Source organism: Candidatus Sericytochromatia bacterium (assembly GCA_035285325.1).
Taxonomy (GTDB): domain Bacteria; phylum Cyanobacteriota; class Sericytochromatia; order S15B-MN24; family JAQBPE01; genus JAYKJB01.
Genome location: JAYKJB010000021.1, coordinates 57672 through 114936, shown reverse-complemented (window position 1 = coordinate 114936; position 57265 = coordinate 57672). Strand labels below are relative to the sequence as shown.

General features: G+C 64.3%; 55 protein-coding genes and 1 tRNA gene (2 of these 56 only partly in view). 28 read left to right on the top strand and 28 right to left on the bottom strand.

Annotated elements, in window-relative coordinates; translation table 11 throughout:
- The 5 genes from VKP62_03830 to VKP62_03810 all read left to right on the top strand — a co-directional run.
- Positions 1-1004, top strand: the final stretch of a protein-coding gene (locus VKP62_03830; GenBank protein ID MEB3196313.1) for an MFS transporter. The gene continues 1018 nt to the left of window position 1, outside the view; the window shows 1004 of its 2022 coding nt (coding positions 1019-2022); its start codon lies off the left edge, out of view; its stop codon occupies positions 1002-1004.
- Positions 1005-1225: 221 nt separating this feature from the next.
- Positions 1226-1606 carry a hypothetical protein gene (locus VKP62_03825; GenBank protein ID MEB3196312.1) on the top strand — a complete coding sequence of 127 codons (381 nt, stop codon included), beginning with the start codon at positions 1226-1228 and terminating at the stop codon, positions 1604-1606.
- A 140-nt stretch (positions 1607-1746) separates the two neighbouring features.
- Positions 1747-2547: an EF-hand domain-containing protein gene (locus tag VKP62_03820; protein ID MEB3196311.1), complete on the top strand. Its 801-nt coding sequence runs from the start codon at positions 1747-1749 to the stop codon at positions 2545-2547.
- A 163-nt stretch (positions 2548-2710) separates the two neighbouring features.
- The gene (locus VKP62_03815) at positions 2711-4024 is read left to right on the top strand and encodes an adenylosuccinate synthase (GenBank protein MEB3196310.1); all 1314 of its coding nucleotides are present in this window, start codon (positions 2711-2713) and stop codon (positions 4022-4024) included.
- 69 nt (positions 4025-4093) lie between these two features.
- Positions 4094-4654 (top strand): 7-cyano-7-deazaguanine synthase, encoded by a 561-nt coding sequence (locus VKP62_03810; GenBank protein MEB3196309.1) that lies wholly within the window; start codon positions 4094-4096, stop codon positions 4652-4654.
- A gap of 8 nt (positions 4655-4662) precedes the next feature.
- Here VKP62_03810 and VKP62_03805 read toward each other — a convergent pair whose 3' ends face one another.
- The 4 genes from VKP62_03805 to VKP62_03790 form a co-directional block, all read right to left on the bottom strand.
- On the bottom strand, positions 4663-5391 hold the full coding sequence (locus tag VKP62_03805; GenBank protein ID MEB3196308.1) for an amino acid ABC transporter ATP-binding protein: 729 nt from the start codon (positions 5389-5391) through the stop codon (positions 4663-4665).
- 349 nt (positions 5392-5740) lie between these two features.
- Positions 5741-6235 carry a tRNA adenosine(34) deaminase TadA gene (tadA, locus tag VKP62_03800; GenBank protein ID MEB3196307.1) on the bottom strand — a complete coding sequence of 165 codons (495 nt, stop codon included), beginning with the start codon at positions 6233-6235 and terminating at the stop codon, positions 5741-5743.
- A gap of 3 nt (positions 6236-6238) precedes the next feature.
- On the bottom strand, positions 6239-6871 hold the full coding sequence (gene coaE, locus VKP62_03795; GenBank protein ID MEB3196306.1) for a dephospho-CoA kinase: 633 nt from the start codon (positions 6869-6871) through the stop codon (positions 6239-6241).
- A gap of 2 nt (positions 6872-6873) precedes the next feature.
- A complete protein-coding gene (locus tag VKP62_03790) occupies positions 6874-7851 on the bottom strand; it encodes a dipeptidase (protein MEB3196305.1) in 978 nt (325 codons plus the stop codon).
- A 31-nt stretch (positions 7852-7882) separates the two neighbouring features.
- On the opposite strand from VKP62_03790, the gene VKP62_03785 reads away from it, so the two are divergent.
- Positions 7883-9673, top strand: coding sequence for a serine hydrolase (locus VKP62_03785; protein MEB3196304.1), 1791 nt, complete (start codon positions 7883-7885; stop codon positions 9671-9673).
- 3 nt (positions 9674-9676) lie between these two features.
- Positions 9677-10477 (top strand): PD-(D/E)XK nuclease family protein, encoded by an 801-nt coding sequence (locus tag VKP62_03780; protein ID MEB3196303.1) that lies wholly within the window; start codon positions 9677-9679, stop codon positions 10475-10477.
- Here VKP62_03780 and VKP62_03775 read toward each other — a convergent pair.
- Together VKP62_03775 and VKP62_03770 are read right to left on the bottom strand one after the other, a co-directional pair.
- Positions 10468-11241, bottom strand: coding sequence for an enoyl-CoA hydratase/isomerase family protein (locus tag VKP62_03775; protein MEB3196302.1), 774 nt, complete (start codon positions 11239-11241; stop codon positions 10468-10470). The genes VKP62_03780 and VKP62_03775 overlap by 10 nt on opposite strands.
- Positions 11238-11516 (bottom strand): hypothetical protein, encoded by a 279-nt coding sequence (locus VKP62_03770; protein ID MEB3196301.1) that lies wholly within the window; start codon positions 11514-11516, stop codon positions 11238-11240. The genes VKP62_03775 and VKP62_03770 overlap by 4 nt, the downstream gene beginning before the upstream one ends.
- Before the next feature lie 94 nt (positions 11517-11610).
- On the opposite strand from VKP62_03770, the gene VKP62_03765 reads away from it, so the two are divergent.
- Positions 11611-12198 (top strand): DUF192 domain-containing protein, encoded by a 588-nt coding sequence (locus VKP62_03765; protein MEB3196300.1) that lies wholly within the window; start codon positions 11611-11613, stop codon positions 12196-12198.
- Positions 12199-12249: 51 nt separating this feature from the next.
- Here the strand turns inward: VKP62_03765 and VKP62_03760 are convergent, their stop codons facing one another.
- Positions 12250-15693, bottom strand: coding sequence for a methylmalonyl-CoA mutase family protein (locus VKP62_03760; protein ID MEB3196299.1), 3444 nt, complete (start codon positions 15691-15693; stop codon positions 12250-12252).
- Between the two features lie 128 nt (positions 15694-15821).
- Here VKP62_03760 and VKP62_03755 point away from each other — a divergent pair, with 128 nt between their 5' ends.
- Positions 15822-17669: a protein kinase gene (locus tag VKP62_03755; GenBank protein ID MEB3196298.1), complete on the top strand. Its 1848-nt coding sequence runs from the start codon at positions 15822-15824 to the stop codon at positions 17667-17669.
- A gap of 21 nt (positions 17670-17690) precedes the next feature.
- On the opposite strand, the gene VKP62_03750 is transcribed toward VKP62_03755, so the two are convergent.
- From VKP62_03750 to VKP62_03730, 5 genes are all read right to left on the bottom strand, one after another.
- Positions 17691-18707 carry a glycosyltransferase family 2 protein gene (locus tag VKP62_03750; protein MEB3196297.1) on the bottom strand — a complete coding sequence of 339 codons (1017 nt, stop codon included), beginning with the start codon at positions 18705-18707 and terminating at the stop codon, positions 17691-17693.
- Between the two features lie 131 nt (positions 18708-18838).
- The gene (locus tag VKP62_03745; protein MEB3196296.1) at positions 18839-19867 is read right to left on the bottom strand and encodes an SEL1-like repeat protein; all 1029 of its coding nucleotides are present in this window, start codon (positions 19865-19867) and stop codon (positions 18839-18841) included.
- Between the two features lie 196 nt (positions 19868-20063).
- Positions 20064-22352 carry an aconitate hydratase gene (locus tag VKP62_03740; protein MEB3196295.1) on the bottom strand — a complete coding sequence of 763 codons (2289 nt, stop codon included), beginning with the start codon at positions 22350-22352 and terminating at the stop codon, positions 20064-20066.
- Positions 22353-22424: 72 nt separating this feature from the next.
- Complete coding sequence (locus VKP62_03735; protein ID MEB3196294.1) at positions 22425-23483, bottom strand: transketolase C-terminal domain-containing protein; 1059 nt, start codon at positions 23481-23483, stop codon at positions 22425-22427.
- A 7-nt stretch (positions 23484-23490) separates the two neighbouring features.
- Complete coding sequence (locus tag VKP62_03730) at positions 23491-24534, bottom strand: thiamine pyrophosphate-dependent dehydrogenase E1 component subunit alpha (GenBank protein ID MEB3196293.1); 1044 nt, start codon at positions 24532-24534, stop codon at positions 23491-23493.
- A 203-nt stretch (positions 24535-24737) separates the two neighbouring features.
- Between VKP62_03730 and VKP62_03725 the strand changes: the two genes are divergently transcribed.
- Both VKP62_03725 and VKP62_03720 read left to right on the top strand, forming a co-directional pair.
- On the top strand, positions 24738-25157 hold the full coding sequence (locus tag VKP62_03725) for a hypothetical protein (GenBank protein ID MEB3196292.1): 420 nt from the start codon (positions 24738-24740) through the stop codon (positions 25155-25157).
- Positions 25158-25318: 161 nt separating this feature from the next.
- Positions 25319-25987, top strand: coding sequence for a RyR domain-containing protein (locus VKP62_03720; GenBank protein MEB3196291.1), 669 nt, complete (start codon positions 25319-25321; stop codon positions 25985-25987).
- A gap of 78 nt (positions 25988-26065) precedes the next feature.
- On the opposite strand, the gene VKP62_03715 is transcribed toward VKP62_03720, so the two are convergent.
- The 4 genes from VKP62_03715 to VKP62_03700 all read right to left on the bottom strand — a co-directional run bounded on the left by VKP62_03715 (position 26066) and on the right by VKP62_03700 (position 30576).
- Positions 26066-26560 carry an 8-oxo-dGTP diphosphatase gene (locus VKP62_03715; GenBank protein ID MEB3196290.1) on the bottom strand — a complete coding sequence of 165 codons (495 nt, stop codon included), beginning with the start codon at positions 26558-26560 and terminating at the stop codon, positions 26066-26068.
- A 14-nt stretch (positions 26561-26574) separates the two neighbouring features.
- Positions 26575-27864, bottom strand: coding sequence for a phosphodiester glycosidase family protein (locus tag VKP62_03710; GenBank protein ID MEB3196289.1), 1290 nt, complete (start codon positions 27862-27864; stop codon positions 26575-26577).
- Positions 27865-28056: 192 nt separating this feature from the next.
- Entirely contained in the window at positions 28057-29334 is a 1278-nt protein-coding gene (murA, locus tag VKP62_03705) for a UDP-N-acetylglucosamine 1-carboxyvinyltransferase (GenBank protein MEB3196288.1), read from the bottom strand.
- A 240-nt stretch (positions 29335-29574) separates the two neighbouring features.
- Positions 29575-30576, bottom strand: a complete 1002-nt coding sequence (locus tag VKP62_03700) for a hypothetical protein (protein ID MEB3196287.1) — start codon at positions 30574-30576, stop codon at positions 29575-29577.
- A gap of 213 nt (positions 30577-30789) precedes the next feature.
- On the opposite strand from VKP62_03700, the gene VKP62_03695 reads away from it, so the two are divergent.
- Positions 30790-31371 carry a class I SAM-dependent methyltransferase gene (locus VKP62_03695; protein MEB3196286.1) on the top strand — a complete coding sequence of 194 codons (582 nt, stop codon included), beginning with the start codon at positions 30790-30792 and terminating at the stop codon, positions 31369-31371.
- Positions 31372-31497: 126 nt separating this feature from the next.
- On the opposite strand, the gene VKP62_03690 is transcribed toward VKP62_03695, so the two are convergent.
- A complete protein-coding gene (locus tag VKP62_03690) occupies positions 31498-32559 on the bottom strand; it encodes a sigma-70 family RNA polymerase sigma factor (GenBank protein MEB3196285.1) in 1062 nt (353 codons plus the stop codon).
- A 335-nt stretch (positions 32560-32894) separates the two neighbouring features.
- Between VKP62_03690 and VKP62_03685 the strand changes: the two genes are divergently transcribed.
- Positions 32895-33728 (top strand): class I SAM-dependent methyltransferase, encoded by an 834-nt coding sequence (locus VKP62_03685; GenBank protein ID MEB3196284.1) that lies wholly within the window; start codon positions 32895-32897, stop codon positions 33726-33728.
- Here VKP62_03685 and VKP62_03680 read toward each other — a convergent pair.
- Positions 33686-34057: a TraR/DksA family transcriptional regulator gene (locus VKP62_03680; GenBank protein MEB3196283.1), complete on the bottom strand. Its 372-nt coding sequence runs from the start codon at positions 34055-34057 to the stop codon at positions 33686-33688. The genes VKP62_03685 and VKP62_03680 overlap by 43 nt on opposite strands.
- A 125-nt stretch (positions 34058-34182) precedes the next feature.
- On the opposite strand from VKP62_03680, the gene VKP62_03675 reads away from it, so the two are divergent.
- A complete protein-coding gene (locus VKP62_03675) occupies positions 34183-35304 on the top strand; it encodes a pyridoxal phosphate-dependent aminotransferase (GenBank protein MEB3196282.1) in 1122 nt (373 codons plus the stop codon).
- A complete protein-coding gene (locus tag VKP62_03670; protein MEB3196281.1) occupies positions 35305-37500 on the top strand; it encodes an AAA family ATPase in 2196 nt (731 codons plus the stop codon).
- A gap of 33 nt (positions 37501-37533) precedes the next feature.
- Here the strand turns inward: VKP62_03670 and VKP62_03665 are convergent.
- Positions 37534-37613, bottom strand: a tRNA-Leu gene (locus VKP62_03665).
- A gap of 57 nt (positions 37614-37670) precedes the next feature.
- Complete coding sequence (locus VKP62_03660) at positions 37671-38084, bottom strand: hypothetical protein (protein ID MEB3196280.1); 414 nt, start codon at positions 38082-38084, stop codon at positions 37671-37673.
- 229 nt (positions 38085-38313) lie between these two features.
- On the opposite strand from VKP62_03660, the gene VKP62_03655 reads away from it, so the two are divergent.
- From VKP62_03655 to VKP62_03640, 4 genes are read left to right on the top strand one after another with little or no spacing between them, the layout of a single operon-like run.
- Positions 38314-38856, top strand: coding sequence for a hypothetical protein (locus tag VKP62_03655; GenBank protein MEB3196279.1), 543 nt, complete (start codon positions 38314-38316; stop codon positions 38854-38856).
- Positions 38853-39866, top strand: a complete 1014-nt coding sequence (locus tag VKP62_03650; protein MEB3196278.1) for a VWA domain-containing protein — start codon at positions 38853-38855, stop codon at positions 39864-39866. The genes VKP62_03655 and VKP62_03650 overlap by 4 nt, the downstream gene beginning before the upstream one ends.
- Entirely contained in the window at positions 39863-41650 is a 1788-nt protein-coding gene (locus VKP62_03645) for a VWA domain-containing protein (GenBank protein MEB3196277.1), read from the top strand. The genes VKP62_03650 and VKP62_03645 overlap by 4 nt, the downstream gene beginning before the upstream one ends.
- Positions 41651-41689: 39 nt before the next feature.
- Positions 41690-42373, top strand: a complete 684-nt coding sequence (locus VKP62_03640; protein ID MEB3196276.1) for a DUF4412 domain-containing protein — start codon at positions 41690-41692, stop codon at positions 42371-42373.
- Between the two features lie 16 nt (positions 42374-42389).
- Here the strand turns inward: VKP62_03640 and VKP62_03635 are convergent, their stop codons facing one another.
- Entirely contained in the window at positions 42390-43220 is an 831-nt protein-coding gene (locus VKP62_03635) for an HAD family hydrolase (GenBank protein MEB3196275.1), read from the bottom strand.
- 138 nt (positions 43221-43358) lie between these two features.
- On the opposite strand from VKP62_03635, the gene rapZ reads away from it, so the two are divergent.
- The 5 genes from rapZ (at position 43359) to tatC (ending at position 48077) form a co-directional block, all read left to right on the top strand.
- A complete protein-coding gene (gene rapZ / locus VKP62_03630) occupies positions 43359-44282 on the top strand; it encodes an RNase adapter RapZ (protein MEB3196274.1) in 924 nt (307 codons plus the stop codon).
- A gap of 8 nt (positions 44283-44290) precedes the next feature.
- Entirely contained in the window at positions 44291-45589 is a 1299-nt protein-coding gene (locus VKP62_03625) for a gluconeogenesis factor YvcK family protein (GenBank protein ID MEB3196273.1), read from the top strand.
- Positions 45590-45593: 4 nt separating this feature from the next.
- Positions 45594-46535, top strand: coding sequence for a DNA-binding protein WhiA (gene whiA, locus VKP62_03620; GenBank protein MEB3196272.1), 942 nt, complete (start codon positions 45594-45596; stop codon positions 46533-46535).
- A gap of 126 nt (positions 46536-46661) precedes the next feature.
- Positions 46662-47234, top strand: a complete 573-nt coding sequence (gene raiA / locus VKP62_03615; GenBank protein ID MEB3196271.1) for a ribosome-associated translation inhibitor RaiA — start codon at positions 46662-46664, stop codon at positions 47232-47234.
- 123 nt (positions 47235-47357) lie between these two features.
- Positions 47358-48077, top strand: coding sequence for a twin-arginine translocase subunit TatC (gene tatC / locus VKP62_03610; GenBank protein ID MEB3196270.1), 720 nt, complete (start codon positions 47358-47360; stop codon positions 48075-48077).
- Between the two features lie 41 nt (positions 48078-48118).
- On the opposite strand, the gene VKP62_03605 is transcribed toward tatC, so the two are convergent.
- Positions 48119-49144 carry a hypothetical protein gene (locus VKP62_03605; GenBank protein ID MEB3196269.1) on the bottom strand — a complete coding sequence of 342 codons (1026 nt, stop codon included), beginning with the start codon at positions 49142-49144 and terminating at the stop codon, positions 48119-48121.
- A gap of 221 nt (positions 49145-49365) precedes the next feature.
- Between VKP62_03605 and VKP62_03600 the strand changes: the two genes are divergently transcribed.
- A complete protein-coding gene (locus tag VKP62_03600) occupies positions 49366-50496 on the top strand; it encodes a tetratricopeptide repeat protein (protein ID MEB3196268.1) in 1131 nt (376 codons plus the stop codon).
- Positions 50483-50860, top strand: coding sequence for a hypothetical protein (locus tag VKP62_03595; protein MEB3196267.1), 378 nt, complete (start codon positions 50483-50485; stop codon positions 50858-50860). The genes VKP62_03600 and VKP62_03595 overlap by 14 nt, the downstream gene beginning before the upstream one ends.
- On the opposite strand, the gene VKP62_03590 is transcribed toward VKP62_03595, so the two are convergent.
- Together VKP62_03590 and VKP62_03585 are read right to left on the bottom strand one after the other, a co-directional pair.
- Positions 50844-51071, bottom strand: coding sequence for a hypothetical protein (locus tag VKP62_03590; GenBank protein MEB3196266.1), 228 nt, complete (start codon positions 51069-51071; stop codon positions 50844-50846). The genes VKP62_03595 and VKP62_03590 overlap by 17 nt on opposite strands.
- Before the next feature lie 80 nt (positions 51072-51151).
- Positions 51152-52957 carry an ABC transporter ATP-binding protein gene (locus VKP62_03585; GenBank protein MEB3196265.1) on the bottom strand — a complete coding sequence of 602 codons (1806 nt, stop codon included), beginning with the start codon at positions 52955-52957 and terminating at the stop codon, positions 51152-51154.
- A gap of 79 nt (positions 52958-53036) precedes the next feature.
- Here VKP62_03585 and VKP62_03580 point away from each other — a divergent pair, with 79 nt between their 5' ends.
- Together VKP62_03580 and VKP62_03575 are read left to right on the top strand one after the other, a co-directional pair.
- The gene (locus VKP62_03580) at positions 53037-53657 is read left to right on the top strand and encodes a hypothetical protein (protein ID MEB3196264.1); all 621 of its coding nucleotides are present in this window, start codon (positions 53037-53039) and stop codon (positions 53655-53657) included.
- A gap of 5 nt (positions 53658-53662) precedes the next feature.
- Positions 53663-53881, top strand: coding sequence for a hypothetical protein (locus tag VKP62_03575; GenBank protein ID MEB3196263.1), 219 nt, complete (start codon positions 53663-53665; stop codon positions 53879-53881).
- 107 nt (positions 53882-53988) lie between these two features.
- Here VKP62_03575 and VKP62_03570 read toward each other — a convergent pair whose 3' ends face one another.
- From VKP62_03570 to VKP62_03555, 4 genes are all read right to left on the bottom strand, one after another.
- Positions 53989-54711: a hypothetical protein gene (locus VKP62_03570; GenBank protein ID MEB3196262.1), complete on the bottom strand. Its 723-nt coding sequence runs from the start codon at positions 54709-54711 to the stop codon at positions 53989-53991.
- On the bottom strand, positions 54711-55847 hold the full coding sequence (locus VKP62_03565) for a hypothetical protein (protein ID MEB3196261.1): 1137 nt from the start codon (positions 55845-55847) through the stop codon (positions 54711-54713). The genes VKP62_03570 and VKP62_03565 overlap by 1 nt, the downstream gene beginning before the upstream one ends.
- 149 nt (positions 55848-55996) lie before the next feature.
- Positions 55997-56464, bottom strand: a complete 468-nt coding sequence (locus VKP62_03560) for an FHA domain-containing protein (GenBank protein ID MEB3196260.1) — start codon at positions 56462-56464, stop codon at positions 55997-55999.
- A gap of 50 nt (positions 56465-56514) precedes the next feature.
- On the bottom strand, positions 56515-57265 hold the end of the coding sequence (locus VKP62_03555) for a Stp1/IreP family PP2C-type Ser/Thr phosphatase (GenBank protein ID MEB3196259.1). It continues 890 nt past the right edge of the window; only the last 751 of its 1641 coding nucleotides appear in the window; its start codon lies beyond the right edge, outside the window; its stop codon occupies positions 56515-56517.

Here is a 57265-nt window from a genome sequence, read left to right as displayed (position 1 = left end):
AGTTGCTCGCGCAGCCGGCCAACTGGCGCGTGGTGGCCGACCTCTTCCTGATTTCCGTCTTTGCGGGCTTCTTTCTGGTGCCGCTCTACACGGCCCTGCAGCTCTGGTCCAAACCGGCTGAACGTTCGCGGGTGATTGCCACCAACAACATCGTCAATGCCCTGTTCATCGTGCTCTACGCGCCAATTCAGATCGTGCTGATTGGGATGACCAACGGGCAGGCGCTCCCTGGGACGCAAACCGTTCTGCCACTGACGATTCCCCACCTGTTCGTGATGCTGGCGCTGATGAATGCCGCCGTGGCCATTTACATCTACCGCCTGATCCCGGAATTCACCTTGCGCTTCATCGGCTACCTGCTCACCCGCGCGGCCTATCGCCTGAAGGTTGAAGGGATCCAACACGTGCCGGAGGAGGGGGGCGCCCTGCTCACCTGCAACCACGTCACCTTCATCGATTGGCTCTTCATCGGGGCCGCCGTGCGCCGGCCGATCCACTTCGTCATGTGGGCCGGTTTCGCCAAGCATCCGCTGATGAAGGCGCTGGTGCGCGACGCCAAGATCATTCCCATCTATCCGTCCAAGGAGGACCCCGAGACGTTGGCCAAGGCCATGGACCAGATTGCCGCGGATCTGGCGGCGGGCGATCTGGTCTGCATCTTTCCGGAGGGCAAACTGACGCCCGATGGTCAGCTGTGTGAATTCCGCACCGGGGTCGAACGCATCGTGGCGCGCACCCCGGTCCCGGTGGTGCCGATGGCTCTGCTGGGCCTGTGGGGCAGCTATTTCAGCTACGTGGACGGTACCGCGCTGGCGCGTCCCTTTCGGCGCGGCATCTGGTCGCCCGTGACCCTGCGCGTGGCCCCTCCCGTTGCTCCGGAGCAAGTCCGGGCCAGCGAATTGCGCGAGACGATCGCCGAGCTGCTCGGGGAAGCCGAGCGCATCGCGGTGGTTCCGGAGGAAGCCGCCACGGCCTCCGAGATGCCGAGTTCCGGGAGCCCCTGACGCTTAGCTCGCCGGCCGCGTGACGGAAGCCGCGTGGCGCTGCGGCGGGCCTCGCTGTGACACCGGGGCGCCCTCAGCGGGTTGGCTTGAGGCCGAAAAAACAACGGGCAAATTGACGTTTGGTTGAGGTAGAAGGCGCCACGTGCGGGTATAGGACGGATACGCTGAGAACGCTCAGGCGCGCCTGCTGGAGCCATTTGCAGCGGAGTCGGGGGGGCATCATGTTCGCATTTGATCGCCACATTACCCTGGAAGACCACCTTGGTCAGCGTCACGCGCTTGCCTTGATCGACCGCATCGATGGTCACTACTTCGTCTTGCTGCCTTGCGAAGCGATCCGGGAGGTCGTTTCACACTGTGCCGACGTCGAGGCGGTGCTCGAGACCTTGGATGCGGCCCTGCTCATCATGGACGTGCGGCGCCATCGCTTCCTGCCCGGTCTCGAAGCGGCGGAGGTTCTGTCGCGCTCGGGGCACCCGGTCTTGCGGGCACTCGCTCCGCGTTGGCTGGTGGAATCCCAGCCGGCGGCCGATGACGAGTCCTCCGATGAATGGAGTGCCGAGGCCTTTGCCTCGGAATGCCGTCGCAGGGCGACCCATTGAAACCCTCCAGATCGGGCGTCAAAAAATTCGTTCCTTAACACACAAGTAACAAAAGGTTATCTTCCATAAGACAATCATAAGGTTGCGGGAGGACCCCTGAGGGGGCCCTGCGAAATGATTGTCTTGAGGAGGAACCGTCGATGCGCCCGTCCACTTTCCGGTCCAAGCGCTCCATTTGCCTGGTGGCGTTCGTGTCCGTTCTTGCCTTGAGCGGGTGCGGTGTTCAGCCCACGTCGCTGGCGGTCGACCGCTCGGCGGCGATCGCCGAGGCGGAAGCCACCAACACGCTGATGAAGGGGCTGGCGCGCATCCACCAGGCCATCTTTGCCAAACTCGACAAGGATGCCAACAAGGCCATCGACGAGTACGAGGCTGGCCCCAACCTCACGATGGATGACTTCCGCAAGGCCGACCGGAACCGCAACGGCAAGCTGACGTTCAGCGAATTCAAGTCTTACGCCACCACCCACCTGTTCTTCTTCCGTGATACGCCCAAGGCCTTCACCGAGCGGGTGCGGGGGGCGCTCAAGCGCGCCTTCGATCGGCTGGACCACTCGCCACGCGATGGCATGTTGGCCAATCGCGAGCTGAGCAACCGCGACCTGCAGCGTCTGGGCCTCAGCTTTGAGTATGCCCGTCTGGGCATCACGGTGAAGGTGGCCAAAGTTTCGGACGCGGCCTTCACCGCTGCCGACAAGGTGGCCGATGGCAAGCTGGGCCAGGCCGAGTTCGAAGACCTCTACGTCGAGTGCGTGATCGAGGCGCTCGGAGGAACGCCTGGCGGTGGTTCGGCCCCGCCCGCCGAAGACCCCAATGTGCCCCCCGTGCCGCCCGCGCCGCCGGCTGAGGACCCGGCCTTGGCCCCTGGTGAGCCGCCCGTTGCGCCGCCTGCGCCACCGGCCGCCCCCGTGCCGGCGCCTCCGGGCAAGAAGCGCCCCTGACCCCCTGACAGGCCTCGCCTCGGCGAGGCCTGTCCTGTCTGGGCCTGGCTTCTCCGGGAGCGTCGCCGGGACCTGGCGACTCGCTTGAATTTGGGGCATCATGCCGCTGGTGCTGGCCTTCGTTCTGCACGAAGGGTGGGCTGCGGCCCGAAGGAGACGAGACGTGGCAACCGTGGTGGTCGTGGGCGCTCAGTGGGGCGACGAGGGCAAAGGGAAGGTCATCGACCTGCTGGCCGCGCGGGCCGACATGGTGGTGCGCGCCCAAGGCGGTAACAATGCGGGGCATACGGTGGTGGCCGATGGCCGCACCTACAAGCTTCACCTCGTGCCGTCTGGCATCCTCTACCCGGCAGTCGATTGCGTGATCGGCGCTGGGGTGGTGGTGGACCCGGCCGCCTTGCTGTTGGAGTTGCAGGAACTGGAGGCCAGCGGGGTCTCGCTCGCCAAGCTCCAGATTGCGCGCGCGGCTCACGTCACGATGCCCTACCACCGGGTGCTCGATCTGGCGGAGGAACGGCGGCGAGGCAAGGCGGCGATCGGCACGACCGGTCGTGGTATCGGTCCGACCTATACGGACAAGGTCAACCGCTCCGGGATCCGCTTGCTCGACTTGCTGAACGCGGCGCGTTTCCGGGCCCGCCTCGCCGACATCCTGCCCTTGAAGAATGCAATCCTGACCCAGGTCTACGGAGAGTCGCCGCTGGACGAAGCGGCCATCGTGCAGGAATACCTCGCCTACGGGCAACGCCTGTCCCCCTTTCTGTGCGACGTGGCGCCGCGCGTGGCTGAAGCGGCCGATGCCGGGCGCGCGGTGCTCTGCGAGGGAGCGCAGGGCACGATGCTGGATCTCGATGCCGGCACGTATCCCTTCGTCACCTCCTCGTATCCCGTGGCCGCCGGGGCGTGCCTGGGAACGGGGCTGGGCCCGACCTCGGTGGACCGGGTGCTGGGGGTGGCCAAGGCCTACACGACGCGGGTGGGGGCAGGCCCTTTCCCGACCGAACTCCACGACGCGGATGGCGACAAGTTACGCCGTGAGGGGGCGGAGTTCGGCACCACGACCGGGCGGGCCAGGCGCTGTGGTTGGCTTGATACGGTGGTCCTGCGGCATGCCGTGCGGGTCAACGGGCTGGACAGTCTGGCCGTCACCAAACTGGATGTGCTGGACCATTTTTCGACCTTGAAGATCTGCGTGGCCTATCGGCTGCGGGGGGAGCGCCTCCTGGAAATGCCTGATTCCGCTGACGACCTGGCCGCCTGTGAGCCGGAGTATGAGGAATGGCCGGGCTGGAACTGCCCGACCGCGGGCGTGCGCCGCCGGGAGGATCTGCCTGCAGCCGCGCAGGCTTACCTGGCGAGGATTGAAACCCTGGTGGGGCGGCCCATCGTCATGGTGGGCGTCGGGCCGGAGCGAGAGGCCACCATGGTGGAAGAGTGTCCGCTTCGCGGCGCACGTCGCCGATTGGCCGCCTTCTGACCTCGTCCGCTTCCAGAGGCGTGCGACCCTCATCGCGAGGACTTTCGAGCGAAAATGAACGGTGATCCCGTGTTCACGAACGGTGGGGCTCCCGTCGGCGTTCCGCCGCTGGGGCGTTGGCCAACTGCCTGCCCATTTTCAGAATCGCAAGCATTGGCGCTGGGTTGGGACGGTCGACTGGCGTCGGTGGTGACGCGCGCCTACCTGGCGCATGGGGGACGCGCGACCAGGCTGTTCGTGCCGCGGCAGCACGCCAGCCTCCTGCTGCCTGACGCGTGGTCGGAGGTGGTCTGGCTGGAGGCTGCTGCTGACTGGCATCATCCCGCGGCCTGGGGGGCGCTGCTGCAAGCGGTTCAGGCCGAGGGCTTGCGTGCGATCGTCTTGCCGGCGTTCCGGGACGCGAGCGTCTCAGGCGACTTGTGGCACGCGGCGGCGGAGGCGATGCAGCGCTACGATTGCGAACTCTGGGTGCCCATGTTGCACCTGGGGCCCCAAGATCTGGCCCGTCTGGGCGACTGGCTGGGCGTCGACTGGCGCTCGACGCCTGCGTGTGAGCAAGGGCAGGCCTGTGGCGAATGTGCAGGATGCCAGGAACGACGCAAGTTGAGGGCCGCCCTGGGCAGCGGCTGAAGCCGCCGTCAGTGCGTCAGCACTTTGTTGAGGAATTGCTTGGCACGATCGGTTTCGGGTTGGTCGAAGAAGGCCGCCGGATGGCGGTCCTCCACCAGGCGCCCGCCGTCAAGGAAAAGCAGGCGGTCCGCCACGCTGCGCGCGAAACCCATCTCGTGGGTGACGACCACCATGGTCATGCTGCCATCGGCCAGGCTGGTCATCACTTCGAGGACCTCCTGAACCATTTCGGGGTCTAGGGCCGAGGTGGGTTCATCGAACAACATGACCTTCGGCTTCATGGCCAGGCCCCGGGCGATCGCCACGCGTTGCTGCTGTCCGCCTGAGAGTTGGGTGGGAAAGACGTGCGCCTTGTGCGCCATTCCCACCTTGTCCAGCAGCGCCAGGGCCTGATCGACAGCCGCTTCGCGCGGCGTCCGCCGGACCGTCATCGGGGCCAGGGTGACGTTGTCGAGCACGCTGAGATGGGGGAACAGGTGGAATCCCTGGAACACCATGCCGATCTCCTCCCGCACGGCCCGAATGTCGGTGCGGGGGTCGTGGATGGCGAACCCGTCCACCATCAGGCGTCCGGATGACACCTCCTCGAGTCGATTGATACAGCGCAGCATCGTGCTTTTGCCGGAACCACTGGGCCCGATCAAGACCACCTTTTGCCCGGCCTCGATGCGCACCGAGATGTCGTGCAGCACCTGGATCGGTCCGTAGTGTTTGCACACTCGCTCGAATGTGATCATTCCCGTCCTCCCGCGTGGCTCCATTTTACCCTGATGGGCCGTGGTCCTGGCTTTGGCAGTCAATCGCTGATGTATTACGTAAATTCTTAAAAAATCTTTACATCTTGGCCCGGCTTGGATTACACTACGGAATCCGCGGCAACTCACGCGCTCCCCTTGGCGAGCGCCACCCTCCGGGTCGGGGGGCTGGATGGTGGCAATCGGAACCTGTGGTCGAGCTTGGGAACTGGTGCTCAGGAGGGTTCGTGGCGTGATCGAATGCCTGTTCGTTCTCTGTGCGCTCGCCTTCCTGGCATTGCAGATCTCCGTCTAGACGGTCGGACTCGCAGGGGGCCAGCGGGGCCGTGCTTTATCCGGGGCCGTCGGGCGCAGGAAAGAATCCCTCCGCGTCTCCGCGATGGCGCCGAAAAAAGTCTCGGAGCAGGACTTCACACTGGGTTTCCCGCACGCCGGCAATCACCTCGACGTGATGGTGCAAGTGAGGGTCCTGCACCAGGTTGTAACGACTGCCGGCCGCACCCAGCTTGGCATCATTGGCCCCGTAGACCAGCAGCGGCAAACGGGCTTGCACCAGGGCGGCCGCGCACATGGGGCAGGGCTCGAGCGTCACGTAAAGCACGCAGCCGGTCAGTCTCCAGCGCCCCAGCCGGCGGGCGGCCTGTCTGATCGCGTTGATCTCGGCGTGGCCGACCGGGTCGTGACGATGTTCCCGGCTGTTATGCCCGCGTCCGACCACCTCGCCCGCATGGACCAGCACCGCCCCGACCGGGACGTCGCCCACCCGGGCCGCCTGCTGGGCTTCGGCGATCGCCAGGTCCATGTAGGTTGCGTGACGCTCCGCCATGCGTCAGTGGGCTGCGCCTTCCTCGCACGGAGTCGGCCGCGGCAAACCAGCTGCCCGCCAGGTGGACAGGACCTCCTCGCGCAGCTGGGCCCGGTCGCCGGTGTTCAGGATGACGCGGTCGGCCCGCGCGAGGCGCTCGGCCCGCGACATCTGGCTGGCCAGGCGGGCGTCCACCTCTCCCGCCGTCAGGCCGTCGCGATGAGCCAGGCGATCGCGCTGAAGGGCTTCCGGCACGTCGACCACCCAGCTTTCTTCGACCGTGGTCTCCAGGCCATTTTCGAACAACAAAGGCACCACCAGCACCGCGGCGGCGTGGTGCCCAGCAGCTCGGGCGGCGGTCAGGCGTTCCGCCGTCAAGGCGCGAATGCGCGGGTGCAGGATGCCATTGAGGCGCTGTCGTGCCTCCTCATCCGCGAACACCCGCTGGGCGAGGGCGCCGCGATTGAGCTGCCCATCGGCCTGCAGGACCTCGGGGCCGAAACTCGCGACCACCTCCGCCAGGCCTGGCTGACCTGGCTGCACCACCTCTCGGGCCAGCATGTCGGTATCGATGATGGCGGCCCCGAGGCTCGCCAGGATGTCCGAGACGGCAGTCTTGCCCGAGGCGATGCCACCCGTCAGGCCAATGATTCGCATCCTCAGGATCTCCAGACGGCACGAAAGACCCGCAGCCAGTTACCGCCGAGAAAGCCTTGCACCACCGTCTCGTCGTAGCCGCGGGCCAGCAGGGCGGCCGTGAGGGCCGGCAAGCAACTGATGTCGGCCAGGCCCGCCGGCGGTTCCGCGATGCCGTCGAAGTCGGAACCCAGGCCCACGACGCGTGGTCCGCCTACTTCCACCATATGGTCGATGTGGCGGACCACATCGTCGATGCTGGCTGGATCTCCGCTGAGGAAGGAGGGGACGAAGGTCACTCCGATCACGCCATCGCGCTGGGCGATCGCCCGAATCTGATCGTCCGTGAGGTTGCGGCGATGGTTCCAGACCGCCTTGGCGTTCGCATGGGAGACGGCCAACGGCCCTTCGACCACTTCCAGCACGTCCCAGAAGGAGGCCTCCGACACGTGGGCCAGGTCGACCACGATGCCCAGTTCCCCCATGGCCTCGACCAGGTGGCGCCCCACGTCCGTCAACCCGCCCGGCTTCGGCCCCACCCCCACGCCGTCGGCCAGTTCGTTGCGGCCGTTCCAGGTCAAGCCGATCATGCGCACGCCGGCGGCATAGAGCGCTTCAAGATGGGCGCGACTGCCCATGCAAGGGGCGGCGTCTTCCATCGACAACACGAAGGCCGGCCCGGAACCCGTCAGGTCTTCCGGGCGCGTGATCAGGCGCAGGCCGCCCTTGCGCGCGAGTTGGTGAAAGGCTCCCACCTTCGCCATGCAGCGCGCGAAGGCGGCGTGATGAAGGTGCTCAGGCTCATTCCAGCAGGCCAGGACCTGGATCCCGATGCCGCCTGTCACCAGCCGCGGAAAATCGACCTGGCTGCGGGGATCCCCTTCCAGGAAGGCCAGCCCCTCGTCGAGAACCAGGGAAATCGTGTCGCAGTGCGCGTCGACGACGGTGTGCGCGGCGTGCAAGGCCTGCGCGCGCTCGTGGTAGGATGAAGCTTTGTTCACGCTTGGATGACCTTTCTCAGGAGATGCACCCGTGACGGCTGACGTCCCGCAACCCGGTCCCTGGTCTGCGCCCCCCGCGCCCATCCTAGCGGAACTCGAAGCCGCGTGGAAAGGGTTCGACGGGCGCGTGAACCTGGCCGTCTGGCATCGCCATACCCACGTGCGCTGGCGCCTCGGTGAAGAGGCCTGGCCGGCGGCCAGTCTGATCAAGGTGCCGCTGGCGATCGCCGCCTATGCGGAGGCCCATGAGGGCCGTCTGGATCTCAATGAAACAGTGCCGGTCAAACCCTACCGGGATGACGAGGAGGCTGACTTCGACCACCTGAGTCAGGCCCCCGCAGGTGCCCGCTTCACCTGGCGCAAGATCATCGATCGCCAGCTGACGGAAAGTGACAACAGCGCGACCAATGCCTTGATCGAACGCTTGGGGCTGTCGGCCATCGCGCCCCTCTGTGAGGCCCTGGACCTCAGAGACACCCAGCTCCGGCGCCTCATGCTCGACCGAGAGGCCCGGCTGCAAGGGCGAGAGAACCTCACCAGCGCGACCGACATGGTGACGCTGCTGGTGGAACTGGCGCGGGGAAGCTTGCTGCCGCCCGCCTTGACCCAGGAATTGCTGGGCCTGCTCGGCCAGCAGCGAAAGCGCGAGAAGCTGGCCGCCGGCTTGCCTGCGGGCGTGCGCTTCGCTCACAAGACCGGCGAGCTGCCCGGATGGCGCCACGATGCCGGCCTGGTCGGTGATGATCAGGCCTGGGCGATCGCCGTGATGGTGTCGCACCCTGAAGGTGGCGAAGCCGCGACGGATGCGCTGATGGCGACGATCATGACGATTGTCTCGACGCAGCTGGCCCAGCAGGAGAGTCGGCAGGCCGTGGCGGAGGCCTGGCTCAAGGTGGCGCGAACCACGCATCTGCCGGACCCGAGGCTCGGCCATGACAGCCTCTCGTTGGCCTGGCAGGCCGGGGAACTCGTCTTGCTGGGGGACAGCACCGAGGTGCAGCTGGTCGCCCCGCCCCCGGGATTGGGCCTGCGGCTCGGGGCTCGCCTGCTGACCGGTCGGCCAGGGGTGGTGCACGTGCCCTGCCTGCAACTGCGCAAGGGCCCCGGGCACCACCATGAGCTCGTCAGCCAGGCCCGCCTGGGAGAGCGTCTGGACCTGCTCGAGGTGCAGGGCGATTGGTGGCTGCTGCGGGCGCCGGATGGATACGTCGCGTGGGGCAAGGCCAACAACGTCACCGCCCGCGACGATTGGCAACCAGACACGATCGTGGCAGCTCCGCTGGTCACCGTCCGCAGCTCGGACGGGCGCGTGCTGCAGCTTTCTGCGGGAAGCCTCGTGCGCGCCGTCGGCGCCCAGCGATATGAGCTGCCTGATGGCAGCGAGGTCGGGCTCTCGGCCATGGAGGTTCGCCCGCGCGGCGAGATCGGCGGTCGAGAAGGCCTGCTGGCCTTTGCCGAGCGCTTTCTGGGCTTGCCCTATCTGTGGGGCGGCGCCACCGGTTGGGGCATCGACTGCAGCGGGTTGGTTCAGCTGGGTCACGCGGTGATGGGGATTGCCCTGCCGCGAGATGCCGACCAGCAGCAGGCGTGCTTGCCGGCGATCGCCGACCCGGCCGACCTGCGGCCGGGCGATCCCCTGTTCTTCCCCGGGCATGTGGGGCTCTGGCTGGGTGATCACCGCTTCATTCACGCGGCTGCCAAGCCGGGCTGCGTGACGATCAATAGCTTTGACCCGGCCTCACCGATTTTCGACGCCGAGTTGCGGGCCAGTTTCAGCGGCGGGGGGCGCAGCCCGCTTCCGCTGGAAGTTCCCGTCGCCTGAACGATGCACCCCCCGCGGAGCTACAGCCCGTCTCTGCTGGGCGTCTATCAGCGCTGTCCCAGACGCTATTACCATCAATATGTGGTGCGGGTCCCGCGCCGGACCCACGACTCCCAGGTGGTGGGGATCAACCTGCATGGGGCCCTGGAGGTCTTCTATCGGCAGGGCGGTTTTCGCACCGGCAGCCCGGCCACGGCCATCGCACAGCTGGAATCTGCCTGGGCCGACACGGATTTCAGCTCTCCCGAGGCGTCGGCTGCCGCGCGTCGGGATGCCGTCACGATGCTCGCGGCTTACCTCGATGCTGAGGCGGCCGCTCCGCCTGGCGAGACCCTGATGGTGGAGCAACGCCTCAAAGCCACCGTGGAGGGGATACCGCTGCGCGGGATCGTGGATCGCGTCGATCGCCAGGCGAATGGGGAGTTGGTGCTGGTGGACTACAAGTCCGGCCACTCCGACGCGCAAGGGTTGCCGCCTGGGACCCTGCTTCAACTGGCGGTCTATCGCCAGCTGATCGCGCGCAGCGCGCTGGGCCAACCCCCGGACCGGGTGGTGTTAGCCTCGCTCAGAGGGGGGAATCGCGACATTATGCTGTCCGCGCAGGCCTGGGACGAGGCGCTGCAGCAAGCCCTCGACCTGGCCAGGCAACTGGCGGCAGACGATGATTTCGTGGCTCGTCCGGCTGCCAGCTGCGTGTTCTGTGACTACCAGCATCGGTGTGTGCCATGGTTGCAAACCACTGCCGCTGAGTTGCCTGGCGCGGAGGGGCCGGTCGTGACCGCCGAAGCGCCGTCTCAGTCGTAAGCGGGAGCACGGCGGGCGCGCAGGGCGGCCAAGCCCTCGCGCAATTCGGAGCCTTGAAAGGCGATGGCCTGCGCCGCAGCCTCCGCATCCAGGGCCTCGGCGAGGCTCGTGCCGGCTGCGCGGCGCAGCAGCGCCTTGGTCTGCCGGATCGCCTGCGGGGCCCCGGATGCGATCTCGCGGGCAAGGGCCTGACCCGCCGAGGCCAGCGCGTCGGATGGCACCACGCGCTGCACCAGACCGAGCTGAAGGGCTTCTCCCGCCTCGATCGTGCGACCCGTCAGGGCCAGGTCCAGAGCCGTGGGGAGGCCGACGAGCTGCGGCAACAACCAGGTTCCCCCCATGCCAGGGGTAAGCCCCAAACGCACAAAATTGAACGAGAGGGCCGCATCCGTGGCGGCGAGGCGCATGTCGCAAGCCAGCGCCAGGCAAAGCCCCGCGCCTGTTGCCCGGCCTTGCATCAGCGCCACCGTGGGAACGGGCAGGTCGCGGATGGACAGAAACTTGTCGTAGAAGGCCCGCATGTCCGCCTGGTTTTCGCTTTCGCTGCGGCTCAAGTTGGCTTCCAGGAAGGCGAGGTCTCCGCCTGCAGAAAACGCGCGCCCCTCGGCAGACAGCAGCACGCAACGAACGCCTGGAGTCTGCGCGATACGCTGCACGGCCGCGGACAGTTCATCGCCCATCGCGTGGGTCATCGCGTTGAGCTTGTCCGGGCGGGCCAGGGTCAGGTGGGCGATCGCCCCTTCCTGTGCCAGCGTGACGTTCATCCCTGCTCCCCTCGCGTGCTACGGGCCGCTGCCAGCAGGGTCAGCGCCACATTGGTATGGTCCACCAGCAACTGGCCCAGCGCCGGATAGGCCTGGGCGAGTGCTTCGGGTGATGCGCCATCCAGCGCCCCGCAGGCTGCCAGACGCTTGAGCACCGCATCCGTGGTCCCCGCCACCAGACGTTGCCAGTCTTGCTCCGCGACACTGTCGGCCAGTTCGCGAAAACACGCCTCGACCTCGGCGGGGACGGGGGGGGCGACAGGGTCGTTGGGCATACGCTCGGTACTCCGGCTGGGAAGAACGGCCACGTGAACTCGGTCATCGTATCATCAAACCGATCGCGGGTAGGATGGCTCCGGAGGGTCCTTCGTGCGCCTGATCTACCTGTCCCTGCTTTGCCTGTCCGCGTGTCAACTCTCGGCCTCGGGCCCAGGTCCCGCTCCTTCTGGCCTGCAACCAGTCACGAACCCGTCGGGCTCGGGACTACCCACCGGTCTGCCCCAAGCCTCGGTCCCGATGATGGCCTCACCGGTGGGAGCGGCTGCGCCGTCCAGGGCCCCCGCCCCCTCGGCCTCGTGCGAACCCACGCGCTCGCGCGCCTACGTGGAACTGGCGGGCCGCCGGATACCAGTCGACGTGGCCTGGGATCAAGCCAGTCGCACCAAAGGCCTGAGCGGGCGCCCTTGCCTGGCACGCGGGACCGGTCTGGTGCTGGGATTCGACACGCCCTCCCGGACCGGCATCTGGATGCCGGACATGAACTTTGCGATCGACGTCCTGTTTGTTCGAGACGGCCGGGTCATCGACCTTTATGAGGCCGCGCAGCCCTGTGTGCCTGATGAACCGTGCCCCGTGTTTGGGCCGGGCGTTCCGGTCGATTACGTGCTTGAGGTGCCGGCCGGGAGTGCGCAGGAATGGGGCGTGGCCAAGGGAGCCGCCATCCAGCTGGTTCGCTGAGCGCCGATCTGGTCGGGTAGCGGGACCTGTTTCGCCTCTGACACCACCGGCCTACATGTTGCGGCGGTACTGGCCGCCCACGGCATAGAGGGCACGGGTGATCTGGCCCAGAGAACACGTTTTGACGGTCTCCATGAGGGCCTCGAAAAGGTTACCCCCGGAGACCGAGACCGCTTGCAACTGCTGGAGCGCCTGGGATGCCCGCTCGTCGTTGCGGGCCTGAAAGGCGGCCAGATTGTCGATCTGTTGCTGCTTTTCCTCGTCCGTCGAACGAATCAATTCGATGCGGTCACCATAGGACACGGGTTGCGGGTTCAAGAAGGTGTTCACCCCGATGATGGGCAGTTCGCCCGTGTGTTTGAGGTGTTCGTAGTGCATCGATTCATCCTGAATCTTGCCACGCTGGTACATGGTTTCCATCGCCCCCAGCACACCACCCCGCTGAGACAGGCGTCTGAACTCGAGCAGCACCGCCTCCTCCACCAGTTCCGTCAGCTCCTGAATCACGAAGGCACCCTGTAGGGGGTTCTCGTTCTTGGCGAGACCCAGTTCCCGATTGATGATCAGTTGGATGGCCATGGCGCGGCGCACGCTCGCTTCCGTCGGGGTCGTGATGGCTTCATCGTACGCATTGGTGTGCAGAGAATTGCAGTTGTCGTAAATCGCGTACAGCGCTTGCAGCGTCGTCCGGATGTCGTTGAAGTCGATTTCCTGCGCATGCAGCGAACGCCCGCTGGTTTGAATGTGATACTTCAGCTTCTGTGACCGCTCGTTGGCTCCATATCGACGCTTCATGGCGGTGGACCAGATGCGGCGGGCCACGCGACCGATCACCGCGTACTCCGGGTCGATCCCGTTCGAGAAGAAGAAGCTGAGGTTGGGCGCAAAATCATCGATGGCCATACCACGCTTCAGGTAGTACTCCACATAGGTGAAGCCATTGGCGAGCGTGAAAGCCAGCTGACTGATGGGGTTCGCTCCGGCCTCCGCGATGTGGTATCCGCTGATCGACACGGAGTAGTAGTTCTTGACGGCGTGGTCGATGAAATACTGCTGGACGTCGCCCATCATGCGCAGCGCGAATTCGGTGCTGAAAATACAGGTGTTCTGGGCCTGATCCTCCTTCAGGATGTCGGCCTGCACCGTCCCCCGCACGTTGCTCAGCGTGCGGGCCTTGATGTCCTGGTAGACCTCCGGCGACACCAGCATATCGCCGGTTACCCCGAGGGTTCTCAGGCCGAACAGGCGGTCCCCTTCTGGCCGGTCGCTGCCCCGGTAGACTGGTGCAGCCAGACCCTTTTCGCGGAAATAGGCCTGGATTCGGCCCTCCGCCTGTTCCCACTGGTTCGTTTGCAGCAGGTGCGCTTCCACCTGCTGGTCGATGGCGGTGTTGAGAAAGAAGGCCAGAATCACGGGCGCAGGCCCATTGATGGTCATGGACACCGAGGTCGAAGGCGCACACAGGTCGAACCCTGAATACAGCTTCTTGGCATCGTCCAGCGTGCAGATCGAGACGCCCGAATTGCCGATCTTGCCGAGCACGTCCGGCGGCGTGGCCGGGTCCTCGCCATACAGCGTCACCGAATCGAAGGCCGTCGACAGACGAATGGCAGGCTGGCCGGCGGAGAGGTAGTGGAAGCGCTTGTTGGTGCGCTCCGGGGTGCCTTCCCCCGCGAACTGGCGCGTGGGGTCCTCGCCCTGCCGCTTGTACTCGAAGACTCCCGCGGTGAAAGGATACTGCCCAGGGACGTTCTCCAGCAGGAGCCAGGCCAGCAGGTCTCCCCAGTCTCGGTAATCGGGAACGGCCACCTTGGGAATCTCCAGCCCGGACAAGGTGCGGGTGGTGTTCTCCACCTGAATGGTCTTCCCGCGCACCTCGTAGGTGTGAATGGGGGCGCGATGGGCCCGCGCGCGGTCCGGCCAGGCCTGCAGGAGAGCCAGATGGTCTCGGTCGAGGTCGAGCAAGGCGGCCTGGTAGCGCTGGCGAAGCAGCCGAACGGCGGGTTCCAGCTTCGCATCGCTGAGACTGTCCGGCGCGTAGAGTTGTGCCTGTGGCGGCACCGGGTCTCCCAAGGCCTGCAACACCGCCGCAAAGGCATAGGCCTCGCTGGCGCGGGCTGCTTGTTGACGCGCGTCCGTCTTGTGCGCCTGCACGGCGTCCGCAATCTCAGCCAAGTAACGTTCCCGCTCCGGGGGAATGATGGCCTGGCGTCGGCTGTCACGGTCCGTGACCTCGATGTCGGGATGCCACGCCTCGCCGGTTTTGCGGGCCAACACGTCCAGCAGATTCACGTACAGCCAGTTCGTACCCGCATCGTTGAACTGGGAAGCCACGGTGCCGAACACAGGCATGGCGTCCGCCGGCTCGGAGAATCGCTTGTGGTTGCGCTGATACTGTTTTTTGACGTCCCGCAAGGCGTCTTCGGCGCCTCGCTTGTCGAACTTGTTGATCGCCACCACGTCGGCGAAATCAAGCATGTCGATCTTCTCGAGCTGGCTCGCGGCCCCGAATTCGGAGGTCATGACATAGAGCGAAACGTCCACGAGATCGATGATGGCAGAGTCGGACTGGCCGATGCCGGCAGTTTCTACAATGACAAGGTCGAAACCGATCGCGCGGGTCACGGCGATCGCCTCCGCCAGCGCGCCGGAGGTGGCCACGTGCGCGGCGCGGGTGGCCAGCGAGCGCATGTACACGCGTGCATCGTAGATCGCATTCATGCGGATGCGGTCGCCCAGCAGGGCTCCTCCGGTTTTGCGCTTGGAGGGATCCACCGACAGGATGGCCACCCGCCTGTCGGGAAAATCGCGCAGCAGGCGACGCACCAGCTCGTCCGTCAGGCTGGATTTGCCCGCCCCCCCCGTGCCCGTGATGCCCAGGACCGGGGCCCGGCGCGGGCTCTGAGCGGTGGTGAGGGCCTGTCGCCAGTCCGTCGCGACGCCGGCCTCGATCGCCGTGATCACCCTCGCCACGGCCTTGGCGTTGGCGGCCGTGACGGCAGACGGATCTGGCAAGGGGTGCTCGGCCATGGGGTAGTCGCAGGCCGCCACCATCTGGTCGATCATGCCCTGTAGGCCCAAAGTACGGCCATCTTCGGGGGAGAAAATCTTGGTCACGCCGCCGGCTTCAAGCTCGGCAATCTCGGCCGGTACGATCACCCCGCCCCCGCCGCCGAAGACCTTGATGTGGCCGGCCCCGCGCGCGCGCAAGAGTTCCACGGCGTAGCGGAAGTACTCCATATGCCCGCCTTGGTAGCTGGAAATGGCGATGCCGTGGGCGTCCTCCTGGATGGCGGTCTCCACCACCTCCGCCACCGAGCGATTGTGGCCGAGGTGGATCACCTCAACCCCCGTATCCTGGAGGATGCGGCGCATGATGTTGATGGCAGCGTCATGTCCGTCAAACAGGGCCGCCGCCGTCACGAACCGAACGTTGGAGGTCGGCGTGTAGGGCGAGGGACGGGAGGAAGACGGCGCGGGAGCTTCGGCGGTCACAGCGGTTCCTCGAAAGATTCTGGGCCGCGACGGGCGCGGATTTCAGAATTTTAACACGCGCGCGGGAGGGGGGCGATGTGCAGCGAGGCCCAGGCGGCGGGTATGGAAGGGGTGTCTCTGGAGTGCGCATGACCGTTCAACTTCGCTGTCCCTGCTGTGGTCGCCAGATGCCGTCTTCGTGTCGGTACTGTGCCATCTGTGGCGCCCGCCTTCCGCCTGCGCTGCAGGCCGGCGTGTTGGTGGCAGGTCGGTACCAGGTGCTGCGCGTGCTGACCGTGCAAGGCCACCATCTCAGCACCTACCAGGCGCTCGACAAGAGCAGCGGCGAGACCGTCACGCTCAAGGAACTGCGGGACGACCTGCGCACGGATCCCGCTTCCCAGCATCAATTGCGGGAGGAACTGAAACACCTTTGCGCCCTTCGCATCGCCGGTGTTCCCCCGATTCAGAGCGTGATTCGTCACGAGGACCGGGCCTACCTCGTCTGTTCGTTCGTGCCCGGTCATACCCTTCGCCAATTGATGGCCCGGCAGGGGCGCTTGAGCTTGGAGCAAGCCCGTGCGCTGTTGCAGGGGGTGGCCCAGATCCTGGTCCAGTTGCATCGCGAATTCCCTCCGATGCTGCACCTGGACATCAACCCCGATAACATTCTGCTGACCGCCTGGCACGAGGCCACCCTGATCGACCCCTCCTGGCTCAAGGCGCTGGGGCTTCCGTATGCCCATCGTCCTCCCTTCTGGACCGAAGCCTACGCCGCTCCCGAAGCCCTGCGGGCACAGGCTGGACCAGCCAGTGACCTGTACAGCCTGGGCGTGACGGTCCTGGAGGCCGTGACGGGAATCCCGGCTCCGCGACTGCAACACCCCACGACCAATCAGATGCACTGGGACGACCTGCCGGATGCGGGACTGCAGAAGTTGTTGCTGGCATTGGTGGAACCCCAACCGGCCAATCGGCTCGAATCGGCCGAGCGTTTGCTGGCTTACTTGCATGATCCCCGCACGCCGCTCACGCCGGGTGGAATGCCTCGCGCAGTCGCCCCCCAGGCCCAGCTGGCGCTGCCGGTTCCGTTTTCACCACCCGTCGCCACCGGTTTGCACGGGCATCCCCTGCCCCCTCAAGGGGTCCCGCCAGCCGCTGCACCCGTTTCTCCAGGTATGGCCGCTGCGCCTGGCTACTCCGCTCCATCGCCCGCTTACGCGTCGCCAGTGCCGGGGCCGGCGGCGCCCCCCGCCTATCCGGCGCCGAATCCGTTGCCCACGGGCCCCGCTCCGGCCTCCTTCGACCCCTTTCCGCCGGCGACGGCTCCAGGGACTTATCCGGGGACGCCACCAGGGAGTGCGCCTGCCTTCGACCCCTTCGCACCGACCCCGGCCACGCTGGTCCCTGGCGTGTCGCCGGCCCCCTTCGACCCCTTCGCGTCTGCGTCCCCCTACCCCGTTGCCCCCAGCCAGGCAGCGCCTCCGGCCGCCTATGGGGCGGCGCCCTATCCGGTTGCTGGCCACCCACATCCGCAGGCCTATGCCAACCCTCCCTATCCGACCGCGCCGCCAGCCCCCGTGGCCGCGCCGCCGCAGGCCTATGTCGTCTCCTCACCGGCACCGCCTCCCGTGCCCGCGGCGCCTGTCCAGCCCCCGCCTCCCGTGCCTGCGCGGAATCCATTGGCCGACCTCACGTTGACCGCTGCCGCCGCGGCCGAACTGCGTCAGGCGCCCCCGGCGCGTGAGCGAGAGAACGGTCTGCGCCCCCGCCAGGAATCTGGCGTGGATGCTTTCCGGGAGGAGGCGCTCACCTCGGAGCCGGTCGCCTATGAAACGGTTGATTACGTCCCACCGAGTGCGCCCCCGGTGTCCTCCGGGACCCCCTTGCCGGCCCGTCGGCGGGTCCCTGTCGAATTGATTGACAACATTGACGACATGTCGACCGAGGACGGCTTGGAGGCCTTGTTGGCCCTCTACGAAGAGCAGAATCTCTGAGAGCGCTAACCCGGCCAGGTCTCAGGCCCGCTCCGAGGAGAGGTCGCACAGAGCGTTGGGCTGAGACGATGCGTCCAGGCCATTCCGCTCACCGTTCTGCCCACCGTACTCGACCTTCTTGACGTGGAACAGGACGTCTTCCAGCACCCGACGATTGCCCGCGGTGAGGTCTGCGAGCACGCCGAACAACATCATCTGAAAGCCGATGATGCCGCAGGCAGCGGCGACCAGCAGGGATTGGACGTGCCCTCCGCCGCCGTCCGTCCAGTAAAAGTACAGAAACCTCAGCAGCAGGAGGAAACCCGGCAACGCAAAGCTGAGCCCGGCCAGGGCGAAGACCCGCAGGGGCTGGTACATGGCGTAGATGCGCAGGATCGTGGCAGCCGAACGCAGCGTGTACTGCCAGATGCCATCAAAAAGCCTGGATGGACGTTCGGCCCGGTTGGTTCGAACCGGCACGTGGGTGATGCGCAAACCGCGATTGCCGGCCTGAATCAGGGTTTCTAGCGTGTAAGTAAAGTCCGAGAACACAATCGTCCGCATGGCCGCTTCGCGACTGATGGCGCGGAAGCCGCTGGTGGTGTCCGGGATGCGCGTGTTAGAGGCCTGCCGCACGACCCAACTGCCCATCTTTTGAAGGCGCCGTTTCAGCGGTGAGAAGGCTTCCACGCCAGGTCCCCAGCGTTCGCCCACCACGAGATCCGCCTGGTTTTTGAGCACCGGAGCGACCAGGGATCCGATGTCCTCGCCGGCGTATTGATTGTCGGCGTCCGTGTTGACGATGACATCCGCGCCCATTCGCAACGCCGCATCCAGTCCTGCCACGAATGCGCGGGCCAGTCCTTTGTGCTGGCCGAGTTCCAGCACCTGGTCCACGCCGGCTCGACGCGCCACTTCCGCCGTCTGATCGGTTGACCCGTCGTCGATGACCAGGATCTCCACCCGGTCCACACCTGGCACCTGCAATGGCAGGGCCGCCAGCGTCACGGGGAGGGTGGCGGCCTCGTTGTAACAGGGAATCTGGATGACCAGTTTCACGCGGTGCGACCGAACCCCAGGGGCAGTTGCCAGGCTCCGCCGCACGGGCCGGACAGCCTCAGAACCGAATCGCCTTCACCATAGCACGGAGAGGGCGGAAGCGGCAGGGGCCATCACGTGAGGGGCGGGCCTCAGCGCATCATCGAGGTGCGCATGGCCTCGTCTCGGCGCTTCTGCCAGGTGTCGGCCAGGCGGCGGGCCACGTCCTTTTGCTGCAAGGTAAGGTCGCGCGTGGTCCTGTCCCACATGCCGCGCGCGTCGACTCGTCCCGTGCGGAGGGCAATCTGGTACCAGGACGCGGCCGTCACCGGGTCCCGTTTGACACCGCGGCCCTTGGCGAACATGTCGCCCAGGTGAATCAGGGCTTCCGTTCCTCCCTCCTGCGCGGAGCGTTCCAACAGCTTCAGAGCCTCGGCATCATCGCGCGGGACTCCCTCGCCATTGGCGTGCAATACCGCCAGGTTGAACAGGGCCTGGGCGTCTCCTCGGTTACCTGCCTTGCGGAACCAGTGGGCGGCCTTGACGGGGTCGCGGGGCACACCGGCGCCGCGGTAGTGCATGACCCCCAAACACACTTCACCGCCTGGATGTTCCTGCTCTGCGGCCCGCTCGAACCAGGTCACGGCCATGCGATCATCTTCATTCACCCCTTCGCCCGCATCCAGCATCAAGCCGAGGGCGACCTGGGCATCCGCGTGATTCGCATCAGCCGCTTTGAGGTACCAATCCACTGCGCGGACGTTGTTCTCGCTCACGCCGATGCCGCCGTCCAGCATGTGCCCCACGCTGTACATGGCCTGAGGAAGGCCTTTTTCTGCCGCGCGGAGGTACCATTTGAAGGCACTGGCTTTGTCCGCTGCGACTCCGATGCCGTGATCGTGGAGGTAGCCCAGGCGGAACTGGGCCTGCACCTCGCCCCGTTCGGCAGCCAGCCGATACCAGCGGGCCGCGGTGACTTCATCCTTGGCGACGCCCAGGCCATACTCGTGAATGACACCCAAGTGGACCAGGGCTTCCACATTCCCTGCCGCGGCGGACTTGCGAAAGGCCTCCACATTAGCGGTGAGGGCATCGGAGTTCGCGGGTCTGGCCTGTACAGGTTGAGACAAGCCCAGCACACAGGCGAGCACGAGGGTCACGTTCGAAAGGATGCGGCTCAAGGGAAACTCCCGGCGCGATGGGCGCCCAAACGGGGCCCTCACCTGCTCAGGAACCCCTGAAAGCACCTTAGCCTGGGGCGTGGGAGATTTCTGTGACCCATGCGATGGAGGTCAGCGACCTGAACGCCCCTGGTCTCTTCATCACGACAAAAAAAAGCCCGCTCCGGTCTCCGGAGCGGGCGGGGTTCGCCACGTGTCAGCGTGCGGGGGCTCCGGCTTTCTGCCTCAGCAGGTTGAGGGCCCCACCAGCGTGGAACCAGCCGATTTGCTCCTGGTTCATGGTGTGATGCAACGCAATCACTTCCTGAGTTCCGTCGCGATGCTTGATCAGCGCGTTGATGGTCGTATGCGGCGCGAGGTCTTGCAGGTTTTCCAGCGAAAGCGTGTCGCCTTCCTGAATCTTCTCGTAGTCGGACGGATCGACGAACGTCAGGGGCAGAATGCCCTGCTTCTTGAGGTTGGTTTCGTGGATGCGGGCAAATGACCGCACGATCACGGCCGCACCGCCCAGAAAACGCGGGCTCATGGCCGCGTGTTCCCGGCTGCTGCCCTCTCCATAGTTTTCATCGCCGATGACCACCCAGCGATGACCACGTGCCTTGTAATCGCGTGCCACAGCCGGCACGTCCTGGTTGATTTCCCGCGTGAAGGCGTTCTGGGTCGTGCCCCGTTCGCCGGTCCACGCATTGATCGCCCCGGTGAGCATGTTGTCCGAAATGCGGTCGAGGTGTCCACGGAAGCGCAGCCAGGGGCCGGCGGGGGAGATATGGTCCGTGGTCGTCTTGCCCTTGGTTTTGATCAGAACGGGCATGTCGGCGTACTCCGCCACGACCAACCGACTGAACGGTTCCAGAATTTGCAGACGCTCGGAGCCTTCTGGCACCACGACCTGGACCTTTTCCGGGTCCGCCGCCGGCGCCTCGTAGGCAAAGCGGCGCCCCACGTAGCCGTTTGGTGGCACTTCGGGCGAAGGGGTCGGTGCGGTGAGCTTGATGCGCTTCCCGTCTGGAGCGGCGAGATCGTCCGTCAGGGGGTTGAACGCCAACGAACCTGCCAGGCCCAGGGCGATCGTGATCTCAGGGCTCGCCACGAAGGCGAAGGTTTCGGGGTTGGCGTCGTTCCGCCCCGGGAAGTTCCGGTTGAACGAACTCACGATGGTGTTCTTCTCACCCTTCTTGAACTCGTCGCGCTTCCACTGACCGATGCAAGGCCCACACGCGTTGGCCATGACCACCGCGCCGATGTCCTCGAACGCGACGGTCAAGCCGTCCCGCCGAGCCGTTTCGAACACGGCCGCCGAACCAGGCGAGATCGACAGCTTGGCCGCGCTCTTGCTCCCCACTTGGGCGGCTTGGGCGGCCACCTGGGAGGCCCGGTGCATGTCTTCGTAGCTTGAGTTGGTGCAGGAGCCGATCAAGGCCGCCGACACTTCCATCGGCCAGCCCTGGGCCTTCGCGTCCGCTGCCAGGCGCGAGATCGGGCGCGCGTAATCGGGGCTATGAGGACCCACGATGTGAGGTTCAAGGGTGGAGAGGTCGAGTTCCAGCACCTGGTCATAGAAACGCTCGGGCGCCGCCAGCACCTCGGCATCCGGCACCAGCAGGTGCTGATAAGCCTCAATGACCGGTACCAGGTCCGCCCGCTCGGTGGCTTCCAGATAGACCCGCATGCGTGCGTCGTAAGGGAACACCGAAGATGTGGCGCCAATTTCAGCGCCCATGTTGCAGATGGTGGCCTTGCCGGTGCAGGAAAGCGACTCGGTTCCAGGACCGAAGTATTCCACGATGGCGTTGGTGCCCCCCTTGACCGTCAATTGGCCCGCCACCCACAGAATGATGTCCTTCGGAGAGGCCCATCCGTTGAGCGTGCCCGTCAGTTTCACCCCAATCAGCTTGGGCTGCAGCAATTCCCAGGCAAAACCAGCCATGACGTCCACGGTGTCCGCGCCACCGACCCCAACCGCAATCATTCCAAGGCCGCCGGCGTTGGGCGTGTGGGAGTCCGAACCGATCATCAGGGTGCCCGGCGCGGCATAGTTTTCCAGAACCACCTGGTGGATGATGCCCGAGCCGGGGCCCCAGAACCCCATCCCATACTTGGACGCTGCTGAGCGCAGAAAATCGTAGACTTCGCGGTTGGTGATGCTGGCCACTTCCGTGTCCTTGGCAGCGCCCTGATAGGCCTGAATCAAGTGGTCGGCGTGGACGGTGGTCGGGACGGCGGTCTGGAACACTCCGGCCTGCATGAACTGGAGAATGGCCATCTGAGCCGTTGCATCCTGCATGATCACCCGGTCGGGTCGGAGCATCAGGTAGGCTTTGCCTGCATCGATCGGCTGGCTCTGCGGCTGGTCAAGGTGACCGAACAGAATCTTCTCCGACAGCGTCAACGGCCGCTTGAGACGGTCGCGCACGATGGCGACGTTTTCGGCCATCTTTTCATAGGTGGCGCGCAACGCATCAGGGGTGGTCTCGATGGTGGGCATGGAATCCTCCGGGATGATTTCGTACGGGGAGCTTTCAAGCCTCAAGGGCTTGGGAGAACAGGCCAGGAAGGGTTACTGGGCTCTGACCAGTTCGAGCAGCTTTTGCCTGATCTGCGCGGGTTGCGGCACGCTGGCGTCTTCCAGCGGGGGCGAGAGTCCAATGCCCGGCACATCCGCACCAGCCAGCAGACTGGGGGGCGCCTCCAGGTGATAGAAGCAACGCTCGATCAGCTTGCGAATCACGTGCTCACCAAAGTTGGTGACCTCGGTGTCTTCGTTCACCACCAGCACGCGCCCCGTCTTTCGGACCGACTCTGCGATGGTATCCATGTCGAGCGGATAGATGGTTCTCAGGTCGATCACCTCCGCCGAGACGCCCTCCTTCTCAGCCAATTCCTGCGCCACCTGGACGCACATAGGCAACATGCGACTGTAGGAAATGACGGTGACATCTCGACCTGGACGGGCGACGTGGGCGCGGCCGATTTCAACGGTGTAATCCGTTAACCCTTCTGGCCAACGCGGTTTCCAATCGCTTCGGTCGCCCAACGGCGCGTTGATCATCGCGTCCAGTTCCCGCCGGTCCGCGGGTTCGCCAGGAATCAACTCATCCCCGATGGCCCGCATCAGTGCCTTCGACTTGAGGTACATCACCGGGTTTGGTTCTTTGATGGCCGCGATCATCAGTCCGTAGGCGTCTCGGGCGTTCGAGGGGGCCACAATCTTCCAGCCGGGGATGTGCGAGGCCACGCTCTCGAACGAGTGAGAGTGATAGATAGAGCCGTGGATGCCTGCCCCCACCGGGGTCATCACCACCATGGGCAAGTGGTACTGGCCATAGCTCGACCAATGGCAATTCCCAGCCAGCTTGAGCAGGTCGATGGTGTTGAAGATGTAGTCCGCGAACTGAATCTCGGCAACCGGCTTCCCTCCGGCCATTGCGATGCCCATGGCGGTACCGATGATGCCCCGCTCGTCGAGCGGTGAATTCCAGGCGGTCTGAAGGCCCTGGGTCGCGGTAAACACGCCACCCAGCGGCGGTCCCACATCTTCCCCGAAGATGTCCGTTACGCCGAGGTGCTGTTCGCCGTAATGCAGTGCGAGTCGAATGGCTTGCGCGATCGTGGCCATGATGTCATTACCTCGCAGAGACGTCGGGCGAGACGAATTCGGGACGCTCGCCGTCGAAATAAATGAACCGGTCGCGGTCGGTGGCCAGGGGTTCGGACAGCACCTGCCTCAGGTCGTCCTTCATCTGCGCCCGGATGCGTTCCCAGGTGGCTTCGCATTCTGCCCGAGAGAGCAGGCCCTCTTCCTCGAGATGGGCTTCAAAACGGAGAATCGGATCGACCTCATCGGGCACTCGGTTGCCCCCAGAGGCCGAAGAGTGACCGTGCAGGCGACTGACGTTGGCCTGAAGACAGAACGGCTTTCGCTCGGTCCGAATGTAGTACATCGCCTCCGCAATGGCTTTCCAACTTTCGAGCACATCATTGCCATCGACCACCGCCCAGCGAATGCCGTAGGGCTCCGCACGCCGAGCCAGGTTGCCACTGCTCTGAACCTGGCCTGCCGGGGTGGAAATACCAAAGCCGTTGTGATTGACGATGATCAGGATAGGCAACTCGCAGCCAGGCCGGGTTGCCCAGTTGAGACAGGAGGCGAAGTCTCCTTCCGCCGAGCCGGCGTCTCCCCCGTTCACGATGGTGAGACCGTCCCCGCCGTGCCGTTTTTGCACCCAAGCGGTCCCGGGCGCCATGACGTACTGGGTCTCGATGGTTGGCGTCACCGGCGTGACATTCCAGGCGTGAATGGCGTAGTGGTTCACGAAGTTCCGACCCCCTGAATATGGGTCGGTTTGGGTGGAGCGCATCTGCCGCAGCGTGTCGATCGGGCGAGCGCCCATCGCCACCAAGATGGGATTGCTTCGGTAGTGCAGGTGCAGGTAGTCGAAGTCCGGCCCGCAGCCTTTTTTGACCTGCATGCCCAAACTGACGCCGAAGGCCTCTTCCCCGGGACCACCGATCCAGAAGAAGCCTTGGCCAGAGCGGTTCATCGAGATGGTCACCTCGTCGATGACCCGGCTCGTCACCATCGCCTCGTACATCTTTTTTTTGAGGTCAGGTGTCAGGTCGGGCGCTCGGTGGACGGGCGCGGCGCTGGCTTCTGGGTGGGTGGTCATTTGGGAATTCCTTCTTGTTTCCTCATCCGGATGGCCGTTCGAGAGCTCTTCAGTGTATCACAGCTTTCGGCGCTGGGAACGCCCGCTCCGGGGGCTCATCGCCCTGATTGGCCCTTCGTGATGGCAAGCGCGTACAATGAAGGTCCGCGTGGTGGCTGGTGGGCGTCTGACCCACGTCACCCCTTCTGAGGAGGCGACCTCCAGTGATTCAAGACCCCGCCGATGCTGCGAAGCAAGTCCGTAACCGTTGGCTGCTGGCGATCGGAGCGACCCTGTTGTTGGCAACCACCTTCTGGTGGCAGGCTTATTCACGGGCAGCGCTGCGACAGCACGAGGCCCGCATGGTGGCGGCCGATTTTCCCGCCCTTCGCCTTCAGCAAACGTCGGCTCAGGTGGATGAGTTTGGCCGGGTGTCCGTCAATGGCTTGTTGACGGAGCCGCCGCTGGCGGTGGGGTCCCTGCGTCTGATTCCTCAAGGGACCTACACGGCCTTGCTGATCGCCAATGACGGCAACCCCGCGCACATCAAAAAGGTGGAGCTCGTGATTGGGGCGAGGGACGCCAATCGTCGCTGGTATCCCCCTACCGCTGAAGCCGTGGCGAAAAGGCTCCAAGCCCCCTGAGGCTTGCGTGCTTGCCGGCAAGGTTTGAAACAAACTCCCCTCAACGTGATCCATGACCCTGCAATGGTGCCTGGAGACGGCTAAAATTTGGCCCGTGAAGGCGAAGCAGCCTTCCCTCCCGGGCCAGCGCCGGACAAGGCATCACATAGGGGTCAGCGAATATGGATTTCGAAAAGCTCGCCGAGGCATCACATCAGGCCTGGTTCGTCGCAATGGCACGCCAGGGCTGGGTGTTCGGCCCCCGGTTGAGTGCGGAGTTCAAAACCCATCCGTGGTTGAAGCCTTACCCAGGCTTGAGTGATAACACCAAAGAGGTGGTGCGCGCCCAGGTTCGAGGCTTGCTGCAAGCCCTCGAGGCGCAGGGCGTCACCAGCATCGCGGGCCTTGCCAATCAGATGCCTGCCGCGGCGGCTCCCCCGCCGCCCGTGCGGGCGGCGAGTGCGGAGCCGGTCTCCCCGCCTCCCCCGAAACCCGTGACGAGTGTTCCCTCCGCGGCTCCGAGCCCGGCGCTGGAGAAGACGGACGACGCGGGTCGGTCAGATGGTCAGGTGCTCGATCGAAAGGTGGATGCATCCGGGCGGATGCGGATCGGTTCCGGGTTGGTCAAGAAGGCAGAGTTGCTCAAGAGTGGAACCACTCAGGTGACGATCATCCAGAACGGGGACGTGATCGAAGTGCTGCCCTATGACCCCAACGCCAGCGGGGCGTTCTATGCCTCGGTGAATCCAGACGGCTTCATGTTGCCCAAGGCGATGCTGGCTGGCACTGGAGGTCAGGACTTTACTCTGACGATCACCCCTGGACGCTTGGTGGTCAAACCCAAGTCCTGACTCCTGGGGGCGGGTGGGAGCCCTCACACCCGAAGACCAGCCTGGAGGTCACTCCGATCACCAGCGGTCGGCTGGCTCTCAGAGGCGTGCGAACTGCCAGTCGGTCGGGCGGCCGTGGGCATACGGCATGACGCCGTGGAAAGGTCGCGGATCCTCGTCAAAGACCAGCGGCAGGAAATGGCGATCGCCCTCCCAGAGCGGCAACTCACCGCTGAGAAGGGCGCTGATGGGATGCCAGCAGAGCGAGCCCTCCTCGTTTCTGGTCCAAGGCGTTCCCTCGAACGCATCGACCAGAAAGATGAAGCCAAACCAGTTTTCTCCATTTGGGCCAAACCCCGGCCAGTTGATCGTGCCGCGCAACGCCATCGCCTCTACCACAATCCCGGCTTCTTCCATCAGCTCACGACGAATACAGGACACCGGACTCTCGTCTGGTTCCATCTTTCCGCCCAGTCCGTTCCATTTTCCCAGGTGGGCATCGTCTTGCCGGGCGTTCCGATGGACCAGCAACACCTGAGACCGGCTGGCATCTCGAACGTAGGCCAGGGTTCCGAGGATGGGCGTGTAGGGCATGGGGTTGGCCTTTCTTACGGGGCAGCGGCAGCACGCCCTGGGGAGGGTATCACCAGCAGCGCATTTGCCACGGGTCGCTCTGCTCCATCGGATGGACGACTGACCAGTTCTCCGCGAATCGTCATGGCCGCAGACCCGCCTCCGTCGAAGTTCAGCGCGTCCACGGCCCCGCGCTCCCGAAGAAACTCGGCCAGTTCCAGAAGCGTCAGACCCACACTGTGTCTGGGGGATCGTCCGTCCACCACCAGCAGCAGCAAATCCCCATCGGCCGTGATGCCAACTGCCGTCCGAGGGGCACGGCCGATGCCCACGTCCGCACGAAATTGCTCGCGCTCGGTCAGCAATTCGATGCGCCCGTTCATCAGCAAACGCGGTCCCGCTCCAATGATGTGGCGGACGTTGGGCATCAACTCGAACAAGGGCTGCTTGAAGACCAGGCGTTGCCCCAGCTTGAGACGGTTTGAAAGCCAATCGGCCACTTGCCCGTGGGCGGAGAGGACCCGGCCGCTGGGGGGAATTTCCCCGTTGCCGGTCACGGTATTCAGGATTCCGCCCTCAGCATCCAGCAACCATTCACGTCCATCCGGTGGGGTTCCAGTTCGGTTCCCGTAGCGAGAGGTGTAGGCTACCAGGCGATTGGCTCCTCGTGGCAGATTGATGCCATCCAGGTCGTATGACTCGCCTGAGGAAAGCACCACCCGCTCGGACAAGGAGGTCGGCCCGACCATGGCCCTATCGGGTGCCAGGAATAGCGCACTTCGATGGAATAAAGGGCCTGTCCACAATTCGCGATCGATCATCAGAAGGCCCAAGGGGTGTCCTGAACGCGTGGAGAAGTAAGCGCCATTGATCCCCGCGATTGCCCGACTGCGTCGCGCCATCGCCGAGACTGTCTCCACGCTGCCAAGAGACGAGCCAGCGCTGACGGGCACCACCTCGCTTGATCCTGGCCGTCTGGCGATGCGAATCAGATGGGCGGCCAATGGCCCCTCGTGAGAAGCTCGCCGCGTCCGCTCGTAGGTCACGCCAGGGGCGATGGCATCGGTGGTGCGCTGGTCGAAATAAATGGAAAATCGGACCGTCAGACCCGTCTCGGTTCGGGTCACGGTGCTGGGACACCAGTATTTCCAGGGCAATACCAGCGTGTATTCCGATTCGCCCACCTCCACACCGGCTCGGCCCAACACGCGATGGTCCAAGATCTGCAGGCCACTTGGCACGGTGGCGGAAGCCACGCGCAATCGCCAGCACTCCTCCGAGGCGCGCTCCTCGAAGGATGTGTCCGCCGGGCCGGGCAGGCGCAACTCCACCTCCGCTCCCTGCTCGCGCCAAGAAGCGGGTGCCCCGCTCGCCGATGGCGGCAGAGCGGGGTCATCCGGGCCCGACAAAGTTGGGTCAGCCGCAGCGGCGGACGGGCAGGCGAGCACGAGCCACAGAGCAAGCGCCACGACGCGGCCGGCCACCGGGTGCGTTTCCCCCAACACGACGGGGAGCGTTTAACTGACCAGCAGAGAATCCGTGACGGTGGAGCGCTTCAGGACACCGCCGCCTGTCGTGAATTTCTGCTCGATCGACTCGTAACCGCGGTCGATGTGGTGAAGACCAGAGATCTGCGTTCCACCCTGTGCCGCCAAGGCGGCGATGATCAGTGCGGCACCGGCGCGCAGGTCAGTCGCCTTGACCGGAGCCCCGGTCAAGCGGCGACTCCCCAAAATGACCGCCGCGTTTCCTTCGGTCTTGATGCAAGCGCCCATCCGCAGCAATTCGTCGACGTGGAGGAAGCGGTTTTCAAACACCGTTTCACTGATCATGCTGGTTCCAGGGATGGTCGCCAACAGGGCCATCATGGGGGCCTGCAGATCGGTCGGGAAGCCCGGGTAGGGCATCGTGCGCACGTCCACGGGGCGCAAATCTTCGTGGCCTTTGACAATCACGCTGTCTGGACCGTCGGGTTGGATCAACACACCCGCCTCGGTCAGCTTACTGACAACGGCTTGCATGTGGTCGACGCGAACGCCCTCAAGACGGAGTTCACCCCGCGTGATGGCGGCAGCCATCATGAAGGTACCGGCTTCAATGCGATCGGGAATGACCCGATGGCGGCACCCGCCGAGACGCTCGACTCCGTGAATGACAATCTGTTCCGTCCCAACGCCACGGATGTCTGCCCCCATCGCATTGAGCATGTCGGCCAGGTCGACAATTTCTGGCTCTTGGGCGCAATTTTCAATCACCGTGATGCCATCGGCGAGCGAGGCGGCCATCATGATGTTTTCCGTCGCCCCAACGCTGGGGTAGTCGAGATAGATGTTGGCACCATAGAGGCGGTCCGCATAGGCTTCCACGAAGCCGTGCTCGATCTGAACCGTGGCGCCCAGCGCTCGCAGCCCCTTGAGATGGAGGTCAACCGGGCGAGACCCGATCGCGCAACCGCCCGGGAGAGGAATCTTGGCGCGTCCCATGCGAGCCAGGACCGGCCCCAGCACGAAGAACGAGGCGCGCATGCGGGTCACGAGGTCGTAGGGGGCCGCGTACTGATTGACGCCGCTGCCATCCACGCGCAGACAGCCATTCGCAAAGGAAACTTCAGCCCCGAGGTGACCGAGCACTTCGGAGATCACGCGGACGTCCAGCAAATCGGGGACGTTCGACAGCTCGACCACGCCCTCCGACAGCACAGTGCCAGCAATCAGTGCCAGGGCCGAATTCTTTGCCCCGCTGATGCGCACCCGTCCCTTGAGCGTCTGTCCACCTTCGATGACGAGCCGTTCCACCTTACCGAACCTCCTAAGACCCTACCCTGTGAATTTTGCACATTTAGAACCAGTCTAGGAGCGTCTTGAATCTCGACTCTGTGATCTTTGACACAAGTTTTTTTCCTGGGTCGGACGAAAACTGCCGAAATGCTTGTCATCAAAGCGTCACAAGCTTCTTGTACCACCTAAGTAGATCTTGAATCGGCGCGATCACGTCGCGACTCAAGTCTGCTCCATGAGGAAATCCCTGGGTCGCGGTTAAACGACGCTCAGTCTGCGGCCTTGGATATTTCGCTGGGGCCGGCTGACCGTGGTGGGTGGCGTGTTTGCCTTATCTGCCGGCTGGGGCTTCGCGTCTCGTTGGCGACTCGCCGCGAGCCAGAAGTCGAGCCCGATGCTCGTCGCGATGATGATCAGGAAGGGCAAGGCCGGCAGGCTGAATCCGGCCCAAAGGGCAATGCCTGCGGTGGCCAGGCTGCTGATGGACAGCACCTTGCTGAGGGAGGAAGCGTGTGGCTGTCGGAAGACATCGATCATGGTTTTCGCTGAGATGGCGACTCCTGCCACGTTCAGAGCCGGCAAGATGCGGTTCATGTTGCCCAGCCAACGACCGCCCGGTGTTTTGGCCATTTCCCCAGCGGCGGACAGGAGGCTGTTGGCCGTGGGAGCCAGCCAGTCACTGCGGCCGGCCAGTTTGAGGGCGAAGCGTGCGATCGCCAGAACCGACACGCAGAGGGTTCGCGCGACGACGGCCAGGTCCACCAGGCCGACCCCGGCGTCCACGGCTGCTTTGGCCCGTTGCGCCCCGCTGGCCCGTGGCTCGATGATGGTCTGAACATGTTTGCCGACTTGAACGACCTGTGATTTGACCTTCTCGTCGCCACTGTTCAGCAGCCAGGCAGCGGCCAGGGCCCCCAAGCCCTTGCTGGCGATGCGCGGGGCGAGTTTGTCGGCCGCGAGCGACATCGCGGCGGCCGCTCCATAGGTGTCACCCTTGACGACGTTGGTGAGGCCGCGTAGAAGCGCGCTGCTCCCACTGAGTGACGCAGCGGCGGAGGCATGGGTGGCCAGCGTATCGGCGCCGAGTTGCAAGGCGTCGGCTGCCAGTTTGACCGGGTCGTCGTTTTGGGCCGCCTTCAAGGCGGAGGCAGCGCTGCTCAGGACGGGCAGGGCCTTGGCCGCCATGGCCACTTTCGATTCGACCACCGGGTCTACGCTGGCTGGCGTCAAGCTTGCTGGGTTGGCTGGAATCGGCTCCACGCTCCTCTTCCCCATGTGATGGGCCCTCTCCCAGGCCACACCTGCCTTATGAGACGCATCCTGGCGAAGCTTGCGTTAAATCGCTGTTAATGTCGCGTGGTTGTGATGCGGAGGGACTGTTGAAGAGGGACGTTCAGGCGGATGTCCATGCCCGATGGGAGGGGGGTATAATGCCCCGGGCCGGGCTTGTCTGGTTCGCTCCGTGGAGTTTACATGCGGCATCATCTCCATCGAATGCACGAAGCCGTGCTTCGGTCGGCTCCCATCCGTCCGGGCGACCGAATTCTTTACGTCGGCTGCGATCGCGGGGCCTTCACCCCGGCGATGGCGGATCAGCTTGCTCGCTCCAGCGAATTGGTGGCGGTGGACTTTTCGCAGGTCCCGCTTCAACGGGTGGAGCGCTTGATGGCCCAGGTGCAGCGGAAGAATTTTCTATTTTTTCGGCTGAGTCAGCCCCTGATACCCTTTGCGGATGAATATTTCGACCTGGTGATCGCCTATGGTTCCCAGCACGCTCTGCCCCGTCCCGACCTGGTCCTTGACGAACTGGATCGCGTCTTGAAGCCGGAGGGCAGGCTGTACTGGCACGATGTGGACCCCACGGCGCATCGTCCTTGGACCCGCTTGGTGAACTGGCTTTTCTTCTGGCGCAAACGCCCCGCCTCTGCGCAGACTCTTTCTGATGTTCGGCGCAGGATGAGCCGGTATTTCACCATCGAGTTCTATCGTCGTTGGACCCACACCTGGGGCCGGCAAAGCTGTCTGTTGGTCGGGCGCAAGCCACGGGTGGATTGATGGCTTCCGGCTGCCCTCTCTGAAGGGGGGGGGCGGAAGTCCCCGCGCGCCTCTTCCCGCCCATACCAAAGACCGCCAGAGCGTTCGCCCTGGCGGTCTCTTCCATGACAGGATTGACTGGCTGATTCAACTGAGGTAGCCGCGCAGTTGCTCTTTTTGGAGCGACATGCGGAGCTTATTGAGCGCCTTGGCCTCGATCTGACGAACCCGCTCACGGGTCACGCCCATGTCGTGTCCGATGCCTTCCAGCGTGCGCTGTTGGCCGCCGTCCAACCCGAAGCGACGTCGAACGACGTAGCGTTCGCGCTCGGTGAGGTGGGTTTCCAGCAGATTGTTGACGTCTTCGCAGAGCATGCGTTGCAGGGCGGTGGCCGGCGGGCTCGCCGTGTGCTGGTCTCGGATGATGTCCCCCAGACGGGAATCTTCTTCCTTACCGATGGGCGTTTCCAGCGAGACGGGCTCCTGGTCAGCCTTGGTGATCTCGCGCAGCTTTTCGACCGTGATCTGCAGCTCTTCCGCTACTTCCGTTTCATTGGGTTGACGACCCAGCTTCTGGCTCATCAGGCGAATGGTCTTCTTCACGCGGCTGATGGTCTCCACCATGTGGACGGGGACCCGAATGGTCCGGCCCTGGTCCGCGATGGCCCGGGTGATGGCCTGACGGATCCACCAGGTGGCATAGGTGGAGAACTTGTAACCCTTGCGGTAGTCGTACTTCTCGGCCGCTCGCATCAGTCCCATGTTCCCCTCCTGGATCAAGTCCAGGAAGGAAAGCCCGCGACCCAGATGTTTCCGAGCGATGGACACGACCAACCGAAGGTTGGCCGACACCAACTTATGCTTGGCCTTTTCGCCTTCGGCCCCGCCGCGCGAGATCAGCCGAGCGAGTTCCAGTTCTTCGGCGTGCGTGATGAGGCGACGCTTGCCGATTTCCTGCAGATACATCCGGATCGAATCGTCCGATTGTTCGACGGCCGGGCCCGGGGTGGGGGCCACATTGACTCGCAGTTCATCCGTTTCTTCCGTCGTTTCCTCGGCGAGGTCCTCGACCACGGACGCTTCGGGTTCGGATTCTTCGATGCTCGGCCGTCCGGAGAGCAGGTCCGTTTCAGGCAAGAGGCCGGCTTCTTCGAAACCAGACCCGGTGCTACCATCGAGAGCGAGTTCGTCGGAGATGAGATTCGGCAATTGAAACCTCCTGGAATTTCCACCCGCCTACACGGGCAGCGGCTAATCTTCTTGACTTTCCTATTGTAAGTGGGACCGCCAAGGGGCACCTAACCCCAAATTGGCTCGATTTTGGCCGGAATTTAGCATCGGCGGGCTCGAAGTGACCGGTTATCGACGGCAGGCACGCTCAGGGGCGAAATTTTAAATTCGTTTTACATAGTTTTAACAAAAGCCCTGTTTTCTATATACCCGCCGCACGGCACGCACTTGCGTCCGTACTTGATTTTTTCCTGCTTCATGCGTCATGGTATGCGGCTGCCTGCGGCCCGGCCCAACTGAGGGGCGAGTGTTAAATGCAAATTAAATGCCCGGCCGGATCGAGGCCCTATGAAGCACTGGCGGCGGTCTATGACATGAGTGGCCAGTCACGTTTCAGTCTCAAGATGCTGGGCTACGGGCTGGAATTGCTGGCGCTGCATCGGATCCGGCCTGGTCGGGTGCTAGATCTGGCCTGCGGCACGGGGGCGGTGGCCGTGGCCCTCGCGCGTCGTCGCTTCGAGGTGACAGGGGTGGATGGCTCGGCCGCCATGCTGGCCCGTGCCCGGATGCGGGCGGAACGCTGGAATACGCGTGTTTGCTGGCAGCAAGCGGACCTGACCCGGTTGCCGGAACGGGCGGAACTGGGGGCTCCCGAGGGCTTTGATCTGGCCTGCTGTTTTTATGACAGCCTCAACCACCTGACGGATCCGGAAGCATTCCAGTCGGCACTCTGTGAAATGCGTCGGGTGCTCCGAGTGGGGGGACACTTGCTGTTCGATCTCAACACCCCGTTGGCGTACGAAAGCGTCTGGGGCAACTCGCGCGATGCTCACGTGGGGGAATCGTATGCGCGGTTCTGGCAATCCCACTGGTGCCCCGACAGACGTCTGGCCACGATGGATGCGACCTATTTCTGGCGCGAAGATTCGAACGACGCGACCTGGCAGCGCATCTCGGTGCGCCACCTGGCCCGCGGTTACACGGACGAACAAGTGAGACACGCATTGGCGAGAGCGGGCTTCGAAGTGCTTGCCGCCCATGCGGCCCTGCGTTTTGATCCGGTAGATGGCACGACGGACCGGGCGGCTTATCTGGTCAGGGCGGTTCAGGCGTCGACTTCCACTTCCGCTTCACAATCCCGACAGTAAGGGGTTTCGGGAATGGCCGTGAGGCGCTCCCGACCAATGCCCTCCTGGCATCGAATGCATTGCCCGTAATGGTTCTCAGCCATTCGCCGCAAGGCGCTCTCCACCAGTTGCAAGCGGTGCTTGTAACGTTCGAGCATGGAGACGTCGAGCGCCATCGCGTAGGTATCGGAGGCGTCGTCCACCCATTCACTGTCGCCTGAATTGGAGTAGGCATCCTGGACACTGTGTGAGCCGTGCGATTTGATGCTGCTGCGATGGGCGAGAATGTGCTCGTTCAGGCGTGCGCGGGTCCGCTCCAGCTCCTGCCGATGCTTGTCGAAAGCTGTCATCGCCTCTCCTCCACCCCTCCCTGGGCCCGGTCATCCGGGCTCAAGTGACCGCCGCTATGTGGCGCATCGTATCCGCTGGAGGCACGACTTGACATCCGCCGGATGCCCGATGAAGCTTGTCCGCGATGCATGTTGGCGCCTCCCCACTCGAGCGTTGGTTCACCCTGCGGCCTGGTCCCTACCGGCACATGCTCGGCGGCGCAGCCGTTGAGGCCTGGCCCCATGTCGCGTTGCAGGAGATGGTGGGGCCGCTGGAGTTCGATTTGGATTGGGGGTATGACACGCCACAAGGCTGTGATTCACTGCGTGCCTTGATTGCCGAAGACGAGGGCTTGCCGGCGGAGGATGGCGTGTTACTCACGCAAGGTGCCTCGGAGGGGAACTTTTTGGCCCTCGCCGCGCTGCTGTCGCCAGGGGATCGGGTGATCATGCAGTGGCCCATCTATCCGCAGTTGCGGGCCCTCGCGCAGGCCTGGGGGGCCCAGGTCCATCTCTGGAGGCCCTCAGACGGCCATTCATCCTGGGAGGTCGACACCCTGCTGGATGGGGTGGACAGCAGCGTGCGGTTGGTGGTTCTCAACTCGCCGCACAACCCGACCGGGCACTGTCTGGAACCGTCGGACCTTGCGCGCGTGGTGGAGGCTGTTCGCGGGACCACCAGAGGCCATTTGCTGCTGGATGAGGTGTATCGAGGACTGGCTCCCTCTCCCGGCTCCACCTTGCGGCGATTGGGGCCGGCGCGGTTGCTGGTGACCAATTCGGTTTCCAAGGCTTGGGGCCTGCCGGGCGCGCGGGTGGGCTGGTTGGCTGGTGATTCCAGCGTGCTGGCGGACGCCGTCCTCTGGCGGGAACACAATGGCCTGGCCCTCAGCAATACGGCGACGGCCTGGGTTCGGCACATCTGGCCTCACAAGGATCGGCTGATGGCTGCCAACCAGGCGATCCTGGCCCGCAATCGCGCGATGGTGGAGGCCTGGCTGGCGGAACGTCCCGACCTCAGGGGGGGGCTTTCGCCCCACGCAGGGGTGTGTCTGCTCGGAATCCACGCCGCCCTGCCGTTCGATGACCAGACGTTTGCCGAAGCCTGCTATCGCGATGACCGCGTGCTCGTCATCCCCGGCGGCACGATCGGCATGCCCGGCGTGTTGCGAGTCGGAATCGGTCAACGGGATGCCACAGTGCTCAAGGGGGGACTTGATTACCTGGACGCTCGCCTGTCGGCGTGGTCCCGAACTGGAGCGCCCTAGGTGGCACGTCAAGAATCAGGCGGAACACGCCAGGTCGAGACCGGGGGCCACCTGCTCGCCATTCGTTATCGCCATCCCGATAGCGGCTACACCGTGGCCTCCGTGGAGTCCGAGGGGGATTGTTGGACCCTGGTCACCGAACGAGGGCATGAACTGCACGCGGGGCTGAGGATCAAGGCCCTGGGGCGCTGGGGGGAACATCCGCGCCATGGGCGTCAGTTTTATGCCAAACGGGTGGACGCGGAGTTGCCGACAGAATCGGCGGCGATCATTCGGTTCCTGGCTTCCGGGGTGCTGCCTGGGATTGGTCCCCGTGCCGCAGAGACTCTGGTCGCGGCTTTCGGGGCCAGCGTATTCGCCATCCTGGATGACGCCCCGCAACGCTTGCACGGCATTCCAGGTTTGAGTTCCCATCGGGTGGGCCTGCTGCAACAGGCCTGGGCGGCTTTGAGGAAGCGAAGCGAGCGGTTGACGGCTTTGGAAGCCTCGGGTCTCAGTCGCTGGCAAGCGGTGAAGTGGGATGAGCGACACGGTGAAGTGGCGCTGTCGGCCCTGCGGGAAGACCCTTTCGCTCTCCTCGAACTGGACTCCTCCTGCTCGTTCGCAGAGGCTGAGCGACTCGCCAGTTCCCTGGGCCTGCCGGCTGAGGCGCCTGCGCGACTACAGGCTTGGCTGCTGAAGACGCTGCGTGAGGCGGCGGGAAATGGGCATACGGCTTGCGATGAAGAGGAACTCGTGGGCACCGTGCAAGCGCTGAGCGGCGTAGCACGGGCGCGCGTGGAGGCGAGTTTGCAGGCCGCTCTGGCGGCGGAGCGATTCGTTCGGTACCACGACCAGGCCACCGCGACGATCTCGATCGCAGAGTTGCCTGCCTGGCGGGACGAAGAGATGCTCGCGAAACGTGTCTCGGCCTTGCTGAAGAGGCCCGTCGAACTTCATCCCGAATGGCGGGAGATCGTGACCCGGGTGGCTCACGCCCAGGTCCCCCCTCCGTCGCCGCGCCAGCACGAGGCCGTGCAAGGAGCGCTGCAGCATCGCCTCTTTCTATTGAGCGGTGGTCCTGGCACGGGCAAGTCGACCACCGTGAGGTTTCTGTTGGCGGTCTTGGAGGCCCTGGAACAGGTGGTGCTGCTGGCTGCCCCGACCGGTCGGGCTGCACAGCGCCTGGCCGAACTCGCGCATCGACCCGCGATGACCTTGCACCGTTTGCTGGGCCTCCAACCAGCGGGAAGCGGCCTGCACCGGACGGATGCGGGTGTGCTGCCGGCTGACGTGGTGATCGTGGATGAAGCCACCATGATGGACCTGGAGCTCGCTCGCCACCTGCTGGAGGCGTTGCCCCCACTCGCACACCTGGTCCTGATCGGGGACACGGACCAACTGCCGTCGGTGGGACCAGGACAGGTCTTTCGGGACCTGATGCAAGACCCCCGCGTCGCACGGGTGACCCTGGAAACCGTGTTTCGCGTCTCGGGCAGCCTGGAACTGGTTCGCTGCGCTCACGCGATCCGACAGGGCGTTTCACCCGCGCTGCAGATACCGGGCACGGGGTCGGGAGGTGAAGCCTATTTCGTCGAGGCTGAGGGCGATGAGGCGGTCCGCTCGCGGCTGGTGAATGTCGCGACGAAGAGCCTTCCCTCACGCTTAGGGCTCGATCCCAGAACGGAAATACAGGTCCTGACCCCCGCGCTGCAGGGGCCGCTGGGGGCCCGCACCCTCAATGTCGATTTGCAGCGGCACCTTCATCTCGATGTGGGAGCTGATTCGGATCCGATCTTCGTGGTGGGCAACCGGGTGATGCAGTGTGCCAACGATCTCGAATTGGGGGTTTTCAATGGGGATGTGGGCGTGGTGGAGAGCATTGATCCGCCGCAGAAAATGGCCTGGATTCGCTTCGGGGAACGCTGCGTGGCTTATCCCTTCCGGCTGCGCCAGTTTCTGGAACCGGCGTGGGCCATCACGGTTCACAAGAGCCAGGGCAGTGAATACCCAGCGGTGGTCGTGGCGCTCTCCCTCTGTCACGGCCCACTGTTGCAGCGCGAGGTCCTTTACACGGCCTTCACGCGGGCACGCAGGGTGGTGGTGGTGGTGGGATCTTCTGCGGCCATCGAGCGAGCCGTGGCCCAGCCCTCCCCGGCTCGGCGGACCGGCCTGCGCTGGCATCTGGGACAGCTCGGGGGTGGGCCGTCCACATAAAAAAAAGGCCCCCTGATAACAGGAGGCCAACAGTGCTCAGGATGGGACTTGAACCCATACGGTTTCCCACACGCCCCTCAAACGTGCGCGTCTGCCAATTCCGCCACCTGAGCGCTAAGGGCATTGTGCCACAGTTGCCCCAGGAGGGCAACTGTGGCGCGACCAAGGCTTTAAAGGGTGTTCTGCCCGTTCTGGGCGTCGATGTTCAACAACTGGTTCAGCTGCGTCAGCTTGGATTCCAACGCGTGGGCCGTTTCGCTCATCTGAGTGAAGCGCGCACGCAGGTCCTCGTGCTCCCGTTTCAACGAGATGAAGGCATCCAGCAAGCCAGCCAGGTCACCCGGTTGAACGATGTCTGCCTCGTCGATCAGCGGCTCGTCCAGAGGCTCGAGGGTCGGCACATTATCGAGGTCGAGATTCCGCCGAATGGACCGAAGGCTGCGGTCGCTCTCGCGCAGATTCTTGATTTGCTGAAAAATGGCCACAATTTCAGGGGTGGCCGAATCGGCGGTGAGGGCGGTACGCAGGGTGTCAAAATTGCCCTGTCCCGCCGACTGGCGAGCACTCACGGGGTCGTGGTTCATGGTGAAGCCTCCTTGTACGCGCAAAGCATGTCATTATGTTACGACCCCGCGCGCGAAGGCACATGTGATCATGATCATAGTTTCTGTACTCAACGGGCCGAAATGCCTGGCTTCATCCTCCTTTGCAGCGGGCTGATCTGGATGATGCGTGAAACAGTACCAAGATCCAGCAAATCCCCGTGTGCGGGTCGTTAGCCAGGGCTGAACCACGGTGGAAGACATTCACGGATTGAAGCCAATGCTGCTCATGGGGCCTTCGTGGGCCTGGCCTGCTGTCTGCTTGATGCTCGGGCTGGCGATGCTGAGCGTGTTCTGGTGGCGTCGCCGTCGGTGGCTCGCCGGGCGAAGCCTGCCACATGACTCTGTCGGCCCCGTTTTCCAGCGAACGTCCGATGCCTTGGCGGGGTTGCGGCGCGCCGCGAAGGCCGGTGAAATCTCCGCTGAAGGTCTCCACCAGAACCTCTCGGACATCCTCCGCGCTCATCTTCATCAGCAATGGAAGTTGCCCGCTCAGGCTTTGACCAGCCCGGAGCTTTTGCACCATTGGGGGCAAACCACTGCGCCCGAGGGGGCGCGGCCGCTGCTCGCTCAGATTCTGGTGAACACGGACACCGCTCGTTTTTCTCCTTCTGAGGCCCTCGTGCCGGAAGGGCTGCACACGCTCGGGCAGGCGGAGCGCTTTCTTGAGCTGACGGGCGACGGCTGGCTTCGTTCGCTGGACGTGCCCCTTGCCGCTGGCGGGGCCAAGGCGGACGAGAGGAGGCCCGCTTGACCTGGGGGACTCCCACCGTGCTCGCCGCGTTGGCTGCGCTGCCCGTATTGCTGGTGCTGGCCTGGCGTGTCCTGCCCCGCGCGCATTCGACGTCATTTTCCTCCCTGCGCTTTCTGATGCACCGGGGTTGGCGAGGGCGTCTGGCAGATCCGATGGCCTGGACGCTGCGTTTGGCCGCGCTGTTCCTGCTGATCGCGGCGATCGCCCGCCCACAATGGGGCACCACCTGGATCGACGAGCGGCAAATGGCGGTGGACGTGATGTTGGCGCTCGACCTGTCCGGCTCGATGCGGGCAGAGGACTTTCAGCCGGAGAATCGATTGGTGGCGGCCAAACAGGTCATCGGGGAGTTTATTGGCAAGTCGACGGACCACCGGATGGGCCTGGTGGTTTTTGCTGGCCGCTCCCTCACCGTGGCGCCTCTGACCCTGGATCATGCGATGGTGCGGGAGGCGCTGGCCCGCGTTGATTTTCAGACCATTCGACAGGACGGAACGGCCATCGGCGATGCCATCGGCAATTGCTTGTATCGCCTGAAAGAGGCCAACTCGCGGGGGCGTGTGATCGTCCTGTTCACGGACGGCGAGAACAATTCGGGATACCTGGACCCGATTCGTGCGGCCGGGATGGCGAGGGTCAAGGGCATTCGCATCCATACGATTGCCGTGGGCAAGCCTGGTGGGGCCCCAATTCCGATGCCCAATGCGTTCGGCGAGAAGATCTACCTGCGCGACAGTGAGGGGCGCTTGATTCTCCCCCAGATCAACGAAGTCAGCTTGAAGCGGATCGCGGCCATTACCGGGGGCCGTTACTTCCGAGCCACGGACACCAGGGCGCTGCGAGCGGTGTATGACGAGATCAATCGCCTGGAGCGTTCCGAGGTGCAACGACAACGGCGGCGACGCCTGGAAGACCATTTCCAGGGCCTGGTCTGGTTGGCCCTGGCCCTGGTATTGCTGCGCTTCTGGACCTCCACCGGACGCATGCGGGTCTTGGAGGTAGGCGCGTGACGTTCCATCTGGCTGCGCCGGTTCTGCTGCTCTTGCTCCTGTGTCTGCCCGTTCTGCTGATGCGCGCCTGGGTCGACCGTCAGCGCGCCGCCGTGGCGCTCGAACAATTCAAAGCGGGGGCTGCACGTCGGGCCGCTGGGGAATGGCCGCGCGCGGGGCGGCAATTTCAGCAGAGCCTTCTGCTGCTGACCGCTCTGACCTGCTGCGTCTTGGCCTTGAGTGAGCCGCGTTGGGGCACGGCGCGTGCGACCGGCGAAGCCCGCACGGACGGCCAGCTGGTGCTGGTGCTGGACGTCAGCCGCAGCATGGGCGTGATGGACGTCCTCGGGGTGGCCAGGGCGGATGCGATGCGTCGTTTCCTGGAAACGCTGCTGCCTACCCTGTCCGGCTGGCGCTGTGGGGTGGTCTTGATGGCCGGTGACGCGGATGTCGTCTGTCCCTTGACCTCTGATCTGGAGGCGGTCAAGACGTTGCTGCAGCGGGCCAGGCCAGGGGAGGGCCCCGGCAAGGGGACGGACCTGGAGGCCGGTATTCGCGCGGCCCTGCCGCTGTTTCGTCCCGGGCCGCGGCACGTGCTTCTCTGCAGTGATGGCGAGGTGTTGTCCGGTGACATCGAACAGGCCGCCCGGCTCGCTCGAGACCAGCACGCGGTGCTCCTGACGGCTGTCTGTGGCACGGAGGAAGGGGGGCCGGTCCCGACCGAACCTGACATGTGGGGCAATCCAGGGTTCGTTCAGTACCGGGGGGAGACCATCACCAGCCGGGCCGCACCGGCCCTGCTGGCCAATCTGGCCGAGATCACCCGTGGCGTCTCTGTGGATCTGGCGGAGGCGACGGCGGTCGATGACGTCAGACGCTTTCTGGGGGCCGGTGCGGGGGAGGCGCCTCCCTCCCCTTCCGTGAGGTTCGCCCCCGCCGAGGTCTTGGAGCCCTTTCAGTGGCTGCTGGCGCTGGGCACGCTGTTCCTCTTGTTAGAGGCGTTGCTCGAACTCTACCGACGTCGCGTCAAGCATCCTTCTTTTTCCAGCGCGCTGCGCCTGGCGCTTGATCGTGCGTCGGCCATCGGGCCGGGCCTCATGGTTCCGGTGCTGGTGGGGGGCTGGGCCTGGCTGCCATCCTGGTACCTCAATCAGCAGGCCATCGAGGCCCAACGCGCCTCGGATGTGATACGCAGTGAAGCTCTGCTGCGCTCGGCCTTGCGTCAGGACCCTGGCTCGGCCCCCTTGCACGCCAATCTGGGCTGGTTGCGCTACCAGCAGGGCGATCTGGACCACGCCGAAAAGGAGTTCCAGGCTGCCTTGTCGACGGCCGCGGGCCATCAGCGGGGCACCCTTCGCTACAATCTCGGCAATGTTCATTTTCGGCAGGCTGAACGAGGCTCCGGACGTACGGGGTACGAGCAGGCGATCGCCGATTACGAGGCCGCGCTCCAACACTGGCCCGAAGATGCCGAGGCGCGTCAGAATCTGGCCTTGGCGCGACAGCGCCTGAAACAGGCGTCGCCCCCTCCCGCGTCGCCTTCACCCTCTCCGTCCGGCGGGCGCGCCGCCGCAGGCGCCGCTGGGGCCGTGGGCGTCAACCCGCCTTATCATCCCCCGGAGCTTTCCCAGTTGCCCACTCAGGCTGAAGTCGACTCGACGCTCAAGGCGTTGGAACAGGACGAGCGTCGTCGCCTGGCGGAAGAGAGTGGGAATCGCGCCCCCAGTCGGGCTGGCGAACTTCCGGACCCGGGGCGCTTGATCGAGCGTGCGCTGAGCGGGTTCGACTTGGAGCGGGATTGGTGATAGGTGTTTCATGTTGCGCGTTCGAGGAGGACTGAACCGATGTTGAAGTGGCTGGTGACGACGTTTCTTTCGGCAGCCTGCGTGGCTGTCTCCAGCTTGCCCGCCTGGGCGATTCCCACGGCGTTCAAGGCCATTGGCGAGGCCCAGACCTGGGATCAGGCACGCGCCGCTAGCAAGCCGGTGGCCAACACGCTGTACTACCAGGGCGGCCGGATCCGCCTGGAGATGGCCGCCCCGGTGAGTGCGGAGGGCGTGGCCCCGTTCAACGTCGTGCTCGCCAGCGAGGGAGGGCGCACGGTGATCTTGCTGAATCCCGCCGACAAGCAGGCCATGAAGATGGAGATGGCCTCCCTCGATGAGATGGCGGAAAACCGCTCCTTGCAGCAACTGAGTCAGTTCCGGTTGCGGGATTTTTCCACCACCTTCAAGGCGCGCAGTCGAGCCATCGGCTCCGAAACCATTGCCGGGGAACCTTGCACCATCCGCGAACAGCACGACAAGAGCGGACACGTGCGAATCTGGGTCTCCGAGCGGCTGGCCATCCCCTTCAAGTTCGTCTACCTGGAGAAGTCCAAGCCGATGTTTGCCTGGACGGTCAAACAATTCACGCCATCTTCGAACTTGCCTGCCTCGGCTTTCAATGTGCCCGGTGGCTACGAGACGGTCGACCTCACTGAGATGATGAAGGGGCTGGACGACGCTCACCCGCAGCCCAAGCGCTGAGCGCAGGCTGCCTCGTTCAAGCGGGTGGCAGCCTTGAGGCCCTGCCCGGATCTGCCAGCAGCCCCTCGATGAAGGCGACGATGCCTTGATCGGCCACGTGGCCGATCTGGCAGTCGGCCACCCTGGACAGGTCGGGATGGGCGTTGCCCATCGCCACGCCCAGCCCCGCCTCCTGGACCATCTCGAGGTCGTTCTGGCCGTCCCCGATCGCGATGACCGCCTCCATCGCGATGTCCATGTGCTGACACAGATGGCGCAAGGCAGCCCCTTTGTTGGCTTCGGGATGCACGACTTCGAGAAAATTGGGTTGCGACTGCACGATGTGAAGCAGGCCAGCCCAGGCCGGACGCAGCCGGCCCAACTCGCGACTGACCCGGGCGGGTTCTCCGATCGCCACCAGCTTGGTGGGGGAGCCCTCCTGCAGAAACCAGTCCCAGCCTGGGATGACCCGGGCTTCGGTACGTGAGAGCGAGGTGTAAGCCCGCGTGGCCTCGTCCAGCACGCGGGTGTGAACCTGGTCCTGCCGAAAGGCAAGCACGGTGAGCCCCTGAGATTCAAGGTCGTCAATCAATTCCCGTGCCGGCTGTGGCGCCACGGTTTGGTGCCACAGGGTGCGCTCCGTCAGCGGACACCGAATCATGGCGCCCTGGTAGCAGATCAACGGGGTCTCGACGCCCAGTTGTTCCGCCACCCGTTTGGTGGAGTGGTACATCCGTCCCGTCGCGATCACGAGCGAGCGCCCACTGGCCACCCACCGCGCGAGCGCCCCCCGGGTACGTTCAGGAACGTCTGGTTGATGGGCGAACAAGGTGCCGTCCAGGTCGGTGGCGATCAAACGATAGTGCAATTCAAAGTCTCCGCCGGCGCATCCTGCGCCATTCTTGTCGCTCGAACAGCCTCAAGATATCATAGGACTCGGGGGGGCCCGCCTCGCATCGCGGTGGTCGTCGATGCCAACGGGTGTTGGGGAAACGGGGTAGCTGGCGTGGACCCTTCACAGCAGATCCTGATCATCACGGGCCTGTCGGGCGCTGGGAAAACCCGTGCGCTGCGATGTTTTGAGGATCTGGGCTACTTTTGCGTCGACAATCTGATTCCGCCCCTGTTGCCCCAGTTTGTGGAATTGACCTTGCCACGCTTCGGACAGGTGGCTGTGGTGATGGATACGCGGGGCGGTGTCTTTTTCGACTCCGTGGCGGCCAATCTCCGCACGGCCTTCGAAGCGGGCTACCAGGTGCGGGTCATCTTCCTGGAGGCAGCGGAAGAGGCGCTGGTCAAGCGCTTCAGTGAAACCCGCCGACGCCATCCCATGCTGGGCGAGGAGACCTCGTTGCTCGGGAGCATCCGGCGTGAGCGCGAACGCCTCACGGCCATTCGCGCCGAGGCGCAGGCGATCATCGATACCACGGAGCTCTCGCCACGGCAGTTGAAGGACAAGTTGCTCTCCCTGTTTATTCAGGAAGAGCAACGCGCCTCGAGCATGCAAATCACGGTGCAAAGCTTCGGCTACAAGTTCGGCCCGCCGCTTGATGCCGACCTCGTCTTTGACGTTCGCTTCCTGCCCAACCCCCACTATGACGACGAACTCAGGCCCTTCACCGGGTTGGATGCCCCGGTTCAGCAGTTTGTGCTGGAGCATCCCGTCACCAAGGAGTTTCTGGGGCGGTTTGTGGAACTGCTGGACTTCCTACTTCCCCATTACCTCACGGAGGGAAAGACTCACCTCTCGCTCGGCATCGGTTGTACCGGGGGCCGCCATCGCAGCGTCGCCATCACCCAGCATCTGGTCCATCACCTGCGTGGGGATGGGTATCGGGTGGTCGAAAATCATCGGGATGTGAATCGCCAACCTGAATACTATGCGGTCCGCCCCAAAGACGGGAGCGACGCGCCTCCTCGCCCGCAGTAGGCCCTGCCGTGGCGACTTGGAGGGAGATTCGCACCTGGGCGCTGCCTGGGATGCGGGTCAAGAGATGGTTGTCCTTGCTGATTGCTGGCGTGATCGCCATCAACCTGGCGGTGGCCTGCGCCGTCTACGACTGGCTGCGCCCCGGTCCTGGGCTGACGCACTGGGCCCTGTTGTTGCTGCTCGTGGGCGTCGGGGCGCTGATCTTGGCCTTGCAACGCTTGATTGCCCTCACGGTGGATGTCTTGAAGCCTGGGGCCCAACTCGTCGATGCGGTGTATGCCAACCGCACCCGCAAGCGTGGCCCGCGCCTCGTCGCGATCGGCGGCGGAACGGGGCTGGCCACCTTGCTGCGTGGCCTGAAGGGGTATTCCGACAACATCACGGCGATCGTGACCGTGGCGGATGACGGGGGCAGCAGTGGCCGCTTGAGACAGGAACTGGGGGTTTTGCCACCGGGTGACATTCGCAACTGCTTGTCGGCCCTGGCTGGCGAGGAACGCTTGCTGACAGACCTGTTCAACTTTCGCTTTCCGGGCGAACGAGGTCTGGGGGGACACGCGTTCGGCAATTTGTTCCTGGCGGCCGTGATCGGCGTTTCGGGGGACCCGCTGCGGGCCATCGAGGCGGCCTGCCAGATTCTGGCCGTGCGGGGAACGGTGGTGCCTGCCACCGCCGAGTCGATGACTCTGTACGCGCGTTTTGAGGATGGGACCGTGGTGGAGGGCGAGTCGAACATCACCGCCTGGCGGAAGAAATTGACTGACATGTGGTCCGTTCCTGCGGCGCCTCGGGCCGTGCCGGCGGCCATTCGCGCGATCGAGGAAGCGGATGCGATCGTGATAGGGCCTGGTTCTCTCTATACCAGCTTGGTCCCGAACCTGCTGGTGCCTGAAATTCGAGCGGCCATCCAGGCCAGTCGGGCCCCTAAGATTTACATCTGCAATGTGATGACCCAGCCCGGGGAAACGGATGGATTCACGGCCGCGGACCACCTCCGAGTGCTGTCGCGATACGGGGGAGAGGGGCTGGTGCAGCACGTGCTGGTCAATGACGACCTGCCACGTCGCTTGCGGGAACGCTATGAGGCGCAAGGGCAGTACCCGGTCGTGCTGGATTGGGAAGCGCTGAAAGCGTTGGGGGTGACGCCGGTGCGCGGGGCATTGCTTGACGAGGCCGATGCGGTGCGTCATCACCCGGATCTGCTGGCCTCTGCGGTGATGACGTGGTGGGAATCGCTCCGGCCGGCGGAACGAAAGCAGGACCAGCGCCTTCCGGGGGCTGTCTCCCCGGCACCCCGCGGAGCCTGAGAACGTGTCGTTCTCGCGAGATGTGCGCAATCAGTTGACCCAGATGCCGCTGGAAAAGACCTGCTGCCAGCAGGCCCACTTGCTCGCGTTTGCGGTGGTTTCCGGCTCGGAAGCGGCCTCTTTGGGCGGCCAGCCCCATTTCATCTTCAATCTGGACAACGCCGCGATCGCCCGCCACCTGTTTCGTATCGGCAAATCCTTGTACGCGACCCGCCCCGTGGTCGAGGCGCGCCGCGAGCAGGGCAAGCGACCCTCCAGCTACCGCGTGGCCATCCCGATCGGCGCTCACGGCATGTTGCCTGCCACCCTGACGGTCGAGCAATTGTGCGACGCGATCGCCCGCAAAACCTGCTGTCGGCGCTCTTTTCTACGAGGCGCCTTCATGGCGGGGGGGTCGCTGGTGGCGCCGACCAAGGCTTACCACCTGGAGTTCAACACCACGGAGGACGTGGCCCTCTGGATTCAGGACCTGCTGGCGCGTGAGGAGGTGGCCTCCAAGGTCTATCAGAGGGCTCCCCATTCGGAAGTCTGGACCGTCTACGTCAAGGATGGAAACGGCATCGCGGCATTCCTGACGGCGCTGGGGGCGCATCAGGCCCTGATGCGCTGGGAGGAGGTCCGGGTTGGCAAGGATCTGGTCAACAGCGTTCAGCGCGTCGTGAACTGCGAGACGGCCAATCTCAACCGAACGCTGACTTCCTCCCAGCGTCAGGTGGCTGAGATTGCCTGGCTGAAGGCGCATCGTCTGCTCGACAGCCTGCCCGAAGACTGCCAGCTGGTCGCTCAGGCCAGGCTTGATGCCCCCTACGCGAGCTTGATCGAATTGGGCGATCGCTTCACCCCGCCGCTCAGCAAGTCGGCGGTCAATCATCGCCTGAAGCAGCTTCACAAGCTTTATCAGACGGCAGGAGGGCCCCAACTCGCCGACGGGGGCGATCCGGAGTGAACCGCCATCAGCAAGGACGCTCGTCCCCGTTGCATTCGCCCGCGGCGGGGATATAATGAGAGCGCCCGAGGGGTGTGTTCGCTCGTTCGAATCTCCCCGCTACTTGATTGTGGAAGAGGTGTCGCGATGGATCTGGTTATCAAGGGCAAAAACTTGGACGTGACCGAGTCTTTGCGCGAGTATGCGCAGCAGAAGGTCAGTCGCGTCGGGAAGTATTTCGATGGGATCATCGATGCCCAGGTCGAACTGAATGTGATCAAGAACAAGCGCGTCGCCAACAACCAGATTGTCCAAGTGACGCTGCACCTGCGAGGCGGTGTGATCCGAGCGGAAGAGGCCAAGGACAACATGTACGCGGCCATCGATCTGGTCACGGACAAGCTGGAACGCCAGATTTCGCGATTCAAGAAAACGCACGGGGGCAAGATCGAGCGGACGCGCACCAGCGCGGGCGTGCTCGAACTGGAGCCGGTCACGGTGGTGTCGCCGGAGGACTTCGAATCTGAGAGCGAGAGCCCCCAGATCGTCCGGAACAAGACCTTTCAAATCAAGCCGATGCAACCCGAAGAGGCTGTTCTCGAGATGGAAATGCTCGGTCACGACTTCTTCGTGTTCCAGCATCCGGACCACGGCAAGGTCTCCATCGTGTACCATCGCCGAGATGGTCACTACGGGATGATCGACGCGGTGACCACCTGAAGACTTCGGGAGCGCCGGGTATTGAACACGGAAATGCATCAGGCCGGCCAGGGCTTCTCCTCCGAGGAGAAGCCCTCCCTTTTGGCGCCCTCGCCCTTGCCGACCGGGGACGAGGGGCCCGAGATGAGCGTATTCGACCATTTGGAGGAGATGCGCTGGCGTATCTTCAAGGCGCTGTTGGCGGTGCTGGTCATGGCCGTGGCGGTGTTCGTCAACCACGCCCCTGTGGTCCGTTTCCTCGAGCGCCCCTTGCACGTGCCCACGGGCCCCATGGGGTTCCCACCCCTGGACGTCGTGCTGATCTTTACGGGGCCTGGCGAGTACTTCATGGCCGTGATGAAGCTGTCCTTGCTGGGCGGCTTGTATCTGGCGCTGCCGGTTCTGCTCTACCAAATACTGGCCTTTGTGGGGCCTGGTTTGCTGCCAACGGAGCGACGCCTGGCCATCCCCACGGTGATCGGTGCCTTTGCGTTGTTCAGTCTGGGAATGGCCTTCGCCTACGCCCTGCTGTTGCCGACCGGGTTGCAGTTCCTGGTGGGCTTTGCGCCGCCAGAGGTGAAGCCGATGCTGGCCATCGGGCAGTATCTGGGATTCTCCGGGGGCCTGCTGTTCGCCACCGGCCTGGCGTTCGAGTTGCCGCTATTCCTGCTGGCTGCCTCGGTGCTGGGGGTTGTAACCAGTTATTCCCTGGCCACTCAGCGTCGCTCGGCCTTTGTCACGGCCTTCGTCTTGGCAGCCCTGCTGACCCCATCGGTGGACATTTTCAGTCAACTGGCGCTCGCTGTGGCCCTCTACGGGCTGTTTGAATTCAGCCTTTTGCTGATCCGCCTGACCGGAAAATGAGGGTCACGTGGTCGCGCACGGCGGTTCGAACCTCGCGCGCGTCACTCCTTGGGAGCGGTGAACACCACCACACGGGCTTTGGGGCCTGCATCGCAAACATAGAGATTACCAGCCTCGTCCAATGCGAGCGCGGTGGCTTTGTTGACTTCCTTCTGGCCGAAGGTCACCACCAGGTCCCCATCCGCCTCGACCCGTTGGAGCACCCCGTCCTTGATCACGATGCTGTCGGTCTTGCCCGGCAAGGTCAACTTGGCAGGAGGCGCGAAGGAGCCCGGCTCTGACTTCAGCAAGTTGGCGCCCGCATCAAAGGTCCACTGGGTCGTGCCATCCGTGGTGATCACCTTGGTGTTCTCCACCTTGACGGCCTTGATGCCGACGGGCAAGTTTTTCACCCCCAGCAGGCCCAGGTTTTCGAAGCTCAACTTGGCGTATTCGCCCGTGGCGAGGTCATACTTCCGAATGGCGGCAAAGGGGCCCAGCAAACCGGTCCGCGCATTGTCGACCACGTAAATGGAGCCGGAGGAGATGCAGAGCGCCTGGGCCCCGTACAGCCCCCCTTCACCAATGACGCGGCTATAGCGGGGGGTCATGGCTGCCTGTTGTTCGGCTTTGCGCTTCTCGGCCTCCTCCGCTGCCTTTTTGGCGGCCGCCGCGGCCTCCTCGTCAGCCTTTCGCTTGGCCTCGGCTTCGCGCTTCACAGCTTCGGCCTTGGCGGCTTCATCCGCAATGCGCTTGGCCTCAGCGGCACTGGCGGCCGTGTCGGAAGCGACCTGGTCGATGCCGGGCACGTCAGTGGCGATGGCGTTGCTTGCCACGTCCGCGGCCACGACGTTGCTGGCCACCTGATTCCCGGAGGAGGCGTCCAAGTCTGCAGGGGGCAGCTCCAATTCTCCGCCGGGGACCGCGTTCGGCAGGGCGGCCTGGAGGTTATCCGGGGCACTCGCCACCCTCGTGTCGTCTGCCAGGGTGATGGGCGCGGTGGCGACGGGGGGCTTCCGCCCACACGCCGAAAGGCTGAGCGCCACACACAACCCCACCAGGACGAAGCAAGGCTTGGAACGAGGCACGGGGGTTTTCCTCCACATTCGACACACGGGGCGCGACCGACGCACCTGTGGTTTCTATCGCCAGCGAGGCGGGGAAATTGCGTCCCGCATGTGAAGGTCGACCTAAGTTTGGTTGAAACCTTCGTTAATCGAGGCGGCCAGGCCGGGGAATGGCACGTCTGGCTTGGCAACGAAGCCCGCATCGGGCATCATGATGGGGGTCAGGCAGAAGTCGAGGGTGCGTGAAGCAAGAAGCGTCTTTTTTGTTGCTGCGGGATCTCCGCGTGGTGGCGACTCTGCATCCCGGCCTGGACGCGGTATTGCCTGACGACCTGGCAGATTTGTGGGAAGCGTGCGAGCGAGACCCGGCCGCCTTTGCCGCGGAATTGCCCGACCCCTTCAGCCTGGTCGAGGTGAAAGGCACCCTGCCGGGTGAGGAAACCCTGGAGGGCGGCGAACAGGCATTGGAACGACGCTGGTTTTACCTCTTCCACAATGGCGAGGTGGTGGGCCTGCTGGATGCCTTTTTCTCCGAAGGAGAGTTTGCTTTCCTGCTCAACGAGCACCACTCGCTCGCGCGGATGCCGGAGCCCCTGGCCGCCCTGTGGCGGAGCCAGAATGGTGACCTGTCTGCCTTTTTGCAGGTGCTCGAAAACGACGAACGGCGCTACAACTACATGGAGGCGCTGCCTGACGAGAGTGAAGAGGCGATCGCCGCCGAGTTCGCATCGGACCGGGCGGAGATTGCGCTGCACTGGGAGCGGGGGCTGGCCATGCGCGATCGCTACCTGTTCCTGCGCGCCTTGCGCGAACTCGAGGTAGCCGCCGCCTTGTGTGACAAGTATGCGATGGTCAATTTGCTGGCCGAGCTGTGTAACGAGATGGGCAACATCCTTATCGCGTTCGAGGACTACGACGCCGCCGTGGAGGTGATGGAAGAGGGGTTGGCCTATGAGAGCTCGGATGTGGTCTGTCACATTCGCTTGCTGACCAACCTGAGCCAGGCATACGAGCTGGCCGGCAAGCGTAAAAAGGCGCTGGATACCATCGAGACGGCTCTGCGGAACATCCCCGAAAACATTTACGACAGCCTGTTGGCTGGTCTCTACAGTCAAGCTGCCTCGCTATACAACCACGATGGCAACTACGAACGGGCCATCCAGCTGTTCAAGCTCGCGTCGTATCTGGCGGACAACTCCTCCACGGTCAGCGTGCCGGAGCGTGCCATGTTTCACAACAACTTGGGCATGGCCTATCTGGAGCATGGGGACCGCCAGCTGGCGCTGGAACAACTTCGCCAGGCCGTGGATCTGCAGCCGGATGAATCCGTGTACCAGGAAAACCTGGCGCGTTGCCGCCATGAGGAAGAATGACCACAGGCGCGACCACGCGCCGTCGACCCATCGTCTCACCCTGGGGCTGATGATCGGCCTGTCTGCCTGGCTCGCCTCGGCCGGGGAGGGCCAGGCAGCTCCCTCTCCTCCTTCCGTCGCACCGCTCGTTCCCAGCGTCACGCGCTGGGAATACAAGGTGGTCGACTACAATCGCGTGGTCGTCTTCGGTGACAGTGACCAGGACCTTCGCCTGCTGGGCCTGCTCGGCTGGGAACTGGTGAGTGTCACCTATGAGCCACAGGCCCGGACCACCCTGTGTTTTTTCAAACGCCCTCTGCCAGCCGAGGCCAGGTCTCCCCGGGCGGGAGGTCGCCCGGAGGAAGGGCTCAACGGGAGACCTTGATGGCTTCTAGGTCTTCCCGGCGGCAGCGAATCCTCTCCAGGTCGCGCGTGGCAGGGTCAAATACTGCCACGATGAAGCGCGGCGGCTGGTAGGTATCATCGACGCCGGTCACGATGCTGGGTTGCCCGATCAAGCGTGAGAGCTGTGATTGTCTGGGCTCAGAGACCAATCTGACGAGGTCACCAGGTTTGTAAGGGGATTGCAGCGTCATGCCACGGACTCCAAAACCGCGCGAGGTACCCACTTCCCAACCCCTTGAATGTATCACAAGGAACAAGAATTAACCATCTCTTAATTCATCCTTTGTGTATCCTTGAATTGAGATGGGCGGTAGAGCTCGGAAAACAGGCCTGGCTGATCCACCAGGTTTCTCGGGGGCCCCAGTTGAACCAGCTTGCCTTGCTCCAGCACCGCGACCTGATCGGCGCGCCAGACGACCTCTGGCTGATGCGAGACCAACACCCACATACAGTCCCGCTGAGCCAGCAGGGCGTCGAGCAGGCGGGTCGTCAGCTGGGGGTCCAGCGCAGAGGTGGCCTCATCCAGCACCCAGATTCGCGGTTGAACGAGCTGCGCACGGGCCAGCGCGAGGCGCTGAACTTGTCCCCCTGAAAGGGGCAGGCCTCCCTCCCCGACACGGGTTTCATAGCCATGTGGAAGGGTGTCGATGAAGTCGTCGATCTGCGCGATGCGACAGGCGGCCCGCAAACTCGGCAGGTCTGCTTCTGGCTTGCCCAGGCGAAGGTTTTCCGCCACGCTGCCGGCCAGCAAGGTGGGCGCTTGAGGGACGTAGGCGATCGCCCGGCGCAGATCTTCGCGGGCGTGCGCGCTCAGGGCCAGCGAACCCAGACGAACCTCGCCCGTGCTCGGGTCACACAGGCGCACCAGCAAGGCGGCCAGGGTGCTTTTGCCAGCACCGGAGGGTCCCGTGATGACGAGACATTCCCCTGGCCGCACCCGCAGGGAGATGTCCTGAAGAATCGGGCGAGGAGCGCTGTCCGTCACACTGACGTGATGGCATGTCAGATCTCCCGCGAGGTTGAGCGTCGGCCCCGAATGTTCAGGCCAGGCCATGGTGGGCCCCCACGTCTGCAGCGCTGCCACGCGGCGAGCGCTGGCCAGTGCCATCTGCACCCGGCTCCAGGTTTGGCTCAGGGCCAAGGTGGGGTCCACGGCGATGCCGATGGCCGCGGCGAAGGCCAGCAGGTCGGCCGGCTCAAGCCGGCCGTGAAGGATTTCCCTCCCGCCGACCCAGAGCACGGCCGCGAGGGCGCTGGTTTGCAGAATGGCGATCGTCGGAGACTGTGCGGCCAGGACCAGGGCCTTTCGCCAGAGGGCTCGCCGATGGGCCTGGCTGGCGCTGGCCAGACGCAGCACCCGCTGGCCTTCGTGTCCGAACACCCGGATCAAGGGGAGCTGTTGTAGGGCCTCCTGGGTCTCGACGGCCAGGGCAGCCTGGCGCGCCTGCCCTGCCGCTGCGAGGTGGTGCAGGCGGCTGCCGAAGCGCGCGATGGCCAGACTGACAAGCGGAGCGCCTAGCAGGGAGGCGAGGGCGAGACGCCAATTCATCCAGGTGACGGTGCCGATGGCATAGGCAATCACCAGCACACTGGGAATGACCTCCGCGAGAACGGCGGCCAGGGCGTCCCGAACCTGCTCCAGATCATCCGTCAGGCGGGTGGTCACATCCGACGGGCGGATCCGCTGGAAGGCCCTCATCTCCAGTTCCAGCAGGTGAGCGGTCACCCGCTCGCGCAGCGCGCTCGTGACCGCCAGTGCCACGTGGTGGGCGAGGATGCTCTGAACGAATTGGCACAGGCTTCGCAAGGCGAACAGGCCGATCAATCCCGCCACCAGTCCATTCAGACTCTGCCAGCTCAGCTGGCCAAACGCCGTGGCACCCGCCCTCGCCAGCGGCACCAGGGCGGCGGTCGTGAGCGTTCCGAGCACGACGAACAGCGCCGCCAGGGTCAATGCAGCGACATGCTGAGGCAGCAAGCCCACCAGGAGTCGCACGGTTTCGGCGGGCGTGGCCAAGGGGAGAGGGGGGGGCGCGGCGTGGCCCTCCAGGTGGTCCGGGGTGGCGGTTGCAAGCATACGCCGCATGCTACACGGGGGCCTGTCACCCTGGGAAATGGGAGCGGCAACTTGCCCGTGGATGGGGTAACATGCCGCCATGTCGCGTTTGCCCCCCGTGGTCTGGCTGCTCCTCGCTGCTCTCAGCCTGGCGGCCGCCCCTGCGCCTCAGCCTGATCCGTTGGTCCTGTTCGTGCGTGCGGCCGTCGGGCAGCGCTTGCTGGCATTGGGGCATACCCCACACGCCGCTGTGCGCCTCAAGACCGGTGAGTGGGCGATCGCGATTCACGCCCCGGAGCAGAGCAGCATCAGCGCCTGGGACGATGAAAGCCGCATCGTCCTGTACCGACGCACGGCCCACGACTTCGAACGTGTGCAATTTGTTTCCAAGGCCGGTCGATCGGTTCCTGGCAGGCTCACCGCGCTGGAAGTTCGCGATCTCGACGGAGATGGCGTGGAGGAACTGGTGGCGCGTGGGCAGCCTCACGGGCCGGTTGGCAAGCAAACCGTCATGGTGTTTCGACGCTCCGCTCCCACAGCTGGATTTGAGGTGGTGTTGCGGCGACGTCAGCTGGCGCTGACGATGCAGCCTGTGGCCACGCGCGGGCTTCGCCTTCAGTTTGAGAAACCCCGTGGCACGTTGCGGCGAGAACATTACGCTTGGGATGGGGTTGGCCTGAAGGGAGAGGACACCTCTCTCCCGCCGCTGGTATGGGAGTGATGGATGTGGCTGAGGCAGGGGAACGAACGCCCGATGAGGTGCGTGCCGACATTGAAAAAGGCTTCGCGGAGGTCACTGCTCGGAATCTGCGCACCCAGCAACGTGCCTTGAACGCGTTGATCGCTCGTTTGCCGGACCCCCGTGAGCGAGCCCGTTACGAGGCTGCCCTTGACCTGCTGCCGGACATGCTCAAGCACGACTCCTCGGCGAACGAGCCCCGCTAGCGACTGCTCAGCCGGCCGACGCCTCCACGGTTTAGGGGCGTAAGCGATGGCCTCCAGCCGCTGAAAGCAGCTGAGCGGTTCGCGCGTTAAGGCCTGGCGGCCAGGGGTCACGGCGCTGGGGAAAGCTCCTCTACCGTGAATTGGAGGGTCTCAGAGGCGATGCTGAGACGAATTCGCTTGGCCGTTCCCGCCTTCAGGCGCAGGTTTTCATCCGACTCCAGCCTCACCTTGTCGCGGTTGGCCGAGACTCGGTAGTCTCCTGCCGGTACGCGCTGAGTCTGACCGTTGGAGAATGACCACGGCCGATCGGTCGCGATGGCCCGGAGCTCCACCAGGCCGACACCAAGACCGGTTGGCCATTCTGCCGTGATGGTAGCGGCTTGCGAGGCGACCAACTCATCGGCCGAAACGGTTTCGGACGCGCGCTGGGCGGCTCCCTCCGCGCGGACCGACCCCATCGTCGCGGCGGGAGCGGCCGGAGGTTCGAGGGAGCCCACGCTGGCTGCGAGGTCTCCCGCCGTGGGAATGGGGGCTGCGGAGGCGGCGGCTGAGGGCAGAGGGGCACTCAGGGCCGGGCCCGCGGCTGTCAGAGGTCCGTCGGTGAGTGGGCCGGCTGTGAGCGGCGTGTTTTCCTGTTTCAGGGGTTCCTTGGTGCTCAGGTCAGGCCGTTTCGCGAGTGGCGGGGCCGCTGCCATCGGGGCCCCTTTGAGGCCTCCGAGCAAGGGGGGGACGATCGGGGTATCGGGTTGCGGCAGGAGGCACCCCCCCAGACTCATGGCGATCAGCAGGGTCAGGGAGGCCTGGACCGGCTTCAGGATTCGGTGCAACATCAGGTGGCCTCCTCAGCTGTCAGTAACCGGGTAAAGGCTGGCTCCGCTTGCCAGTTCACGAAGTCGCCTTGCAATTCGCGCTGGTAATGGTCCCGAGCCGGGGGGTGCAGTTGGATCGCCCGACGCACGTGGAACAATCCCGCCTCCAGGCACGCCTGGCGTCGGCGGGCGTGTCCCGCTGTCCGAGTCGCCAGAAGCGCCGATTTGACGAAGTGAGCGAACCAGTAGGTGTCACACAGTTGCAGGGTGATGTCGACCATGGCGATGGCGTGCGCGGGGGCAACGCCGCCGCCGATGGAAACGTGCGCGTAGGCCATGAACAGGTGGATGTCCAAGGCGGCGGTGGTGTGGCGGGTATGTCCTGTGGTTTGACGGTGGAGGAAATCGCTGCCGTAGACCAGCACGCGCCGCGCCTGATTTCGCTCCAGGCACATGTAACAGAGCGCCGAGTAATAGAGGTCCTGGCTGTCTCCTTCGAGGGCGATGGCGCGCCGAAAGTCCGCCCCCGCTCGGATGCGGTGGGCCCGCTGAGCCTCCCCTTGGGCCTGACGGGCCCGGCGTTGATGCGCCAGGCCGCGATTGTAATGCAGGTCGGCCGTTGCGATGGCCCCCTCGCGATCCTCTGCGGAGGTGTTCAGACAGGCGTCGAATTCCCCGATGGCCTCCTCGTAGCGGCCCGCCTGGAAATGGGCCATTCCCAGCCCCGCGTGCACATTGACGACGGAGACACCCCCCTGCTGAAGGGCTGCTTCCAGCAGGGCCACGGCACGGTCGGCGTGGCCCTTGGCCGCGGCCTGAACCCCATCCTGGTAAAGCTGACGCGCCGTGACGGGATAGGGGGTGTAACGGGTCGGGCCGGAAATGGTCAAGTCAATGCCGTCCACGTCGTGGCCGGCCGCTCGCAACATGGCCTTCGGGTCCAGTTCCAGCGTTTCGGCCAGCTGCCTGACGACGGCTTCACTCGGTCGCTTGCGTTTCAGTCCGGGGTCGTTGATGGCGCGCTTGTCGGCACTCACCATCTGCCACAGATAGCCGTGAGAGACCCCGATCAGCTTGCCGAGCGTTCGGTAATCCAGGCCTTTAAGCCGCATGCCTTCCGCAATCATCTGGCCGAAGCTGGGATTGGGTTCTGACATGGCCTCTCTCCCGTGACTGAAAGCGCGGTGTGTTTTCAGTATACAGGAATGGTAGACAGATTCAAGGGGGCGAACCCAACTTCTGGTAGAAAGGCCTCCGCCGGCGCGCAGCGGAGGCCTTCCCCTTCAACGTCCGGCGAGGGCCGCCGTCAGGTCAACTGGAAGCGGAAGAACGTTTTGCCCAACAGCAGTTCGTCCCCATTTCTGAGCTCTTGCGGCGAGCCGGGCATCAAGCGGGAACCCCGATTCACAAAGGTGCCATTCAGAGACCCCACGTCTTCGAGGTGATAGGCGCCGCCTCGGAAGAAGATTCGCGCATGCTTGCGGGAAATCTTGGCTTCGGGATCATCTTGGGTCAGGTCCACTTCCGGAAATGCGCCACCATCCGGATCCCAACGGCCAATGTGGGTTTCCCCCCGTTGTTCCAGTGGGAACTCCCGGCCCACCGTTCCGCCGCGCGTGATCACCAGCTGGGCGGGCGGGCCCATTTCTCCGGTCGACATCTCCGCAGCGGCCACCTGGGCTGGTTTCACGGCATCTTCCAGTTTTGTGCCGCATTCGTCGCAGTAACTGACGCCGTCTTTGTTTTCAGCGTGGCAGTTGGGACAGACGATCATGGATGGCGCGTCCTTTCTTGGGCAAGGGCGTTTCTGTGGTTCAAAAACGGTCAGGTGTATTCGGCAAGATTGACGAGCACCACGGAGATGTTATCTTCCCCTCCGCGCAAATTCGCCAGATTCACGAGATGTTGAGCAGCCAGTTGCGGATCGCTGTGTTCGGAAACGATAGATTGTAGTTCCGGGTCCTTGAGGTGTCCAGTCAGCCCATCACTGCAAAGCAGCACCCAGTCACCCAGTTTCAGGGATCGTTGATACGTATCCACTTCCACGTTCGGATAGGTACCCAGCGCCCGGTAAATCAGGTTGCGCTGAGGATGCACGAGGGCTTCCTCCTCGGTGATCTGACCAATCTCGACCAGGCGCCCGACCAGCGAGTGGTCTCGGCTGACTTTTTCGATGCCCCAGCGATTGATCACATAGGCTCGGCTATCCCCCACGTGGCCCACATACAGGATCTGGCCGAACACGACGCCAATCGTCAGGGTTGTGCCCATGCCGGAAAGGCGTTCATCTCCCCGACCGGTTTCGTAAATGCGAAGATTGGCTCGTTTGATGGCGGTTGTCAGGGCGGCTTGGATCATCTCACTGGGATCGATCGCGTGTTCCAGACGGGAAAACGGCAGTTCCTGCTCCAACGTCGCCAAGGACTCTTCGATGGCGATCGAGGACGCCACCTCGCCGGCATTGACGCCGCCCATGCCATCGGCCACGACATAGAGGCCCAGGCCGCGCTGGCGAGAAAGGTTGACGAATTCAATGTCGCGCAGTCCCACGGCGTCTTCGTTGCCCTCGCGCACC

What these genes read in the sequence shown, in the direction of transcription:
- VKP62_03825 (MEB3196312.1), top strand. Translation starts at nt 1,226, where the DNA reads ATGTTCGCATTTGATCGCCACATTACCCTGGAAGACCACCTTGGTCAG.
- VKP62_03820 (MEB3196311.1), top strand. Translation starts at nt 1,747, where the DNA reads ATGCGCCCGTCCACTTTCCGGTCCAAGCGCTCCATTTGCCTGGTGGCG.
- VKP62_03805 (MEB3196308.1), bottom strand. Translation starts at nt 5,391, where the DNA reads ATGATCACATTCGAGCGAGTGTGCAAACACTACGGACCGATCCAGGTG.
- tadA (MEB3196307.1), bottom strand. Translation starts at nt 6,235, where the DNA reads ATGGCGGAGCGTCACGCAACCTACATGGACCTGGCGATCGCCGAAGCC.
- coaE (MEB3196306.1), bottom strand. Translation starts at nt 6,871, where the DNA reads ATGCGAATCATTGGCCTGACGGGTGGCATCGCCTCGGGCAAGACTGCC.
- VKP62_03780 (MEB3196303.1), top strand. Translation starts at nt 9,677, where the DNA reads ATGCACCCCCCGCGGAGCTACAGCCCGTCTCTGCTGGGCGTCTATCAG.
- VKP62_03775 (MEB3196302.1), bottom strand. Translation starts at nt 11,241, where the DNA reads ATGAACGTCACGCTGGCACAGGAAGGGGCGATCGCCCACCTGACCCTG.
- VKP62_03770 (MEB3196301.1), bottom strand. Translation starts at nt 11,516, where the DNA reads ATGCCCAACGACCCTGTCGCCCCCCCCGTCCCCGCCGAGGTCGAGGCG.
- VKP62_03755 (MEB3196298.1), top strand. Translation starts at nt 15,822, where the DNA reads ATGACCGTTCAACTTCGCTGTCCCTGCTGTGGTCGCCAGATGCCGTCT.
- VKP62_03740 (MEB3196295.1), bottom strand. Translation starts at nt 22,352, where the DNA reads ATGCCCACCATCGAGACCACCCCTGATGCGTTGCGCGCCACCTATGAA.
- VKP62_03735 (MEB3196294.1), bottom strand. Translation starts at nt 23,483, where the DNA reads ATGGCCACGATCGCGCAAGCCATTCGACTCGCACTGCATTACGGCGAA.
- VKP62_03730 (MEB3196293.1), bottom strand. Translation starts at nt 24,534, where the DNA reads ATGACCACCCACCCAGAAGCCAGCGCCGCGCCCGTCCACCGAGCGCCC.
- VKP62_03720 (MEB3196291.1), top strand. Translation starts at nt 25,319, where the DNA reads ATGGATTTCGAAAAGCTCGCCGAGGCATCACATCAGGCCTGGTTCGTC.
- VKP62_03715 (MEB3196290.1), bottom strand. Translation starts at nt 26,560, where the DNA reads ATGCCCTACACGCCCATCCTCGGAACCCTGGCCTACGTTCGAGATGCC.
- VKP62_03695 (MEB3196286.1), top strand. Translation starts at nt 30,790, where the DNA reads ATGCGGCATCATCTCCATCGAATGCACGAAGCCGTGCTTCGGTCGGCT.
- VKP62_03685 (MEB3196284.1), top strand. Translation starts at nt 32,895, where the DNA reads ATGCAAATTAAATGCCCGGCCGGATCGAGGCCCTATGAAGCACTGGCG.
- VKP62_03680 (MEB3196283.1), bottom strand. Translation starts at nt 34,057, where the DNA reads ATGACAGCTTTCGACAAGCATCGGCAGGAGCTGGAGCGGACCCGCGCA.
- VKP62_03675 (MEB3196282.1), top strand. Translation starts at nt 34,183, where the DNA reads ATGCATGTTGGCGCCTCCCCACTCGAGCGTTGGTTCACCCTGCGGCCT.
- VKP62_03660 (MEB3196280.1), bottom strand. Translation starts at nt 38,084, where the DNA reads ATGAACCACGACCCCGTGAGTGCTCGCCAGTCGGCGGGACAGGGCAAT.
- VKP62_03640 (MEB3196276.1), top strand. Translation starts at nt 41,690, where the DNA reads ATGTTGAAGTGGCTGGTGACGACGTTTCTTTCGGCAGCCTGCGTGGCT.
- raiA (MEB3196271.1), top strand. Translation starts at nt 46,662, where the DNA reads ATGGATCTGGTTATCAAGGGCAAAAACTTGGACGTGACCGAGTCTTTG.
- tatC (MEB3196270.1), top strand. Translation starts at nt 47,358, where the DNA reads ATGAGCGTATTCGACCATTTGGAGGAGATGCGCTGGCGTATCTTCAAG.
- VKP62_03595 (MEB3196267.1), top strand. Translation starts at nt 50,483, where the DNA reads ATGAGGAAGAATGACCACAGGCGCGACCACGCGCCGTCGACCCATCGT.
- VKP62_03590 (MEB3196266.1), bottom strand. Translation starts at nt 51,071, where the DNA reads ATGACGCTGCAATCCCCTTACAAACCTGGTGACCTCGTCAGATTGGTC.
- VKP62_03585 (MEB3196265.1), bottom strand. Translation starts at nt 52,957, where the DNA reads ATGCTTGCAACCGCCACCCCGGACCACCTGGAGGGCCACGCCGCGCCC.
- VKP62_03580 (MEB3196264.1), top strand. Translation starts at nt 53,037, where the DNA reads ATGTCGCGTTTGCCCCCCGTGGTCTGGCTGCTCCTCGCTGCTCTCAGC.
- VKP62_03570 (MEB3196262.1), bottom strand. Translation starts at nt 54,711, where the DNA reads ATGTTGCACCGAATCCTGAAGCCGGTCCAGGCCTCCCTGACCCTGCTG.
- VKP62_03565 (MEB3196261.1), bottom strand. Translation starts at nt 55,847, where the DNA reads ATGTCAGAACCCAATCCCAGCTTCGGCCAGATGATTGCGGAAGGCATG.
- VKP62_03560 (MEB3196260.1), bottom strand. Translation starts at nt 56,464, where the DNA reads ATGATCGTCTGTCCCAACTGCCACGCTGAAAACAAAGACGGCGTCAGT.